The following is a 48,156-nucleotide window of genomic DNA, read 5'->3' as shown; positions in this document are numbered from 1 at the left end:
GCGGACGACCTGCGGGCCGTGGCTGCTGACAATGGGTTCCAGGACTGGCACACGGAATACGAAATCGCTGCACACGACGTCGAGTACCTTGTTCACTACCGCGGATCGTCGCTGATGGCAACTGCGAATAACGCGCTCATCCGGGAGAAAAGCTACACGCAGCGATGGATGGCAGAAACGTCCTACTCGACGGTCAAGCGAACGCAGGACTCCGCCCTGCGTTCGCGGTTCTGGTACCGCCAGTTCCGTGAGATCGTCCTCCTGTTCGCGCTCAACAATCTCAAGAAACTCGCCAAAACGCTATGATCCGACTCCCGTCCCGCATTTTCAATAGAGCAGTTCAAACAGCTACATAGAACGAGACAACCGATTCACCTGATCGAGGTATGCATCACGGTTCCCTGATTCAATGTAGTTCATGATAACCGACGTGGGGATCTCAAGAACCTTATCCTTACTTTCAGGGTTAACCCAGACCTCTTTAAGGTCATCGAAGTGAATTGACTCAAGCTCATCAGCTTCCTGCCTAGTAAGACCCCTTGGAATGACCTGCCCGTACAGAATCACGTTACTCCTCAGGTTCCCATAGTCTTCGTCTATGGTCACATTAATCTGGAGGATTTTTTCATCATCCTCATCAATGAGTTCCGCATCCTGAATCCGTCCTCTGTATTCTCTTCCACCATTAACTGTGATTCCTTTGTTTTCAAAAAGCGAATTGATCGGTTGCTTAATGAAGAAGTCATTCCCGTCAGCGTCTGCGAAGGGGTCATCGCTAGGTTCGGGCGTCGGCGTTTCCGTCTCTGTTTCTGTGGGTTCAGGCGTCGGCGTATCCGTTTCTGTGGGGTCAGGCGTCGGCGTTTCCGTTTCTGTGGGGTCAGGCGTCGGCGTTTCCGTTTCTGTGGGTTCTGGCGTCGGCGTCTCGGTAGGTGAACTATCATTTCCACTGTCGTCACTATTCCCGAGGCACCCAGCTACTCCTGTTACAGTTGTTCCTCCAACCAGTGCAATGAATTTTCTTCGTTGCATACAACTATTTTCTATTTTCAGCGTTCTATATTAATAATTATGCTGATCCGTGGGAAATTGTCAATATTGCTGATAATAATTTCCTCGGTTGCCACACCGCACATCAAGTGAGCACGTTATATTTCGGACTATTAATTGAACTAAAAGGGCCGGTACTTCCCAATCAAGGATTCGGAAGCCGAGTTGAGTTGGTATGGGTCGTTCAATCTTAGAACGGTAGCTCCCTAAACCGAAACATCGGTCTGAACTGAACAGAGACAGCAATGAGAATGGTTTTTGAAGCGGTTTCTGAGTAGTGCTGCTGCTGATAACTCGCTGGCCAGAGGCCGCGGGCTGACGGCCAGCCCGCGGCCGAAGCGTACGCGTCACGCACACCAACACCGTTCGTCTTGATCTCCCACCGCCGCTCTAACTCTGCTTCCAGTTCGTGGCGAATCCAGTCACAGAACGTCTGGAACGTGAACTGCTCGGGCAGGTTGCGCCCGCCCCGCCGCGGGCGGGCGACGACCGTCCATCGCAGCACGAGCCACAGATTCTCCAGCAGGAAGCTCACGATCACGAACGCAAACCGGACGATTGAGCCTTGTATCGTCGTCGTTGCCCGTGCTTGGCGAAACAACCGATAGCTCGTCTCTATTGCCGAGCGTTTCCGGTAGTGACGTTCGACCTGCGTGGGCGTGCGATTACCGAGATCGCACGCCACGTACCCACGAACGACCTCGCCATGCTTGCCTCGGTCTCCGTTCTGATAGGAGACAGAGACCGCGAGCGGGAAGCGCAGTTCCCGCTCGCTTCCCTTGTACATGCGGTAGGTCGTCATGTACGAGCAGTGCGTGGCGAGCTTGTCTTTCATCCGCTCACCCTTCTTTCGGACGGGGATCACCGTCGTTGCAAGGTCGCGTGCGCGACGAATCACCCGTTCGTTGTCGAAGCCACGATCAGCGAGCAAGAGGTCGATTTCGAAGGGATAGGTGCCGACGCGGTCGAGCGCGTCCTCGACCGCGTCGGCTTCCTTCTCGTCGCTACGGACGTAGGTCAGTGTCAGCGTCACCGGCTTCCCGTTTGAGACAACGTAGGCGGTGCAGTAACGGTGGCAGGTCGTGGTACCGTCGGTTGGAGTGGTTTTGCAAAGTTCACCGCTATCCTCGTCGGGAGAGCCGTGGTAGGGGTTATCGACAAGGTCGATGGAGACGATTCTCAACCGGTCAGGGTCGAGAATCGTCATGGCGAGGTGGCGAAACAGAAGGCTGACAGCCATTTCGAGCTGGTCACGCTGGAGTGTGTGCAGCCAGTCCATGACGGTATCGTCGCAGGGCGTGTCGTCCGTCTGGGACGTGACCTCCCAGACGGACGACTGATTGACGCTGGCCATGGTGACGACAGGCCAGATATCGCCGGAATCGCGGGGAGAACCCTCGATTCCTCGAAGCGGGAGCTGTCCAATCACGTCAGCCGCTACTTCCTTACCTCTGCCGCCGGAAGAGAACCGTCCGGTTCGGGTAGTTTAAGCACACCGCTCTTCTGTAGAGGATTGTTGGTGAGTTGGAGCAGTAGCTGGAAGTCACAGGGGGCAAGGGTGGCGCGGCCGCGCCACCCGACGAACAATGTTCTCATTGAAGACGTTCGTCTCGGAACGTCGGGCCGCGAATCTGCTGGAACAGATTCGCTGGCGTGACGGCATCTATTGCCCGCGCTGCCGTGCCGAATCAGCGATTCGGTACGGCAGCTATCGGGTGTTTCAACGGTATCTGTGTAAGGATTGCGGCCGGACGTTCAACGATAAGACCGGCACGGTCTTCGAACACTCGGCAATACCGCTCAGGAAGTGGTATCTCGCCGTCTACACCTACATCCGGCTGAACACGAGCATTCGGCAACTGGATGCCGAACTCGCCGTCTCCTACAAGACAGTGTACCGGCGCGTCCAGCGCTTCCTACGGGCGCTGGACGCGCCTCGGCCACAACTCGAGGGACCAGTAGAGATCGACGAACTGTACGTCAACGCAGGGAAGAAGGGCCGCGAGCGCGACTGGCTGTCGCGCTCGCGTGGCCTGTCCACGCGCGGCCGTGGAACGTATCACGAAGACAAGCCGCCCGTGTTTATCCTCACTGACCGCGGCGCGGGAGAGACGTACGTTCATCCGGCGAAAGCCGCTGATGAATCGACGATTCGACTCCTGCTTGCTGACCGCAAAGAGGAGTCGCTGACGGTCTACACTGACGGCTTTCGAGCGTACGAGCCACTCGACGAGGACGACGCATTCGACCGCCAGTACGTCGTCCACGGCGAGGGTGAATACGCTGATGGCGACATGCATGTCAACACGTGCGAGAGCCACGCGTCGCTGGCGCGACGGTGGCTCTCGCCCCATCGAGGAATCTCCAAAGACAAACTCACACCCTACCTCAGAGGGTTACAGCTTCGAAAACGCGTCCGTCGCAAACCCGGCGATGAAGCGCTCAAAACCATCCTTGAAGCTGCGCTATGATGCTACCAACAATCCTCTACCCATGAGCGTCTCACGTTTAATGTTACTCTGTATCCACTCCGGGATTTCGTGTATTTCGAGGGTTTCGATGTCTGTATCCTCATCCTCGCGCATGAAAGCGCAGGAGAACTCGTGTCCAGACAACACGGATTCTGCTACATCACCGGTGAGGCGTGATTGCGCACCTTCGTCTTTCAACTCTTCCGGGTACGTGATGAGGAACGACCCGTTCACGCCGGTGAGGTTGCCGTAATCCCGTGCCTCAGCGAAGCCTTGCCATTTCTTGCTTCCCCATTTTGCCTCCCCGACGTACGTGCCGCCGTTATCGATTTGGTAATCGGGTTGATTGCGTGTGCCTGGCGTGGATATCGATATTTGTGTGCGTGTGTTGATGCCGCTGTCCCGGAGGTAATCAGCCATCAAATCAGTGATTCCGTCTTCGGTAGCTGACATTAGTTAGCCACACATGAGTTCCGGGTACGTATAGTGTTTTCTTCCGCTGAATAAAATTGCTTGCAGCTTAGTGTTACGTATAGAGACGCGTTATCACGGCCGTAATCCCGCTCACGTGGGCTCGAACCCCGGAGTTGACACGATGCGAACCCGGTTGTAACGCTGTGAAACACTGCAGTATTCTTTAACCTGCCTAGCAACGAATCACGACGCGATGAGTCACGGGAGCAATACGCCGGTCTATCTTGTTGTTGGCTTGCTCGTCGGGAATATCGCGTATCTGCTAAGTCTCGTGATTATGTCAGAGCTGATCGGAGTCGCGCCAGCCGAGGTATTCACTGGCCCTTTCGGGGAAGCGACGCGAAGCATCATTTCAGCGTGGCGAGGCGTGGGCATTCTACTCGGCGCTGTTGACGTTTTAGCTGTTCTCGCCGCCATATCCAGATTGGCTGGTGGCGGCAGGCGGTAACCCCTGTTGATTCGATTGTTTCACGTGCGTGCATTATGCGCTCGAACACGTCGATGAAGGGGGTTCAGGGTGCCTCCTCACTGACGCCCTCTCAGAGAAAATGCCGGTATTTAAACGCGGCTGCGTGGTTACGTCTACATGCAGGACGCCGCTACGGTAACACTCACATCTAGCCACCGCATTGAAATCGTGCATCTCGTGGGAGGATGTCCCCGAGTCTGTTCGTGAGCGTGTACGAGCCGAGTTGAATCAGCGTTACCACCGCTGTTGTTAGCGCCTGAAGAAGGCCGCTACTGACATCACTCGTCTAATTTGAGCGGTTCGAGTTCCTTCTCCCCAGCCTCAACCCTCGCTCTATCAACTTTCCACGAGTCGTTTTCGAATGGTATGTCGTAGTGTTCCTCCGAGTTCGCCAACACAGACTGCACTGAACCTTCCGGGATGCCAAACGCGCGCGCAGTTGGGCGTTTCGGGCGACCCTTCTTCACTTCACGGATGAACTGTTGAACACGCCCGAATTCCTCGTTTTGCACCAAGAAACCCTCCTCATCAACGTCATACCCCAGGGGTGGACGCCCGACATGCTTGCCTTCCGCCATTGTTTTTTTGACTCCCTGTGTCACCCGATCCTGGATCATCGCTCTCTCGGCGTCGGCAAACACGATGAGCATGTTCAACATCATTTCCCCCATCCAGCTGTCACCGGTTGTATCGACAGGTTGGTTAACTAAGTCGATGCCAACATCGTGTTCGTCACAGAAATCAACGAAAGACGCCAACTCGCTGAACGAGCGCCCGAGCCTGTCCAGTTCGTGAGCAGCGAGCACATCAATTTCCCCCGATTCAATGTCATCTTGCAGGCGTTGGTATTCGGGTCGAGTGGCATCCGCACCGCTTTCACCCAGGTCCGCATACCATTCGATGTTCCCCTCACCGTACGTCGCTTCAATGCTGTCTCGCTGCCTACCTGCATCCTGGTCCGAGGTAGATACACGGATGTACCCTGCTATTGTTTCATCACCAGATAAATCTGTGTCTGTCCCCGGGTCGATGCCGGTCTCAGTCATATACGCATATACACAACCCACTCGTTTAAAGAACAGTAATTTACAAGCACCTGAGTAAAACAGATGATTTCCAAACGCACACACGCATTATCGCTCGCGCGAGCCGCCTCCACCATCACCACTACTGTATAAGCAACTGTGGTACCGGGGGTCGAGTCACTCCCCGCGGCAATCACTGCACACGGACGGAGGGCGGTGCGTCCGAGCCGGGTCTGTCGGAGTCTCGTACGCGATTTCCGCACCGCATTCAGCGCAGTTTGTGGTGAGCGTCTCCGGGATGTTGAGGACCTTTTCCGCCATGTGACAGTTTATCCCATGCACCCTTATAAACGATTGTCCACCCTCTTTGCTCTTCCCAACATTCACGCCAATGAGACAATCTGGACAGCGTTAGACACGCTCACCGCAGCGCCCAACGCGCCGAGCACCACAGGAGCGACGACCCGGTACCGCCTGTTCACGAGCACCGCGTTGAGCGCCGCTATAGCGGCCACAATGGGGATCTTCATCGCCACTGTGACAGACGCCGCTACCACCATTGAGGGAGATGACTCGATGATGTGCCTCACAACAGGGTAAGTCTCATAGAGACCCACATCGACAGCAATCACTGTCGTCGCAGTGTCTCCCGCAAAAAATGCTGCGACCGCGATCACCCACGCCCAAGTGGTCTTCCGACAGTCTATCATTTCAGTGTTGCTGACTGCGGAATAAAAAAGCGGGTAATCTCTACACCCCACCCGTGCAGAAAGTGTATGTATCAAGACACATCTCCAGCGAATCAGCGTTACAGGGTGGTACGTTTTCGGACGAGATCGGGGGTTATTGGGCGTCAAATAAACACGAACACCGAAGGAGAATGTTTTATAACATCTCTGAGGAGCTAAGAAACATGAACACATTTGAGAACATAAAAATACTGATGTTCGAGTTACATTAAATAGAATATGATATCGCAATACCGCACGACAGCGCCGGGAAAACACCCTCTGAAACCGCCGCGTGACGAAACTCATCAAATAGCCGAGGGAAACGTACATTAGACAGAATATGATCCCCACACAAATCACAAGGCGGCAATTCAAGCGTTACATGAGATAAAATATGCTATTCCTCAAACCCGATGATGTAACAGGAGGTGGTACGACCGTGCTCACAACAGTTCAAACTCACTGCCAACATTCGACGAGCCGTTCTCTCCAGCAACTCATCGGGTCTCTCTTCACCGAGCCTCTCCTGAAGGGTATCTGCTAACCGCCCCACCTGCGGGTCGACGGACCCGACCCGGCACCGGAACATCCCCTCCTCGCCCTCCACAGGCTCCCAGATCTCTCTCGTGTGCCGCGCGTCGCTGTGAAACTGGTCCCCCAAAGCGTCGAATTCCATCGAAACATGACGCGCCACCGCGTCCCAATCATCACCCGACAGTGAATCCAGGATGTCCTCCACATCACGGGGACGATACTGCGATTCGAGGGCTCTGCGGAGCGCTGCAGCAGACACAGGAGGCACCTCTATCTGCCCCTCCTCATCCTCCATAACCGACACACACCCACACATCCTTATAAATCCTTACTTTTCACCTAAGCTTTTCACACGAATTGAAACAATCAGAGGAAGAGTGTGGACAAATGTTTATAAATGTCCGTTTGAATAAATCAATACATGAGTACTGATAACTCATTACAACAATCCCTCCACGACAGCTTTCAAACCATCCGCCAAGAAGGAACCGATGAATCCGACGACAACGACAGTGAAGAAGACCCAGCAGAGAAACACGGTCCGCTGTCTCCAGCACATCTCCGCAAACTCGACGCAGGCATCACGAAACCACCCTGCCCACACTGCGGAAACACCGAATTCAACACGGAAACACCCGGAGATGAGGGGCGAGGCCTGGCTCACGAGCACATTATGTGCGTACGCGACGACTGTTCCTACACCTACATCACCGAGAAGTCACAGTGATTCTGCGTTGGCTGCGAGCCAAACAACCCAACATTTTAAAGACGATACCTCCGCAATACAAGGCAGGCGATACCTGCCCGCTCAGACACCGCACGACATAACGCCCTTTAGCCAGGACGCGGAGGAGTTGAGTCCGTGACGCAATAGATCCCTATCCTCCCGCAGGCTTGCGGAGCCAAGAATCCAGACTCAACACCCCCAAGTATGGTAGTTTATTCGAAGTATTCTCGTCGCGCCTCCATAGCTTCCCTTTCTGTCATTTGATTATAATGTTTTTCGATGATATCAGGTGTTACGTCTGCTCTAAGCGAGATCGCGTTCACAGGAACGCCTTTCCTGAGGTGATGCGTGATCGCGCCCCGCCGAATCGGGTGCGTTGAGCGGGATGAGGGACACTTCATCGCTGTTCGCCATCCCGTCCACTCGCATTCATCCGGGTCCTTATCATGTGGACATTCACCGTAGTGGCAGGGCAATGTCGAGTAGTATGTGATTCGTCGCAGTGAATTCCGACTTCGACGGCCTTGAGCGGTGGCGATCATCGGAATTCTACCATTGTCTTCAACATCTGGTCTTCTATCTTCAATCCAGTCATCCAAGATACGGCATGTTTTCAACTGGAGTGCAACGAGCCGCTCTCCGTCTCTCTTGTTTTTCAGCGGTGTGCCTGTTTCGGGGCGGTGGCGAAGTGCGAGGTGTTGCTCTTCTCTGTTGTAGTCCCCGACATCAAGCGCGCGCAGTGATCCCGCTCGCATCCCTGTACGGTAGAGTAGTTCAATGATAACGTGCCCCGCTGACGCCCATTCGTATGTCTCTAGGTGCTCTAACAACTGTTCCGCGCGCTCTGGTTCCAGCATTTCGTCGCGTGACCGCTTTGCGACGCTATCTGGAACCTCGATTAACTCGGGTATATTGGGATCGACTGCGTTGATCCCGGCCGCCCAGCGCAGGAAGAGACGAGTGGTCACCAAGGCCGACCGGAGCGTGTCAGGTGCAACGCCATCTACGCGAATTCCCTGTTGTCGCCAGACGCGAAACTCATGGAGATCGCGCGGTGTTAACTCAGACAGTGATTCAATATCATTCTCGTCGCACCACTGGACGAACAGCGATAACCGCCGCTGGTGGGACGCAATCGTGCTTTCTGCGAGCTCGGCGTCTCGGTCTGCAAGGTACATTTCGAGTGCGGTTCCTGGGTCGATGGCTTCGAGGTCGTCATCCGTCATATGTATCCCTCTTGATGTGACTTGAGGGCGTGAACGGTGGCGACACCTGAGCGTCCAGGGCCGTGGAAGCCCGCCCGCACAGGCGGCGGAGCCGCCGAGCAGGCAGGACCCGCGAAACCGGTTGCAGCGCCGGAATCCGTCGGTCGTGGTTTCATCTCCCCGCGCCCGCGCAGCGAAGCGAGCAGGCACGGAGAGATGAAGCCTATGACTCGCAGCCCGCGCAGGGCCGAAGGCCCGAGCAGGAACGTGTCAGATTAGGTTCAAATCCCACCACGCCCGCTTCGCGGTTTCTCACTGTCGTTCGAAACACGCTCGCGGCCGTGGTGACCTTCGCAAAACCGGCGGTTTTGCTCAGTCCCACCACGCCCGTGCAGAGAGGAACGCAGTGACGACCGAGCCGGCGGACGGGATTCGATTCTTCACACGAGTGTTCGTAGCCTACTCGATGCGTTCGATGTCTGTCTGTGTCTGTTCTGCGTCGACGTTGCCGGTGTTACGCGTTTCAGCCGGCTCGAAGAGGAGAATCTCGGCTTCCCCGTTTGCGACCGGCCGGTGTTCGACGCCAGCCGGGACGACGACAAGTTCGCCCTCGGTTAACTCCACGTCTGGCTCGTCTCGGAGTTCGATTTGGAGCTCACCAGAGACGACCAGAAACAGTTCGTCGGCGTCGTCGTGATGATGCCAGACGAACTCCCCTTCAGCTTTCGCGAGCTTGACCGCCTGCCCGTTGAGTTCGCCCACGAGACGCGGGGCCCACTGTTCGTCGAACGAAGCGAACGCATCGGCCAGATTCACCGTGTCCATACAACGACGTGGTGTCGCAAAACCAAATCCCCTCGGTTCAGAACGCAACCGTGCCAGCCGACAGCGGTCGACACTCAGGCCGAGCCGAGCAGTCGGCTCGACACGGACCGAAGTGACTGGGTGACTTCCGCCGGATGTGGCAGTCCGAGCCGGTAGCGCAGGCGGTCCTGTCGCTTGAACGGCTCGAAGATTGCGGGCTCTTCGAGGTCCCACACCTGTGCGCGGTCGCTGACGCCGTACCGCTCGAAGAGGGCGTTGGCCGCGCGACGGCCCGCCTCGTTTGCCGACTCCATCGAGGCCAGGTCGGAGTTCGTCTGGACGTAGTCACTCGCGAGGACGAGGTTGTCGACGCGAACGTCGGCGGACGGGCGGTGTTTCAGTGACCCGACGGTGTTGATGAGGAGCGGAGACGTGTTCTCGACGCCGTCGTCAGTCTCGATAATAGCCGGGTCGAGGAAGTAATCGACGAGCATGTCGTCGGTGAGCCGAGTCCCCTCGGTGTTGAGATGGGTCTTCACCTGTGCCCAGATTTCCGTGGCAATCTCCTCGCGCGTACACTCCCGTGCGGGCTTGTCGTGGCGGATACCCGGCGTGTCCCAGTCCGAGGCGATAACCGAGAGGACGCCCTCGACGGCCTCGGGTCCCCGGCCTTCGATGTCGTAGTCGGACCAGAACTGGACCTGCGAGATGGATGTCAGCGCCCAGGGGGCGTCGGCGTACACCTGGTGGCCCCGCGAGAGCTGGACGTCCTCGGTGAGGTAGTACTGAATCCCGTTCATCCAGGCGGTGTCAAGGCGTGCGATATCCGCGAGTTCTGGGGCAGTCTCAGCCAATTCCGGCGAGACAAAGGAGGGCGCAACCTCGACCGGGACTGCCAGGACGAACGCGTCGGCATTGACGCGTTCGCCGTCGGCGAGGACGAGGTTGTCGATGCGACCGCCATCGAGTTCGAACGACTGTGCCGGCCGACCGAGGTGGAGGTCGACACCGCTGGCGTCGAGGTATTCGACCCAGGGGTCAATCCAGGCCTCGCTCGTCGGGCCGTTCAGAATCTGCTCGGTCGGCCGGTCAGGGTTCATCTGCCCGAACAACAGCTGTGCGTAGATTGTGCCGACAGTTCGTGCACTCCCAAGCTGGGGCCGCAACGCGACCAGCGACTGGACAGCGTAGCCGAGTCGGTCGCGAAACTCCTGTGACCGGTTGTCAGCGTCGATGAACTCCCACCACGACACCTCGTCGAGTTCCTCTGCGCGGCGGTCCTCACAGGAGGTCAGCAGGTACAGCATCCGTTCGAGCAGGAACGCAACGTCACGGCGCGGCAGGTCCTCTGCGAAGGCGGGGCGAGCGGCCTCAAGCCAGCCCTGGATTGAGTCAGGTGTCGCGCTGGTGGCGACTCGTTCGGGGCCGTCGACGGCAGCGATGAGCGTCTGCTCTGTCTCGACAAGGTTGTCCGCGACAGTTCCCTCGCCGTCGGGGATGCGCTCCATCGTCTCGAAGACGTGACGGTAGAATGCGGGGAAAAAGCGAAATCCGTGTTCGCCGTGGAGCGGTTTCCGGTGTGCGGTCGCCTCCATCGACCGGGCTTTGCCGCCGAATCGGTCGTTTGCCTCGAAGACGGTCACGTCGAAGCCGCGGTCGACGAGTTCGTGGGCCGCAGAGAGACCCCCGATGCCACCGCCGACAATTGCAATCTCTGGCATATCCCTTCTAGCGATTGCGCAACCATAAGCGTATCAGCCGTTCAGGCGGCGCTCGCGCGAACAGCTACTTGTCGGTCCAGTCCGTACGCCGCCTATGTCGACTGCTCTCATCTGGGTTCGTGATGACCTGCGTGTCACGGACAACCCGACGCTGGCCGATGCCGTCGCCGATGCCGACGACATCGTGCCGGTGTACGTCTTCGACCCACGACGGCGCGGCGAGACACGCTACGGGACCGAGAAGCTCGGTCCACACAGGGCGCAGTTTCGTCGCGACAGCCTGCTCGATTTGCGTTCGTCACTGCGCGAGCGCGGCGGTGAACTGTTCGTCAGGCGCGGCCGTCCCGAGACGGTCTTGCCCGACCTCGCAGAGCAGGTCGGTGCCGACACCATATATACACAGACCAAGCCGGCAACCGAGGAGCGTACCCGAGAACACCGTGTCCGGACCGCACTCCCAGACGACGTGGCCATCGAGCGCCGCTGGACGCACACGCTGTATCACGTCGCCGACCTGCCGACGCCGTACGACAACATCGAGGACACCTTCACGCCGTGGCGCAAGACCGTCGAGAACGAGGCGACGGTTCGAGAGCCCGTCGCCGCGCCCACGACAGTCAGCACACCAGCGCTCGATGCCGGTGAGATACCGACCCTCGGGGCACTCGGAATCGAGGAGCCGCCGACCGACGACCGTGGCGTACTGCCCTTCGAGGGTGGCGAATCCGCGGCAACGCAACGCGTCGAGGAGTACGTCTGGAAGGGCGACCATCTCCGCGAGTACAAACAGACGCGCAACGGCCTCCTCGGCGCAGACTACTCCTCGAAGGTCTCGGCGTGGCTTGCAGCCGGCTGTCTCTCGCCGCGGTGGCTCCACCGGGAGGTACGGCGCTACGAAGACGAACGCGTCGAGAACGAAGACACCTACTGGCTGATATTCGAGTTGCTCTGGCGGGATTTCTTCCAGTTCCAGTTTTGCAAACACGGGGGTGAGTTTTTCACCCAGAGCGGTATCCGCAACGTCGACAAGGAGTGGAAACGCGACCGGGAGCTGTTCGAACGATGGGCAGACGGCGAGACGGGCGTTCCCTTCGTCGACGCGAACATGCGAGAGCTGAACCGGACGGGGTATATGTCGAACCGCGGTCGACAGAACGTCGCGTCCTTTCTCGTCGATGCGCTCGGCGTCGACTGGCGGTGGGGCGCGGCCTACTTCGAGCAACAACTGGTCGACTACGACGTGGCCTCTAACTGGGGCAACTGGGCCTACCAGGCGGGCGTGGGCAACGACTCCCGTGACAACCACTTCGACGTGCTCTCACAGGCCGAATACTACGACGACGATGCCGCCTACGTCACGACGTGGCTGCCGGAGCTGGACGGCCTTCCCCCGAGTTACGCGCACCGTCCCTGGCGGCTGAGCGATAGCGAACAGGCCGAGTACGGGGTCGCACTCGGCGTCGACTACCCGCGGCCGATGCTCGATATCGAGGCGCGCTACGACGAGCTGGGTGACTGAGGGTCACACATTAGTGAATCCCCGGAGTACGACCCGGTATGTTACGTCGCGCACGGGAACTTGGCCCGCCGATGCTGGTACCGCTCGCGTGGACCGTCGCCGCCGCCGCGAACGCCGGCACAGTGAGCGAGCGCACGCTCTTTATCGCACACGTCGTGATGGCGGCCATGCTGGCGCTCTTTGCGGTGACGGGGCGTGCCGACATGCGCGAGGGGACGCTGCGTGTCTGGTGGTCGCTCATCGTCGTCGGCTTCTTCGTGACGGCCGCCGGTGCGGTCGGCTTTCAGGTCGAGACGGCGAGTGACCCGCTGTTAGGGCTGGCGCTGTACGGCTGGATGCTGTTGCCGGCAGTCGGATTTCTCGACACCGGGCGTCGGGCCACGGACGGACACCTCGTCTACTTCGTCGGTGCGGCCGGCTGTCTCCTCGGCGCGGGAATCACTGCTGTCGGCGTAGTTGCAGGCGTCGACTCCGCAACGGTCGCCGGCCCGGCGGTCGTTGGCCTCGCACAGACGGCGGGAATCGTCGACGCCGCTCGCCGCTCTTGAGAGTCAGAGGTCGCCGTCGGCCGCGGCCTCGCGCATCTCCGCCACCTGCTCGCGCAGGTCGGCCATCGAGCCGGCATCGCGCTTGTTGTCGACGTGACCGTACATCAGCCCCATCCGGTGGTTGCTCCGAAGTGGCTCCTCGTTCCGGTCGAGAAAGTCCCAGTACAGCGCGTTGAACGGACAGGCGTCCTCGCCGGTGTCGCTGTCCGGGTCGTAGACACACCCCTCGCAGTAGTCAGACATCTCCTCGACGTAGTTGGCCGACGAGACGTATGGTTTGCTCGCGAAGACGCCGTGGCCGTACTGCCCCATCTCGACGACGTTCGGCGTCGTCACCCAGTGGTAGGCATCGACGTAGGCGGCGTGGAACCACTCGTTGAGTTCGGCCGGCTCGACACCCCACAGCGTCGCGAAATTCGCCAGCACCATCAGCCGCTGGATGTGGTGTGAGTAGCCGTGGTCGCGAACGTCCTCGACGGTCTCAGACAGGCAGTTCATCTCGGTGTCGCCGGTCCAGTAGAAGTCCGGAAGCGAGTGTGTCGCGTCGAGCTGGTTTGCCGTCGCCAACTCGGGCATGGCACGCCTGTAGACGTGGCGCATGAACTCCCGCCAGCCGAGTATCTGGCGGATACAGCCCTCTGCCGACGCGAGGCCGACCTCCTCGCGCCGGTGGTAGGCGTCTTCGATGGCTTCGACGACCTCTATCGGGTGTAACAAACCGATGTTCAGGGCACCACTCAACAGCGCGTGGGACATCGCCCAGTCCTCGCTACGCATCGCATCCTGGTAGGGACCGAACTCGGGGAGTCGGTGTGTGAGGGAGTGGTCGAGCTGTTCACAGGCCTGTTTACGCGTCACCGGCCAGACAAACTCGTCTTCACGTCCCCAGGTATCGAAAGTGTCGGCGACCCAGTCGGCCGTCTCGCGTGTCAGGTCGTCGTGGTCGGGCGTCGGCACTGCCGGGGCGTCCCAGCCCTCCGGCGGAAACTCGCGGTTTTGTTCGTCGTAGTTCCACTCGCCGCCGACCGGGTCGCCGTCGGCCATCAGGACACCCGTCTCCTGGCGCATCCAGCGATAGAAACTCTCGTGACGGAACTGCTCGTCGTCGCCCGCCCACGCCTCGAAGGCCTCGCGCGTACTTACGAACAACTCGTTTTCGACCACGCGGAGGTCGCCATCGGCCTCCTCGACCAAATCACGAAACCGTCTTGCCGAGCCGTAGCTGGGCGACCGCATCGTCACCAGCGTCGTCTCCGGGTTCTCGGTGAAAAACTCGGTGAAGGCGTCGCCAAAGGAGTCGGCCTCGATGTAGCGAACGTCGTACCCTGCCTCGCGCAGGCGGTCGCGGAGTTGCCGCATCGCGGCGAACACCAGCGTCAGTTTGTGGTGGTGGTAGGGCATTCGCCGAGCGAAGTCGTGGGCCTCGATGAGCAGGACACGGCTCCCCTCGGGGGCACGCGCGAGCGGGCCGCACTGTTCGGTGAGCTGTGTCCCGAGCACCCAGGGCACCTCGTCGTCGTCGAGCGAGTACGTTGGTGATGTTCCGACCGTCGGCTGTCGCATACCTGTGTAATGGACTGGAGGGGTATAGGTTTCACCCGAGCCGAACCGTTTAGTGACTCGTCGCCGTATTCGGGTCCGTGGCGCCGAGCATTCTCGTCTGGCACCGCGACGACCTCCGGGTCAGGGACAACGCGGCGCTTGCGGCCGCGGTCGACGACGGTCACGCCCATCCGCTGTTCGTCTTCGACCCACGGTTTTACCGGAGTTCGAGGGTCTGTGACAGCAGGCTCGCCTTTCTGCACGAATGTCTGGACGAGTTGGCCGACGCCTACGAGCACCGTGGCGGCGGGCTGGCGTACCGCCACGGCGACCCCCGCGAGGTACTCGACGAGTTACTTACCGACGGTGTCGTCGACCGCGTCTACATGAACGCGACGACGACAGCGGGCTATGCCCGCGAACGCGACGACGCTCTCGCGTCTCGGGAGGCGGTTCGGGTCTTCAGCGACGACGCAATCGTCCGAACCGGCGACTCCAGAGACGGCTGGCAAGAGCAGGCAGAAGCCTACTTCGCGGCCGACCAGCACGACCCGCCCGAGGCCGTGGCCGGCGAACTCGCGAGTACGACCGACATCACGGAGATAACGACGGAGTACGACCTGTCGCCGAGCAAGCGCCGGCAGTACCGTGGCGGCTGTGTGAGTGCCCGTGAGCGCCTCGACGCGTTTGCAGACGCAATTGGCGACTACGTCGGCGGTATCTCAGCGCCGGCAAAGGCACAGCGGCGCACCTCACATCTGTCGGCCTATCTCAAGTTCGGCTGTCTCTCACCCCGAGAAGCGTACCAGTACGTCGACGAGCGCGGCGACGGTCGCGGGGTCGAACTGTTTACCTCTCGCCTGTACTGGAACCGCCATTTCACTCAGAAGCTGGCAGACAACCCAGACGCGACAGAACACGCAATCAACCCGGTCTTTCGAGGGATGAACCGCGAGCGCCACGACCCCGCCCTCGCCGAGGCCTGGAAGCGCGGCGAGACGGGGTTTCCGATGGTCGACGCCAGCATGCGCGCGCTCAGAGAGACCGGCTGGCTGAACTTCCGGATGCGGGCGATGTGTGCGTCGTTTTTCACCTACATCCTGCGCTGTTGGTGGAAGGTCGGCGCTGACTGGTTCTATCGCCATCTCATCGACGCCGACCCCGCCATCAACTACCAGCAGTGGCAGATGCAGTCCGGGCTGGTCGGCGTCCACCCGCTGCGCATCTACAACCCTCGCAAACAGGTCCGCGAACACGACCCCGACGGGGAGTTCATCAGAGAGTACGTGCCGGAACTGGCCGACCTGCCCGCCACGTTTCTCGACGAGCCATCGAAAGCGCCGGTGTCGGTCCAGGCCGAACACGGCGTCTCAATCGGTGACGATTACCCCTACCCGGTCGTCGACTTCGAGCAGCGACGCGAGGCGGCTCGCGAGACGTGGGCAGCACTCGACGAGCGCGCAAAAGAGGCGCTGGCAGACCCCGAGATACGTCGTCGGGCGTCGCTGTCCTCGCGTCGCGACGACCGAGACGAGAGCCGAGACACGGGTGGACAGGCCACACTCGACGATTTCACACCCTGAACGAAAGCGTGAGGACGCGGAGATTTGCGGAGAGAAAAACCCTTATCACCGCAGATGGGCTATCTATGAGCGCAACGATGACAGTTACGCTCAAGGACTTCTATGCGGATTGGTGCGGACCGTGCAAGACACAGGACCCGATTCTGGAGGAACTCGAAGCGGAATACGAGGACGTCGAGTTCGAGAAAATCGACGTCGACGAGAACCAGGACGTAGCCAACGAGTACCAGGTACGCTCGCTGCCGACGCTTATCATCGAAAACGACGACGGCATCGTCGAGCGGTTCGTCGGCGTCACACAGGCCGACGACATCGAAGACGCCTTCGACTCCGCCGGAGCCTGACCGGCTGTTCTCTGCCGCGATACCTGCTCGCGAGCCGACCAGCTACAGCTAGCCCGTGAGACAGGCATATCAGGGAACGCACCCAAAACAGGGTATGACAGACGGCGACAGACTCGCCCGCTTTCTCCGGACCAAGCTCGAAGGCGCAGGCCGCCAGTACGAACAGGCCCGCCGAGAGTTCCAGCGCGGCAGATACGAGACTGACCTTCCGACCGACGACCAGGGACGCGTCCATATCGTCTGCCGTCGCCACGCCGAGAAACGGGCGGTCAGCCTCGACGGCGACGGCCGCCCGACCTGTTACGAGTCCGGTCATCCAGACTGTGAAGGCTGTGTCGACGATATCGCTGACGGACGTATCGAAACCTGGTAATCGCCGAAAGCGGTTACGCAGACAGAAAAATACTCTTTGACCTCGAACGTCTAGAGCGGGCAGATGAACCAGATACTCCGATTTTGGGTCCTCATCGGAAGCGGGACCGTCGCTGTCCTGTCGTTCGGGTACCTGTTTCTGTCGCTCCTGACTTTCCTCGGTCCGGAAGTCTCGCTCGTGACGACAGAGACCGACGGTCGCTTAGCCGCCACCGGTGTCGCACTCGCCAGCCTCGGTGCGTTCGTCTGGACGTTCAGCTTCACCGGCACACCCGCCGAGACGAATCCGGGTGAGCGGGCATGACAGCGGAACCGTAACCGGTAGGCGAGTCGGTCTCGTGGACGACAGTATGGGTACAGAGAGCGAGGGCCTCGCGGCGCTTGGCGAGCAGGACGGCTGGCACGTCGAGAACCGGGCCGCGCGAGTCCACTACAGCGGCGCGACCGACCGCTACAGCATCGAGTACTACCAGCCAAGCGAGTGTGTCCTCTACTGGAAAGTCCCGCCCGAAGACACGGCGGCAACCGCCGTCCCCGTCGCCAGAAGCGCCGTCCCCGACCCGCTTCGTGCGCGCATACGAGAAGACCTCACAGCGGCGGGCATCGACCCCGATATCGAGGACCGGACCCTGTAGCGCTCGCGCCGTCGGCATCCGTCAGCGTAAAGCAGACAGCCCCGTATCGGTCAGGCATGAACGTTCACGAGGCGGCGAACTTTCTCTTCGATTTACAGCGGTTTCCGTCCCGGCCGGGAACCGACGCCACGGTGGCGCTGCTCTCGGAGCTCGGGAACCCACAGGAGAGTCTCCACTGCGTCCAAGTCGCCGGCAGCAACGGCAAGGGGTCGACCGCGCGCATGACCGAGTCGGTTCTACGAGAGGCGGGGCTCGACGTGGGGCGGTACACCTCGCCGCATCTCGACGACCTCAGCGAACGCATCACGGTCAACGGCCGCCAGCTCTCTGAGCGCTCGCTGTGTGCATTCGTCGAGCGCACCCAGGAGTACATCGTCGACCGCGCGGCAAACGGCGACGCCCCGACATTTTTCGAGACCGTCACGGCCCTCGCGCTCTGGGAGTTCGAGCGTCAGGAAGTCGACGTGGCGGTGCTCGAAGTCGGTATCGGCGGGAAACTCGACGCGACGAGCGTCGTCGACCCGCTCGCAAGCGCTGTCACGGCGGTCACGCTCGAGCACACAGACCTGCTCGGGAACGATGTCGAGACTATCGCCCGCGATATGGCCCACGTCGCACCGGCCGACCGCCCACTCGTGACCGGAGCCACGGGGACTGCACTCGCGGGTATCGAGGACGTAGCAGGCGAGACGACCCGCGTCGTCGAGTCGGGGACCGACACGGCGGGAAGCGTCACCGTCGACTACGGCGGCCGCGTCGGCATCGAGGGTGCAGTCAGCATCGAAACAGACGACCGGGCGCTCGACGTTCGGGTGCCGCTGTTGGGGGCACACCAGGCCAGAAACGCGGGCGTGGCCTACGGCCTCGTCGTCCAGACCGCCGACGCCGCCGGCGTCTCCGTCTCCGAGGAGGCGTTCGAACGCGGCTTCCGGAACGCTCACTGGCCCGGTCGGTTCGAGGTGATGGGCCACGAGCCGCTGGTCGTCCTCGACGGCGCACACAACCCCGGTGGCTGTACGGCGCTCGTCGAGACGCTGTCCTCCTTCGAGTACGATTCCCTGCATCTCGTCTTCGGCGCGATGGCCGACAAGCGCCACCGTGAGATGGCCGCTGCGCTCGACGACGCCGACACCGTGGTCGCCTGCGAACCCGACACCGACCGCGCCGCCGACAACGACGCACTGGCCCAGGCATTCGCCGCCGAAACCGACGCGACCGTCAGTACCCGGTCGGACGTTGCGGGCGGGCTTGCGGATACGCTCGCAGACGCAGGCGAGAACGACTGCGTGCTCGTCACCGGGTCGCTGTACACCGTCGGCGAGGCCCGGACCCACTGGACCCGGACGACGATTCCCAAGCGGGCCGAGTCGGTGCCGGCCGCCCGGAACGTCCTCGAGGGCGCACACGTCACCGAGCCGGGCGCCTGGCGGATGCGCGGGAAGGCAGTCCATCGCCTGCTCAAGACGCGCGTCCAGCCCCGACAGGCCCAGTACCTCAAAGAGGAGTTGCTCTCCCTTGGCGGCGAGTGTGCCGTCTCGGGGCTCACCCACGACGAGGAGAAACGCGACGTGGTGATGATGGGAACGATGGCACAGTTCAAGCGCCTCTGTGACAAACTCGACGGACAGCCCTACGGTCTCTCCCCGCTCGCCGACCAGGTCCGCGAGACCCTCGGCATCGGGGCCGAGCCGCCGAGCTATCCCTGGGACCGCGACACCGCAGTCATGGGTATCCTGAACGTCACGCCCGACAGCTTCCACGACGGCGGCGAGTACGAGGCCCGCGAGGACGCCCTCGAACGCGCCGAGGAGATGGTCGAGGCAGGCGTCGATATCGTCGACATCGGGGGTGAATCCACCCGTCCCGGTGCCGACCCCGTGCCGGCGGCGACCGAACGCGAGCGGGTCGTCCCGGTCGTCGAGGCGCTTACAGACCTCGACGTGCTGGTGTCGGTCGACACGCGCAAAGCGAGTGTCGCCCGGGCGGCACTCGACGCGGGTGCTAACATCCTCAACGACGTGTCGGGCCTGGAAGACCCCGAGATGCGCCTGCTCGCCGCGGAGTACGACGTGCCGGTCGTGGTGATGCACTCGATTAACACGCCGGTCGAACCCGACCAGGACATTCACTACGACGACGTGGTCGAAGACGTCATCGAGGAACTCACCGAACGCGTCCTGCTGGCAGAGAAGGCTGGTCTCGACCGGTCACAGATTATCGTCGACCCCGGCCTCGGCTTCGGCAAGACCGCCGCCGAGAGCTTCGAGTTGCTCGACCGCATCGAGGAGTTCGCCGGGCTGGGCTGTCCGGTGTTGGTCGGTCACTCACACAAATCGATGTTCGGACACGTCGGCCGCGAAGACGGTGAGCGTTACGAGCCGACGATTGCGGCGACCGCGCTGGCGGCCGACCGTGGGGCGGATATCGTCCGTGTTCACGACGTGGATGCGAACGTCGCGGCTGTCGATGTTGTCGAGGCGACGCGAAACGGAGACGACTAGAGCCGACCGTAGGTTTCGAGATACTGCTCGACGACGGCGTCGTGGTCAAAGCGTGCCCACTCGTCGTCGGTCGTGAGGTGGGGGAACTCGCTGGCGTCGGCGATAGCGTCGGCGATTTCCTCCGGGTCGGTGACACGGTAGGCGCGCTCGTGGTGTTCGATGAGTTCGTGGGCGCTAGATTCGGCCTGATACTCGACGATACCGACACAGCCACACGCGAGCGCCCAGAGTAACTCCGTGGCAAACTGCTCGCGCAGCGCAGTCTGAACGAAGGCGTGTGCACCCTGGTAGAGACTCACTCGCCGTGTGCGGTCGCAGTCGCCGACGAATCTGACGCGGTCGTCGATGCGGAGTTTCTCGGCGTCGGCCTCGTACTCCTCGCGGAGCGGCCCGTCGCCGACGACCGTCGCCTGCCAGTCTCGCTCGCGGAGTTCGGCCAGTCCGAGCAGAAAGTCGTCCAGGTTCGCACTCTCGTCGAGACGGCGGGCGTAGACGATATCGACGTCGTCGGCGGGGTCGGTCGTCTCGGTCAGCGAGAAGTCGATGCTCTCGGGGACGACCGTCGTGTTCGCTTCGGTCGCACCCAGTTCGCGTACGTCTGTCCGAACGAACTCCGAGGGGGTGACAACACAGTCGGGCCGCCCGGCGATGGTTCCGGCGAGGCGGTGGCCCTCGAGTTCCTCGGTTCCGTACCACTCGACGACGACCGGCGCGCGGGCCAGTTGGCCGGCCGCGAGCGCGGTGACGACCTGCTGTGGCGGGACGACCGCGGCGTGAATTACGTCCGGGCGATACCGGGCGAGCAGCGCCGGCAGCCGCGTACAGAAGGAGGCGAGGGCGGTTCCGTAGGTGACCGAGCGGTAGCAAACGCCGTTGGCCTCGAACTCGTCGCGGTAGTCGTCCCACCACTGGCCACAGAACAGCGTCACCTCGTGGCCTCGGTCGGTGAGCGAGCGGGCCACGCGCTCGACGCGCCGCACGCTCTCTGCGTCAGTGTGGCGGGCCGTCTCCAGCGCGACGAGCGCGACGCGCATACTCGTCGGGTCGGTGTCAGTCCTCAAAAATCCCGCCCATCCGCGTCCGGCTGCCACTGACCGGTATCGGTTCTTTATTAATGGAGGGGGTTCGAGGGGGACATAGCGTGAAAGGACAGGAGTGGTACCAGGCCGAGGACGTGGCCGAGGCCTACGATGACAAGCGGTTCTCACAGGGCGGTCGTCTCATCAACGACCGCGAGAAGGAGGCGGTGCTAGACGCGGTCGCGCCGGTCGAAGACAAGAAAATGCTCGAAATCGCGTGTGGCACCGGTCGGTTCACCGCCATGCTCGCCGAGCGTGGGGCCGACATCGTCGGGCTCGACATCTCGGCAGCGATGCTCCAGCAGGGCCGCGAGCGAGCCCAGGCTGCTGGCGTCGACGACCAACTCGAGTATCTGCGCGGTGACGCCGCGCGCCTGCCATTCCCCGACAATCACTTCGATACGGTGGTTGCGATGCGGTTTTTCCACCTCATGGACGAACCCGAGGCGTTCATCCAGGAGATGCGCCGAGTCGCCAGCGAGCAGATATTCTTCGATACGTTCAACCGGAAGTCAGCCCGGTCGCTGTACACCTGGGCGCTCCCGATGGGGTCGCGTCTCTACTCCAGAAAGGAGGTCAGTCGCCTCCTCAACGGCGCCGACCTCAAGCTCGCAAACGCCGAACACGACTGGGTGTTCCCCTATGGGTTCTATCGCGAGCTGCCGAACGCACTTGCCTCTGGCTTTCGGAAACTCGACACTGCAATCGGGCGAACCCCGGCGGGTAGACCGCTCGCTTCTGTCTCGTACTGGGACACCCGCGTGTAGAGACGCACATTTATCTCGAAGCCCGACGTACTGTCGTGATAACGGGCCCCAACAACAGGCTCGGACAGACAGATGTCGTTCGACGACTCTCACGGCGAGACGTTCCTGTACGAACTCGCCCGCGACGGGCGAACAACCGAAGTCATCGGTTACCTGAAACGCGGGACCAGCCCCGCGGTCCGCAAGCGGGCAGCGGAGCTGCTGGGCGATTTCGCCGACCACCCCGACGAACAGCGACGAGACGAAATCGTTCAGGAACTTATCGCAGCCATCAGACACGGCGACAGCGAGGAGGTTCGCTCACAGGCCATCGACTCGCTGGTTCGGTACGGCGACGACGCTATCAAGCGGCTCATCGACCGGTTTTCGGAGTTCGACGCCACGGGCGCGCCGCGGTGGCTCATCGCCGAGAATCTCATCGAGTGGCTCGACGACGACCGCCCCGAGTTCCGGCTCGTCGCAGCGGCCGGCCTGGAGTGGTTCGGCGACGAGGGAGCGCTCCCGGCGCTGGTCGAGGCGTTCACCGACCCGGACCCGCGGGTGCGCCGCCGGGCGGTCCGGTCGTGTGGCGCTATCGGTGACGACCGAGTGGTCGAGGCGCTGGCCGACCGGCTGACCGACCCCGACACGCGCGTCGAGAAAGAGGCCGCGAGCGCGCTGGGCGCTATCGGGACCGCCAAGGCGCTCGATGCGCTGATTCCGGCCGCCAGAAGCGGCGACGCCGAAGTTCGCCAGATTGCAATCGACCAGCTCGGACAGTACGGCGCACTCGACCCGTTGCCCGTGCTGTTGAGCGCGCTCGAAGACCAGTCGGGACCGATTCGCCGGACCGCAGTCGTCGCGCTCATCGAGTTGTTCGTCCAGGCACCGTCGGACCAGAGCCACGAGATGCGGTCGACAGTCGCCGACCGGCTTGAGACGCTGTCGCCGACCGACGTGGTTCCGGAACTGGTCGATGTGGTACGAGAGAGCGGCCGATGGGCAATCCGGCGAAACGCCGTGTGGCTGTTGGGGCAGTTCGTCGACGAGGCCGACCCGGAGGTTCAGGAGTGTCTCATCCACGCGCTCGACGCCGAGGACGAGACGACCGCACAGCTTGCGTCAACGACACTCGCCGAACTCGGCGGCGACGGGCTCGAAAAGCGGGTGCTGTTGTTCCTCCAGACCGTCGAGGAGGGGTCGGCGACCTGGAACCGGGGACAGTTCGTCCTCGACCGGCTGGGGACCGACCCCGAAATCGAACTCGTCAGCACCGGCGTCGACTACACGTACGTCAGTGACCCCGAGGACTACACCGGCCCGGACCGCGACTGAGCTACGGGCTCGTGCTCGGCTCGGAGACGAACGTCTCCTCGTTGGCTCGAATCCGCAGGTCGAACATCTCCTCGATGACGTTCGCGCTTCCCTCATAGCCCGCCGAGGGGTCGAAGTAGTAGTGAGAGAGTGCGTCGGCTTTCTCCAGACGGCTGTTGAGGATGTGAAGGAACTTGAAGACGTTCTGGAGCGTGAAGGTGTCGAGCAGTTCGGAGAGGATATCGAACTCGACGGTAATCTTGCCGTCCATGCGCTCCTGTTCACCCAGGACGCGCGAGACCGTCTGGCCCAAATCCGAGAGTCCGAGCTGTTTGTCGAGCCGGACGACTTCGAGCGGGAGCGTCGACAACGACTCCTCGGAGAGCGATTCGAGGGGTTCTCGCTTGGTCGTCAACACGACAATCCAGGCCGGCAGCTCGGTGAGTTCGCGCTTGAGGAGTCGTATCCGTCGGCTCGGGTTCGTCGTGACGAAGACGGCGATATCACACGGCGAGATGAAGTGAACGCGTGCGTTGTTCGCACCGGCGGACTCCAGTGGCGACAGCGTCAGAATGCTCCCGGTGTGGCCGATGTCGTCGGCGACGTGGACGCCCGACTCCATGAGCGCCTCGACGTGGCCAAACAGGTGGTCACTGTAGGCTTCGAGGCCCCGCTCGCGCCCGCTCGTCTGGCCGGTCCGGTCGCAGTATGGACACGTCCACTGGACTTGCATCTCGCCCTCGGTGACGTGCTGGCGGTTGTGGGCGAGCATATGCGACCGGACCTGGTTGGCGACCGCCTCGCCGGACCGGCCCCAGACGGTAAACTCACAGTGGCGACACCGCCATCGATAGACCATTCGTCTCCAGGGTCGGTGCCCACGATAATAAAATCACCAACTCTCTTAGCCAAAGTTCTCGACCTTCGCGCGGTCAGGGTCGCCGCCAGCGGCGTCGATTGCCTCGACAGCGTCGTCGAGGAAGTCGGCAAAGCCGTAGACGAACACCTGTGTCGCCTCGGGGTCTGTCAGACTGTCCGCGACGGCAGGCCCGAGCGGCGTCGAGCTATCGAGGAGCGTCACCGCGGCACCGTCGTCTTCGAGCCCCGCGAGTCGGCCCTCGTGAATCGGGTCGTCGTCGCGGTAGACCACGGCCGCTTCGCCGCCGTCGGCCAGCGCGCGCTCCGCGATACCGACCGCCGGGCCGATTCCCGGCCCACCCGCAAGCAGGCAGACCTGTGACTCTCCCTCGTAGTAGGCGTTCCCGTACGGCCCCGCGATGACGAGTTCGTCACCCGCCGAGAGGTCCCGTAGCCGTGGACTCATCTCACCGTCGGGGTCGATGCCGACGGTCATCTCGAAGGTGTCCTCAACGACCGGCGAGGAGATGGTATAAAACCGGGACTGCTCGTCGCCGTCGACGGTCAGGACGACCTTGACAAACTGCCCTGGTGTCGCGTCGAACGCCGCTGGCGTTTCGATATCCAGCGCGATGGCGTTGGGCCCCGCGTCACGAACTGCCCGCACCGCTACAGCGGTCTCATCCATACCTGTCCGTCCGGGCGATAGCATAAAGGGCGTTTCGCTCCGGCGGTCGGTCTCAGCGCGGTGCCTGTCTGTAGATGAGGTTGCGCTGGATAGGGTTTGCGCCCTCGTAGATGACGGGGACACGGGCGTCGCGGTAGACCCGCGAAATCTTGTTCTCTTCGAGCACCGACCGGCCGCCGTGGAGTTGCATCCCGATTTCTGCACACTCGGTGGCCGCCTCGGTCGCGCGCGTCTTCGCGAGTGCGGCCCAGTAGCCCGGATAGTCGTCGTTCTCGACTTTCTCGGCGGCCCGCCAGGCGAGCGAGCGCGCGGACTCGAACTCGAGGCGCATGTCCGCGAGGTCATGTTGGACGGCCTGGAACTCGTCGACGGTCCGACCAAAGGCCTCGCGGTCGTGGACGAACGCCGACGCCTCCTCGATTGCGGCGGCCGCGAGCCCGAGGCCGTGTCCCGCGACGACGGTCCGGCCGTGGTTGAAAAAGCCCGCGACCATGTAGAAGCCGGCACCCTCAGCGCCGATGAGATTCTCCTCGGGAATCCGGCAGTCGTCGAAGGTGATGTGTGCCTGTTTCGAGGCGCGGTAACACATCTTCTCTGGAATGTGTTCCGCGTGATAGCCGGGCGCGTCAGTCGGGACGATAAACACGGAGTAGTTACCATAGCGGTTGTCGGGGTCGTCGCCGGTCTTCGCGTAGACGGTTACCCAATCGGCCTCGACGCCGTTGCCGACCCAGTATTTCTCGCCGTTGAGGACCCACTCATCGCCGTCTTTCTCCGCCGACGTGGACATACCCGCCATGTCGCTACCGGTGTCGGGCTCGGAGACCGCCAGCCCGGAAATCTGTTCGTTCGCCGCGACCGGCTCGAGATACTCCGCCTTTTGTGCTTCCGTGCCGTGTTCTTCGAGGATGTTGGTGCCGAAAGCGGCGAGTTGTAGACTGAGCGCGATACCCGCGTCGGCGCGATAGAACTCCTCGGCGATGGCGAGCATCTCGGTAAGCGAGAACCCGCGCCCGCCGTACTCCTCGGAGATGGACTGGCCGACCAATCCCGCTTCCATCCCCTTCTCGAGGATGTCCCAGGGATACTCGCCGCGCTCGAAGTACTCCTCTGCGTTGGGTTCGATGTGCTCGGCTGCAAACTCTCTGGCTTCCTGTTTGACCGGCCGCGCCTTTTCGGGCACGATGCTGTCATCGAGCAGATCCATACCCCTGCTAAGGACTCAGTCATCTTAAATGGCGAACCGACGCGCCCGGAGTGAGAAAGCAGTCACTGAGCGTAACAAGAACTGTCAGAACCGAAGCGAAAAAATACAGAATCGAACGTATGGGCACTCACAACGCGAGAGACGCGGATATGAATGAACAATCATTCACGATAGGCCGCGCGATGACAGAAGGTTTTTTCGTCCGGCCGCCAGAGTGAAACAGTAGCATGCCAGAAGACCTGAACTGGGCCATCGGCGGGGAAGCCGGCGATGGAATCGATTCGACCGGGAAAATATTCGCACAGGCGCTCTCACGCGCCGGTCGACACGTCTACACCTCGAAGGATTTCGCATCGCGAATCCGGGGCGGCTACACCGCCTACAAGGTACGGACCTCCGTCGACCGCGTCGAGAGTGTCGTCGACCGGCTGGACATCCTCATCGCACTGACCCAGCGGACCATCGACGAAAACACCGACGAACTCCACGAGGGGAGTGTCATCATCTACGACGGCGAGCGGACGACGATGCAAGACGTCGAGATTCCAGACGAGATGATTGGCCTCGACGTGCCGCTCAAGAGTCTCGCCGAGGACGCCGGCGGCGCTATCATGCGCAACGTCGTCGCGCTCGGCGTGGCCTGTGAGGTCGCCAACTTCCCAATCGAGAACCTCGACTCCGCGCTCGAAAAGCGCTTTGCCGACAAGGGGCAGGCGATGGTCGACAACAACTGCGAAGCCGCGCGACTCGGACAAGAGTACGCCGCCGAGGAGTACGACCACGAGTACGACTACGACATCGAGACGACCGACAACGACTACGTCCTTCTCAACGGTGACCAGGCTATCGGGATGGGCGCTATCGCCGCCGGCTGTCGGTTCTACTCCGGCTACCCGATTACGCCTGCGACCGACGTGATGACCTATCTGACGGGCCGTATCGACGAGTTCGGCGGGAAAGTCGTCCAGGCCGAAGACGAACTCGCGGCAATCAACCTCGCGCTTGGCGCCGCTCGCTCGGGCGCACGTGCGATGACGGCCACATCTGGACCGGGTATCGACCTGATGACCGAGACGTTTGGCCTCGTGGCTACGAGTGAGACGCCGCTGGTCATCTGTGACGTGATGCGCGCTGGCCCCTCGACGGGGATGCCGACCAAACAGGAACAGGGCGACCTGGATATGGTGCTGTACGGCGGCCACGGCGAAATCGACCGGTTCGCAGTCGCGCCGACCAACGTCGCCGAGTGTTTCTGGAAGACTGTCGAGGCCTTCAATCTCGCCGAGAAGTACCAGATTCCGGTCTTTCTGGTGTCGGACCTCTCGCTTGCGGTCACCGAACAGACGTTCCCGCCGGAAGCGTTCGACATGGACGAGGTCGAAATCGAGCGCGGCAACATCGTCGACGAGGACGAAATCGACTCCTGGCTCGACGAGCAGGGCCGGTTCCAGCCCCACTTCCCGTCGGCAGACGGTATCAGCCCGCGGGCGTTCCCCGGCACAGAGGACGGCGCACACATGACGACCGGCCTCGAACACGACGCACTCGGGCGACGGACGGAGGACACCGACGTTCGCATCGAACAGGTCGAGAAACGACAGCAGAAAGTCGAGACAGCAAAGGAACGCGAGGACTGGAGCTACCGCGAGTTCGGCGACCCCGACGCAGAGACGCTCGTCGTCTCCTGGGGGTCGAACGAGGGGCCACTCCGGGAGGCCCTCGAGTACCTCGACGACCGCGACATCGACGCGCGGTTTATCTCGGTGCCGTACCTGTTCCCGCGACCGGACCTCAGCGAGGAAATCGAGGCCGCAGAGACGACCATCGTCGTCGAGTGTAACGCCACGGGTCAGTTCGCAGACGTGCTCGAACACGACGTGCTCGAACGCGTCGAGCGCATCAACAAGTACAACGGCGTCCGCTTCAAGGCGGACGAACTGGCCGACGAAATCGAAGCGGTTCTCTCCCCACAGGAGGTACAAGCATGAGCTCCGACGTTCGATTCATCGACTTCAAATCTGACAAACAACCGACCTGGTGTCCCGGCTGCGGTGACTTCGGGACCATGAACGGCATGATGAAAGCCCTGGCCGAGACCGGCAACCACCCCGACGACACGTTCGTCGTCGCTGGCATCGGTTGTTCGGGCAAAATCGGGACGTACATGCACTCGTATGCGCTGCACGGCGTCCACGGCCGCGCCCTGCCGGTCGGTATCGGCGCGAAGCTGGCCAACCCCGAACTCGAAGTGATGGTCGCGGGCGGCGACGGTGACGGTTACTCCATCGGCGCGGGCCATTTCGTCCACGCCGTCCGGCGCAACGTCGACATGTCCTACGTCGTCATGGACAACCGCATCTACGGCCTGACCAAAGGACAGGCGTCGCCGACCTCTCGGGAGGACTTCGAGACATCGACTACCCCCGACGGGACAAACATGCCGCCGGTCAACCCGCTCGCGCTCGCGCTGTCTGCAGGTGCCACGTTCATCGCGCAGTCTTTCTCCTCGGACAGCCAGCGCCACACCGAAATCGTCAAAGAGGCAGTCGAACACGACGGCTTTGGCTTCGTCAACGTCTACTCGCCGTGTGTCACGTTCAACGACGTCGACACCTACGACTACTTCCGCGACGCCGTCGTCGACCTCGACGAGACCGACCACGACCGCCACGACAAAGACGCCGCTCGCGAGAAGGTACTCGACGGCGACACCGAGTACACGGGCGTCATCTACCAGGAGGAAAACAGCGTCCCGTGGGAGGAACGTGAAGGACTCGACGAGAACATGGCCGAGATTCCCGACGGCGCACCCGAGGGTGCAATGGACCTCGTCCGCGAGTTCTACTAACCGAACCGTCGGCTCTGATTCGTCGCGTTGTGGTACCTACGCGACCGGTTTCTGATTCTGTGTCGTGAGCGTCACCGTGACGGTTGTTCCGCGCTGGTCGCTTTCCGAATGGCGTGGAGGCACCCGTCCGGGTGGTACTCCAGTGCACTGCCCGGAGGTCGTCCGCTGTCGTGTTGAAACTGGTCTTTTTTCCAGTGTCCAGTGTCGCTCGCTCGTGTTCCGTGATGTCTGACTCGTCGTCTGAGTACCGGCAAAGGGCTGGCCGATGGCGAGTTCTTCGATGCAATAAGTAATGAACCCGCTCTTTTCAACGCATACAGTTGGATTCGACGGTTGGACGCCAGTTGTTTCCTCATACACCCCCATCCATGGAGTTGTATGGATAACCGAGTATGTCGCACCGGCGATGTGTACAGATAGAACAAATGTCACTCGCCCGGCTACGATAACAGTAGGTGAGTTTCGGTATCTTCGTCCTCGCCGTAGGCCTGAGTGGTCTCAGTTTCCCCGCGTGGCCCCGGGAACGCTATAGTCGTATGCGAATCGGTACACTCGGATAGGCGGCATTTGCCGTCTACGTACTCATCGTGTTTCCGGAGTATCCGTTGCTGCCGTATGTCTTGTACACGACGCTCGAACTGCTCGAACAGGAAGTGAAATCCTCATTCTCGGTTGCCTTCCGGCATTTTTCATCGCGTTAACGCGGGACTGAGCAATGTCGGAACCTGATATATGGCCTCTCGGCGGGAACTCCACCTGGTTGTGGAGTCTGAGTCGTCCACCGTGGCCACGACTCCGTCGATACGTTTGTATTCACTGTCTACGTTGGAAGTGGTGTATTCTATATACCGTCATAGAGTTTATTTTATCAGAGGGAGTTCAGTCGTTGTCTGTCGGTAGCACAAACGAACCGCTTCAAACCGCCGGAGAGGATTTACCTCTCGGTGTCTAACATTTCATATGACAACGAGAGCTCTGTTGACCGACCGGGAGCGTGATGTTTTGGCCGGGAAGGCCGGCAGTGACGCATACCGGGCGACAGTCCGGACGCGTGTACGCAACCGGCTCGGTGAGCTAGAAGATGACGTTGCCGTACTTGCGACCCACGAGCCGGAGCTGTACGAGCAATTTCAGGCAGTTGCTCGCGGCGAGTGAGCTGTCAGTCGTCAGAGGGAGCAGGCCCACCAGACAGCCTCCGCCGGTGTGCGCGAGTCGCGCTCACCACGAACCCAGCGGTGGCAAAGAGGATGAACCCTGCTGCCAGGAGGAAGCCGACCGCTGTGGAGAAGAAATCCATCGTCGTCCCGACCAGGACAGGGCCCGCCACCTGCCCGACTTTCCAGGATATCGAGCGCAGCGACATCGCACTCGCGACCGAATCGTACGTTTCGCCTTCGTCGACAAACAGCGACATGCTCGCCGGCAGGCGAATCGAATCGGCGACACCCAGGAGCGAGTACGCCCCAAAGAGCGCGAAAAAGGCCCCACCGAGAGCCTGTGTGTCGCCAAATAGCGACACCTCTACCGGCGATATTTTGCCCTCGAAGACCCCTGCCAGGGGGATAGCCGCAGTGCCGACCGCGTACAAGAGCGCCCCGACAGCGACGAAGTAGTGTTCACGGCCGTATCGGTCGGTGAGGTTCCCGACAAAGCCCTGTGTAACTGCCTTCGTGAGTTTGCCACCGGCCATTATCCAGCCGATAGCGAACGCAGAGATACCGAAAGTCGTCCGGGCATAGATAGGCAAGAAGATGATGACCGCCATTTTCCCGAAACTGAAGGTGAATCGAAAGCCAACGAGAGCTCGCAACATCGGCAGCCCTAGCAGCGAGCGAAACGTCTCGACACCGCCGGCGTCGTCGGGGTCTTTCTGGCCGCCGGGATTGTCACGTAGCGCGAGCACCACCAGCACGAACGCGCCGAGTGTGACGGCTGAGAGGGCGACATAGGTGAGCGTGAACCCGTGGGCATACAGCAGATAGCCGCCGACCAGGTCACCTGCCAGCGACGAGAACGAGGCGAACTGGTTGTACGACCCCAGCCAGAGCCCCTGGCCATCGTCTGGGCTTATCTGTCCGATGATGGTCGCGCCGGTAATCCAGAGAACGCTGGCACCGATGCCCTGGAGCATCCGCACGAGAACGATGTGAACGGGACTGTCGACGAGCGCGAACCCGACGAAGACCGCGACGTTGATGAGAAAGCCAGCGAGCAGGTACCGCTTCGCGTTGCCGGTGTCGACTTTCCGACCCAGCGGGAGCACGATAAACAACTGGACGAGGGCAAAGGCCGTCCCGAACAGCCCCTCGACGAACCCCGAGGTGCCATAGAGGTCGGCATACAGCGCAAGCGCAATCAGAATCGTCGAATACGCCTGACTACGGGCAAACGCCGTTCCCGCGAGCGCGGCGAACTCCTTGTTTCCAAGGAGCCGTACCGAGTTGAACCGGGCCACGTGCCTCTGACAGGGCCGCGGTTAGATTGGGTCGTCAAAAACCCCCGCGATGACGGCCGTATCTACTTGTTCTGAACTGATACGACGGCCTCAGTCGCTATCGTCGCCGGCCTGGCCGAGCACGCCTGCTACTCTGGCCCCGGCGGCCCGTTGTCTGTGGAGGGTTCGAAATTGCTGTTGCACCCGCTGTGTGGCCTCTTCGTCAGTTGTAAATGTTATATCGCTATATGAAACGGCCGTCATCACGAGAGGGTCGGGTCGAGCCGGACCGATTCCCTCGGGGCCAGCGAGCGGGTCCGCCCCGAGGACCCGGTCGAGGGCGCGCAGTGCGCGTTCGCCGCGTGCAAGTTCGGCGACGAGTGCGACCGCGCGACGGACGAACTGTCTGGGAAAGCCGCCAGCGCGAAATCGCAGGACGAAAAACGAGCCGTCGCGGTCGAGGGCTGTGTGAAGCGTCCGAGTCGTGCCGGTGTCGTCGGGTGTGAGGTTGTGAAAGTCGTGTTCGCCGGCGAGGCCGTCGAGGGCCGCTCGTGTGCGTCGTTCGCTCGCACCGTCGGCGTGCAGGAAGTACGTGTACTCTCGGGACTCGGCGTGGTGAGTGGCGTGAAAGTCTGCGGGAACGTCGGCGGTTGCCCAGGCCTGAATCGACTCGGGGAGTTCGCTGTTGAGCGCTTGTGGGGTGAGCCAGCCGGGTGCCTCGAAGGCGACAGTCTGTGCCAGTGCCGAGACGCCCGCGTCGGTCCGGCCGGCGGCGGCGTATCCGGGCGGAACATCACCGTCAGTGACGCCGAGGGCAGCCAGCGCACTGATGAGGCGGTCTTCGACGGTGTCGACGTCGGGCTGGCGCTGGAAGCCGTGGTAGGGGTGGCCGTCGTAGGCGATGCGATAGGCGCGCATGGTCTGATTTCGGCCGGGAGTGTCCTTAATGTGGGGTAGACAGTGTGCTCGGCCGAGTGGCTACTCAAGCAGCGACTCGCCGGTCATCTCGTCGGGTTTTGCTATCGACAGCAGGTCGAGCACTGTCGGCGCGATATCTTCGAGCGCGCCGTCCTCCCGGACCGTCCGGCCGCCGTCTGCGTCGGCAGCGACGTAGACGAACGGGACGGGATTGGTCGTGTGGGCGGTCTGTGGGTTCTCGACGGTCCCCATGTCGTCGGCGTTGCCGTGGTCGGCGGTGACGAGGACGTCCGCGCCAGCGGCCTGCATCGCCTCGACGAGCCGGGCGAGTTGTGTGTCGACTGCCTCGACGGCAGCCACGGCGGCCTCGAAGTCGCCGGTATGGCCGACCATGTCGGGGTTTGCGTAGTTCAGGACGACGACGTCCGGGTCGTCGTCATCGATGACCTCGACAGCGCGGTCGGTCACGTCGGGAGCGCTCATCGCCGGCTGCTGGTCGTAGGTCGCTACGTCGGGGCTCGGGACGATTTCCCGGCGTTCCCCGTCGAACTCGACCTCGCGGCCGCCGTCGAGGAAATAGGTGACGTGGGCGTACTTCTCGGTCTCGGCGATGCGAAGCTGTGTCCGTCCGGCCTCGGCCAGCACCTCCCCGAGTGTCTGCTCGGGCTGTATCGCCGGAAACGCGACCCCCACGTCGAAGTCACTGTCGTACTCGGTCATGGTCACGAGTCGGCAGTCGGGCGGGGTCGTCTCGAAAGACCACTCGGGCTCGATGTCCGCGAGCAGACGGGTGAGCTGACGGGCACGGTCGGCCCGGAAGTTGACGAAGATAGCGCTGTCGCCGTCACGGAGCGCGGGGCCGCCCTCGACGAGTGTCGGCTCGACGAACTCGTCGGTATCGCCGCGGTCATAAGACTGTTCGACAGCCGCGACCGCCGAGGGCGCGGTGTGGGCTGCTTCCCGGTCGACGATTGCGTCGTATGCGCGTTTCGTACGCTCCCAGTTCTCGTCGCGGTCCATCGCGTAATACCGCCCACAGACGGTCGCAACCTCGCCAGTGCCCGCGGCCTCGGCGTGTTCGGCGAGGTCTCGGAGATACTCTCGCCCGCCCGTGGGTGACGTGTCACGGCCGTCGGTGAAGGCGTGCGTGACTGCCTCAACGCCCCGGTCTGTGGCCAGGTCGATGAGCGCGTGCAGGTGAGACTGGTAGGAGTGGACGCCGCCGTCGCTGACCAGCCCGAGCAGGTGGACGCGACCGCCGTGGTCCTCGGCGTGGGCGACCGCCGAGGCGAGAGCATCGGTCTCGGAAAGCGGCGGGTCAGTCGGATTTTCGAAGGCACTCGACTCACCGCGCCAGCGCGCGATGGCGTCCGTAATCCGGGCCGACTCCTGAGTGACGACGCGACCGGCGCCGATGTTGAGGTGGCCGACTTCGCTGTTGCCCATCTGTCCCTCGGGGAGGCCGACACGGCGACCGTCCGTCGTGAGCGTGCCTGTAGCCCCACGTTCGCGGAGGCCGTCGACTGTGGGTGTCTCGGCGGCGGCGACCGCATCGCGAACGTCGCTGTCCGCGTTCAGCCCCCAGCCGTCGAGCACGACGAGTCCGACATCCATACCCGAGGGTTACCCGCCTGCACCACCAGTCTTTCGAGTCGCCCGGCGTCGGATGAGCCGGCGTCGAATCGCCGCGCCGAACAGCGCGCCGACGACAGTGGCGAGAATCCCCGAGAGGGTCAAGAACGCGGCTGCCCAGCCGAAGGTGTCCGCAAGCAGGCCAACACCGACCGACCCCGAGGCGCCGAAGACCATGTATGTAGTTCGAACGAGACCGAATCCGAGCCCTTCTTCCTCGGCGCTCATGTTATCGAGGAACTTCGGGAGCATCGTCGCCCCCCAGCTCATCGCGACGCCCACGAGTGCCGTCGCCGCGACGACGCTGGCCAGTCCCGGCCCGAGGACGTACAGCGCGAAGCCAGCGACACCGGCAAGCGAGCAGACGACCATCGCGGCGTCGCGGCCGATGCGGTCAGAGAGCCACCCCATCCCCGGCTGACCGACTCCCTGGACGACGAAGTAGCCAGAAAAGACTGCGCCGGCTGCGGGCTCGGAGTAGCCGCGGTGTTCGACCAGAAACGTCGGGAGGAACGAGGCCGTCCCCTGCCAGACGAACGCACCGAGGACAGAGACGACCATCGTTCCCGCAATCGGCGGCCGGGAGAGTAGTTCGAGCAGCGCCCCCGGCTCGATACGAGAGCGAATCGCCTCGTCGGGCCGTCTCGGCTCCAGTGGCTCGATACCGCGGGCAACCAACAGCGTCGCCGGGACGGCTGCAACCGCGCCCAGCGCAATCGCGTACCGCCAGCCAAACAGCGAGCCGGTGTAGGCCGCGGCGACGGGCGCGACCAGCCCGGCAATCGGTGCGCCCGCGCTGTGGACGCCGATTGCGGTCCCGGTGTTCGAGAACAGCCGTGACAGCAGCGTCGTGGCGACGCTGTAGTGCAGTCCCGCGACGCCCCCGAGGACGACAGTCATGAGCACGAACACCGGAAAGACGGGGGCGAGCGCGAGCGCCAGACTCGCGGCCGCCGTTCCCCCGACCGCGACGAGAATGACCACCCGCTCGCCGAACCGGTCGCCGAGCAGGCCGCTGGGAAACTGCGAGAGCGCGTAGGCGACCCACAGCCCCGAGAGCGCGAGCCCGATTGCGGCGTTCGAGACGGCGAACTCCTCGGCAATCGAGGGAACGACTGGACTGATGACGAGCCGCCCGACCATCGTCGCAAAGAAGGCGAGCGTACAGGCCGCGACGTCGTTCTATTGACAGACCAGCGTGGCACTGTCTCGCGTTGGGTTGTGCTCTCACAAAGGCCTCTCGGTCCCGACAAAGTCGTGACAGCGAGACAGAAACGGCAGCCAGTGATTTATGTCTCGGTGTCTCGTCAGATTACATATGGGCCAGCGGTACTGTCGGCACTGCGGCGACGAGGTGCAGCCCGACGACCGGTTCTGTCCGGCATGTGGCGAACGACTCGACGGAACACGCGAGGAAAACGGCTGGGAGGGCGGCGAGCAGAACCGAGGATACGAAACGACCGCCAGCTGGGGCACTCGCCGCGGCGAGAGCGAGTATCAGACCGAACGTTACCCACAGGGTTACAGCCACAGCAACGACTCGGCGCGAGCCATCGCCGCTATTACGCACGTCCTCGCGCTGTTTACCTGGGTCGTCGGTCCGCTGGTGGTCCATATCGTCACCGACGACCCATTCGTCCAGCGAAACGCCGCGAACGCGATGAACTGGCAGATTGTGTTCGCCGTGTACCTCGCCGTCTCGACGGTGCTGGTCGTCGTGCTCGTCGGGTTCGTCCTCGTTGTCCTTCTCCCGATACTGGATTTCGCGCTCATCGTACTCGCCGCACTCAAGGCGAGCGAGGGAGAAGCCTGGCAGTATCCGCTGACGCCGCGGCTGTTCTAAGTTACAGACCACCGAAGCTAAGTCCGGTCGCGCTCGGGAGTCGGTATGGAGACAGTCCTCGTCACCGGCGCGCTCGGAACCCTCGGCCGGTGGACCGTCGCGGAACTGGCAGACGAGTACGACGTACTCGGCGTCGACCGCCACGAACCCCACGGTGAGTCGCCGGAAGGCGTCGAATATCTCGCGGCAGACCTCACAGAGCAGGGCCCAATCTGGGAGATTATCCACGACGTGGAGCCGGATGGTGTTGTCCACCTCGCGGCAGTGCCGGGGGCCGGCCACCGCGCCGGGACGGAGACGTTCGTCCACAACGTCACCAGTACGTACAACGTCCTGACCGCCGCTGGCGAGGTCGGGGCAGACGTGGTCTGGAGTTCGAGCGAGGCGACTTACGGCGTCACCGCCGGCGAGGAAGCTCGTCCCCTGGCGTCGCTCCCAGTCGACGAGACACATCCACAGCGGCCCGAGGACGCATACGGCACCTCGAAGGTCGTCGGCGAACTCGTCGCCGAGCGCACGGTCCGAACGTACGGCGTCTCGGTCACGTCGCTCCAGCCCTCCTGGATTCAGGTACCCGGCGAGTACGAAACGGCGGCCATCAGAGAAGGCTTCGATATCGAGAACCCGACGCCGTCGGGAAGCCTCTGGTCGTACGTCGACGTGCGGGACGTGGCTCGACTGGTCGGGCGGGCGCTCGCAGCCGAGACGACCGGCCACGAATCCTACATCGCGGTCGCCGAAGACAACTACGTCGACGAGCCGACTGCCGAGGCGGTCGCGGCGGCGTGGGGCGACCGCGCCCCTGAGTGCGATATCGAGGGCGACCGCGCGGCCTTTTCGACTGCCAAGGCAAAACGCGACCTCGGCTGGGAGCCGCGTCACTCCTGGCACACGGCCGAGACCGAGAGCGTCGCGTCGCCACTGGAGGCCGACAGATGAAACTCGACGGCAGGACCGCGGTCGTCACCGGCGCATCGAGCGGCATCGGCCGGGCGATTGCCATCGAATTCGCACGAGAGGGTGCAAACCTCGTACTCGCGGACATCAGAGAGACCTCGCGCGTCCCAGACGACGAGAAGACGACTCTCGCAGTCATCGAGGACGACGGCGGGACCGCCGTCTTCGAACAGACGGATGTGACCGACGAGGACTCCGTCGAGGCGACCCTCGAACGGGCGCTCGACGAGTACGGCGGCCTCGACATCCTGGTAAACAGCGCCGGCGTCACGAGCGACGGCTCCGTCGAGGAGGTGACAGAAAACGAGTGGGACCGCGTTCAGGATGTCAACGTCAAGGGTGTCATGCGGTGTTCGAAACACGCAGTGCCCCACATCCGCGACAGCGACAGCGGCCGCATCATCAACATCGCCTCCCAGCGCGGCCTCCGCGGGGGCGACGACACCGAGAAGGCGGCCTACGTCGCCTCGAAAGGCGCGGTCGCGGGACTCACGCGCCAGATGGCACTCGATTACGGCCCCGATGGAATCGCGGTCAACGCCATCTGTCCCGGGCCGGTCGAGTCTGGAATGACACCAGTCGAGACAGAACAAGACGAACAGCAACTGCTCGACGGCGTGCTCACGTCTTTCGTCGGTCAGCCCGAAGACGTTGCGCCGGCGGCGACGTTGCTGGCGAGCGACGGCGGCCGCTACATCCACGGCCACACGCTCGTCGTCGACGGCGGCTACCTCGTGAAGTGACTACGGGTGGGGTTTATGCCCCTCCACTCCAAGTGCGAGATGATGACTGCTATCGGCATCGTCGGCGCCGGCGCTGGGAGCGCCGCGGCGGCGTTCGTCCTCGACGAGGCGCTTCCAGACGCCGACGTAACAGTGCTCGAAAAGTCGGGTGGCCTCTGTGGCCGCGCGGCCACCCGTCGCCACGAGGGGGTGACCTACGATTACGGCGCGAACTACGTCAAAGACGACGACGAGCGCGTCGTGGAGTTGCTGACCGAACAGCTCGACACCGAGGGACTGGTCGACATCCCCGAGCCCATTTACACCTTCGATGAGGACGGAACCGTCGCACCCGGCCGGGACGCCGACGACAGGAAGTGGACCTACCGGCAGGGACTCACCCAGATAGCCAAACGGCTGTTCGGCCGGACGGACGCCACCGTTCACCGACGTACGCGGGTCGAGTCGCTCCGGCGCGAGGCCGGCACCTGGACGGCGGTCGGCACCGACGGGACCGAGTGGGGACCGTTCGACGTGCTCGTGATGAATCCGCCAGCCCCACAGACCGCCGCGTTGCTCCGGGAGGCCGACTGGGACTCCTCGGCTCGGGAGGCCCTCGTCGCGGCCGTCGAGGCCGTCGAGTACCGCAGTATCTGGACCGCCGTCCTCCGCTACGAGTTCGAACTCGACGTTCCCTACTACGGGCTCGTCAACCCCGGCAAAGACCACGACGTGGGCTGGATTTCCCGCGAGGAGTGCAAGGCCGGCCACGTCCCCGACGGCGAGTCACTGCTAGTCGTCCAGGCGAGTGGGCCGTGGTCGACGGCCCACTACGACGACGACCCCGCGGAGAACGTGGCAAAACTGGCAGACTACGCGGCCGACATCGTCGGCGACGAGCGACTGCGGTCGCCGACCTGGAGCGACCACCAGGGATGGCGATACGCGCTTCCCGAAGAGGGTGTCGAGACAGGGCCACTCGACTCGGCACAGCGAGAGGGGCTGTACTGTCTGGGCGACTGGGTCGCCGGCGAGGCCCGCGTCCACGCGGCGCTGGCGAACGGTCTCGATGTCGGCGAGCGAATCGTCAACGCCCAGTAGTCACTCTTCGTCGCGGACGACAGTCACGGTGACAGGCGAGCGCCGGACGATTGCCTCGGCAGAGTTGCCGAGGAAGATGCGGCTGGCTCCCTCGCGGCCGTGATTGCCGACGACGATGTGGTCGATATCGTGTTCCTCGGCGTAGTCGACGACCTCGTGAGCCGGGTCGCCGACGCTCACCTCAGTGGTGTACTCGACGTCTCTGTCGGCGAGCAGGTCGGTCACCTCGTCGATGAAGTCCGCTTCGACCTCCTCGCGCTGGTCTTTCAGCGCCTTCTGAATCATGTTGACTGTCGCATCGAGCGACCCGCTCGCGGCCTCGACAGTGTGCAGGAGGACCAGGTCCTCCTCGGGGTGTTCGCTGACTGCGTACTCGACTGCGGCCTGTGCCGGGTCCGAGCCGTCGTAGGCGATGAGGACGGTCATACGTCGCCTTCGACGGCCGGGGTAGTAAACAGCACCGTTCGAGCGGGCCACGGTATCAGGTAGACTGCGTGTCGTGTGCGGCCTCGACTGTCGCGTGGAGTGTGTCGCGGTCCGGGCTGTAGAACAGATGCGAGTCACAGCCACAGTCCGAACAGCCAAACGCAGGCACCGGCTCGCCGTCGAGAGCGCCGGCTATCGCACACTCGGCGTCGACGCCCGCCGTTCGGACGACCGACGCCAGCGTCGCCTCGTCGTGCCCGAGCAGATAGTCGATATGCCAGTGTCGCACGTCGCGCTCGCCGGCGGCGAGTTCGCGGTGGCGGTCAACCCGGCTGAAGCCGCCGCTGCCGAGCGCGCTCCCGACGTAGGCGTACCAGCCCGCCTCGAAGTCGTGGACTCCAAGTGCGCCGACCTCGATGGTCGCAGTCTCGGCCACCGCGACGAGTAGCGTGTACGTCCCTCCGGTCATAGGCGACGCTACTGGCCCGGTCCGTATCAGCGTTTCAGTGTCCTCCGTCGAGGGCCTCAATAACGGAGTCGACTGCCTGTGCAGGGGTGTCTACGTAGTCGATTCCAGAGATACCCTCGACCCGCGGGGAGTCGAGCGCCGCCACGGGTCGACCGTAGTCAACCGCCAGCGCGAGTTCCGAGAGCGTGCCGGTGTTGCCGTCGACAGCGATGGCGGCGTCGCCGTTCAACACGACAAGCGCGTTCCGGGCGTTTCCCATTCCGGTTGCGATGGCCGTCTCGACGTGTGCGTTCGCCGTGGTGTGGTCCTCGCCGGGCAGGATGCCGATAGTGTGTCCGCCGGCCGCACAGGCACCGCGACAGACAGCCTCCATGACGCCAGATAGGCCGCCACAGACGACCTCGTGGCCGGCCTCGCCGAGCAGTCTGCCGACCGTTCGGGCCTGTTCGTACTGTGTGTCAGTGGCCGTCGAGCCGCCGATAACGCTGATTCGCATATCTTCTCTTTGGCCGTCGTCACTACAGCGTTTCCCCGCGTGTTGTTGTCAATGTTGAGAATACAGCCACAGTGTTAATACGCGTACCCGACGAAGACTGGGCAGACAACCCTCCATACCCGTATGACACCGACCATTCGCGCTATCGCGGCGTTCGCGCTCGCCCTGACGACAGTCCTCGTCTTCGCCGGGAGCGCACCCGCCCTCGCAGACAGCGAAGCCGACTTCACGGTCACGATGAACACGAGCGATGCCGTCGACGGCAACAGCGACCTCGCTGTCGACGTGACCGTGACAAACGAGGGCAACGCCAGCGACGAGCAGGAGATAACACTCACGGACGGAAACGGTAACACCCTGAACTCGACGACAGTCGCGCTCGACGCCGGGAACTCGACAACAGTGACGCTGACCTGGGAGAACGTCCCGGTTCCTGAGGCGAGTCCTGCCCCCGACTACGAGCGTACTATCACGCCGAAAGTGAGCAGCGCCAACGACGCCGACTCGACGGTCGTCACAGTCCGGTGGTCGTATTTCGCAATCGAGAGCCTCGAGCCGACCAGCAAGACAATCGTCAGCGGCAACTCGTTCAACCTCAGCACGACTGTCCGGAACGTCGGCACGCTCGACGGAACAGAAGACGTGACACTACTCGTCGACGGCACGACGTACGCGAGTAAAAGCGGCGTCACAATCCCCGCCGAGGGCTCGACAGACCTCGCCTTCTCGAACGTCCAGCCGGGTTTGAGCCCCGGGACCTACAGCTACACCGTCAAAACGCCCGAGGAAACCGTTAGCGGGACGCTCACGGTACTGAAGGCGGCACAGTTCACTGTCACGGCACTCGATGCCGTCCGCCGGAACGGGACAGTGACCGTCGATACAACAGTCCGTAACGACGAGTCGATTGCGGCCCAACAGCCTGTCGTCTTCGACGTCGACGGCCAGGAAATCGACCGACAGAACGTCTCGCTTGCACCGGGAGAGACGACCGACCTGACGTTTACATACGACCCCGAGTCGGTCCCGCTGACCGCGCGTGTCCAGACCGAACTCGACTCAGATTCGATGCAGGTCGGGACTGTCGAGGTCAGCTCGATTGCGGGGAGCTACGCCGACGAGACTGTCACCGTCACCACTGTCATCACAAACCAGGACCCGGCAGGCACCGACCAGACCGTCGCCTTCGAAGTCGACGGCGAGCAAGTCGAGACACAGGAGGTGTTCCTGTCGCCGAACAGCCAGGCAGAGCTGACGTTCACCTACGACCCCGAGTCACTCCCGGTCAACGTGACGGCGCTGACTGACATCGACGCGGCGTCGATTAACGTCCCGAACGCGACACTCGAAGCCGGTCCGACGGTCGAAGGCGTCTCGCCCGACCGGCTCGATGTCGACGACAGCGTAAACGTCACCTACACCGCCGCGGGGGTAAACCTGAAGGAGGCGCGGCTTCGTGTCACAGGCCCCAGCGGCGCGACCGTGCTCGACAGGGCTGTCGACCCCGGCAAGAAAGAGGAGTACACCATCGACCAGGACGCGCTGGCGGCCTACAGAGAGGGGCAGTACGACGTGACGCTCTTTGTCGAAGACGAGTTCGGCGGCACCGATACGGACACGCTCGAAGACGCCTTCGCGGCCACCGCAGTCATCGAGGAGGGACCGTCAATCGACAAGGTTACCCCCGAGTTCGTCGATGTCGACGAGACGCTGTTTATCGATTACACGGCCGTCGGGACGAACATCCAGAGCGTAACACTGCAGTATCAGGGTCCGAACGGCAACACCGTCCTCGAACAGACGGTCCCGCAGGGGACAGACCAGCGGCTGGAAGTCGACCCGTCCAGTACCGACGCACTCGCCGGCGGGACACACAGCCTGAAACTCGTGATGACCGACGTGTTCGGCAACGTCGAGACGACGCGTGTCGAAGGCGCATTCGAGGTTGGAACCGAGTACAACCCCGAGAACGCCAACTTCGAGGGGACTGCGAGTTCGGTGGGAGACGGTGACTACGTCGGAACTGCCGGCGATTTCGTCACGGTCAGTGTCTCGGTCAACGAACTCGACGAGGCGTACATCATCGTCGGCGGCGACCGGTCGGCCAACGGCGAGCAGACCTCGGCACCGTTCGATATTCTCCACGTCAGCGGGTCGGCGACGTTTACTATCAATACGCGGCTCGTCGGCACAGACCGGCCGTCCGACGAGGTCTATATCCCAACCAGCGGTGACGTGACCAGCTACGCCCACGACCTCGGCCCCGATACCGAGCCACCGGACTCCTCTGTGTTCAGCGACTTGCTGTTCCAAAACGAAGACCGCGAGCAGATTGCGACGACGCTGTCGGGCTACCGGGACGCCGTCAACGCCGGCACACAGATACGGCCGCTCCAGCCGGGCAGCAACATCAGCATGGTTATCGGCGGCGGAGACTCCCTCGTCGTCACAGAGGAAGGGTTCCCGGACGCCCGATACCCGCTCGACCGTGGGACGCTCACCCTGACACGACCCTCCCTGGAGAACGTGACGACCTACCGTCTGCCCCCGGGGAACGCGGACGAGCAGTCGGTCGATTTCGAGTCCGGCAGTGCCCAAGACCTACAGCCCGGTGGGATGGAAGGGCTCGCAAGCAGGGGTATAGAGGGCGGGACGCTCACGAACGGCGACCGACTGCTCATCGAGGCCGAAGCGACTGGCATGTACGGGGCGTTGCTCGACGCGCTCGGTTCGGGCCGCTTTGGCTCGGGCGGGGAGCTCATCAAACCCCGTGAGTTCAAGAAGTTGCTCGACCGTCCGGAGGGGATAGAGCTCGAACTCGTCCACAAGAATCCGGGACGAAACAGGGCGGAAACGTCGGTCGACCTGTTCGATGCGTCGCTAGATGACGTGAGCATCGGTCTCGTCCCGGGATACGAGAACCCGCTCCAGATGGAGCGGTTCTACGTGCTCGTGGATACGCGTGTACTCGAGCCATTCGACCCACAGCCGGAGGGAGGCGACAAGTACGAGGTGCGGATGACGTACGTCCGTCCGCCAGACGAGCGATACAGGTTCGGACGCACCGAAGGAGATACGCTCCCGGACCCGTTTGCGCCGTCGTATCAGGGGCGACACGCAAACTACTACCCCTACCTCACGCCGGGAGAGGCGAACGTGACGCGCACGTCGACGTTCGATATCGAAGACCGGTTTTTGCGATACGACCGAACGACACAGGACGGACGACTGGTGGTCCCCAACGCCACCGCGACGATTTCCGGAGAGACAAATCTCTTCCCGGGAGGGCCACGTCCGGTCGAGATGGTCATCGACATCAGAGAGTCGTCGCGGCGAGTCGAGATTTCGGACATCAGCGTCGCGAGTGACGGGACGTTCTCCGTCCAGACGGACCTGTCGATGCTAGAGGCGGGCGCAGACGTCTCGATTCAGTTCTGGGCGGCCGACCAGAAACTCGACGAGCGAGAGCTTGCAGTCGTCGACCGCGGTAACGTGGGCGGTGAGTTCCAAATCGAGAGTCTGATGACCGATTCGGTGGTAACGACCAACGGAACCGTCGCACAGATGTCGACAGTTGTCGTCAACACCGGTGTCCTCACCGATAACAAGACAGTCGAGTTACTCCTCGACGGCGATGTCGTCGCGAGGGAGTCGCTGTCGCTGGTCCCCGGCGAGAGCAAGCGACTGCATTTCGAGGAGGCGATGGACAGCATCGGTCCCGGCGAGTACACCCTCGAAGTCCAGACTCCGGACGACACGGAGGGACGAGTGCTCGTCGTCGAGGAGGCCGAGACGACCGTCGAGGTGACAGATATCACTGCAACACCGACGGTCGGCAACGGCACCGCAGGTCTTGCCTTCGAGACGACTGTCCGGAATACGGGTACTATCAACGGCACCGAGACTGTCGAGTTACTCCGTGACGGGGAGGTCATCGGCGAGCGCACGCCGCGCCTGCTGGCCGGCCAAGACGTGACCTACACCTTCGCTGACGAACTCGTGGGGCTGGGGCCGGGGAACTACACGCTTACGGTCCGAACACCCGACGACCAACGGACCGTCGAGGTACGTATCGAGGAACCCGCCGCGGTGTTCGACCTCCGGCGTGTCAACGTGACCACGACAGTCGAGCAGGGCGCCACAATCAGCCCGACTGCCGTCGTCAACAACACGGGAACGGTCGCCGGAGACGGCCCGGTGACGCTTGCCGTCGACGGCACAGAAGTCGACAACGTCTCGGTGTCCCTGCCGCCGGGAGGGAACGAGACGGTGCAGTTCGGGACGGCTATCGACAGCGAGCCGGGAACCTACACCCTCCGCATCCAGACGCCAGACGACACGGTGACCCGGGAGTTGGTCGTCGAAGCCGGTGCCAACAACGAGACCCAGGCAGACGGCGGCCAAACAGACGAAGACGACGACACGGAGAGCCAGGACCGTGACGATGAACCACCGGACGACGACAGTGAAGGGGAAAGCGAGGGAAGCAGTCCCGCCGTCTTCGTCGGCTCCCGGCGGGCCGCGCTCGTCGGTGGGACTGCTGTTGTTGCGGGCGTTCACGTCCTCGGCTACTGGGTGTAACGCCGACTGTTCATGGTATCCATCCGATACGTGTACCCCGTCGGCCGTATCATGTCATTCGGTACCAAATAACCGTTACATTGATAACTTATACCACCTAAGAGTGTGTGTGGTATACGATGTCAATGGGAGCATATGACAACGAGGAGCACGAGCGTCGTGAGCGCATGAGCAGTGAGGTAGATGCCAGCTTCGACGACGAGCGCAACGAGTACCGCGGTAGCGTCGAGTACGAGAGTGGAGAGTCCACGGAGCAGCTCCTCGACCAGTTCGAAGAGATGCAGTCCGAGTAGCGGTCTCGTCTTCTGCCGGTCGAATCAAGCCGACAGCGACGCTTCCCGCATCTTCAAGTGGAATATGTCGGAATAAGCCAGTACATGCCGACAGTAAGCGTCCGGATTGGCGACGACGAGAAGGCGGAGCTGGACGAAGTCGCCGCGTTGCTCGAACAGGACAGGAGCACGACTATGCGGCAGGCGCTTCGTGAAGGTATCGAAACCCTCCGTACCAGGCACGCCGTCGAGCGCTACCAGAGCGACGACGTGTCGGTCAACCAGGCCGCGCGGCTGGCGGGCGTCTCGATTGCCGAGTGGCTCGAAATCGCCCACGACCGCGGGCTCACGACCCAACTCGACGAGACAGAGCTGTCCTTCGACGCAGAGCGCGCCCGGGAGCTGTGACCATGCGCGTCTACGTCGACGCGACGCCGCTGTACGACCTCGGACAGGTCGGCGACCTCGACCTGCTCGGCGTCGTCGACGGCGACCTCGCTGTCCCCCAGGCGGTCGTCGACCAGGTGACAGTCGAGCCCGCCGCGACGAATCTCGACCGGTTTCTCGCCGAGCACGCGGTCGACACGACACCCCCAGCCGAGGAGTATCTCGACGACGCCGCCAATCTGCTCGATGCGAACAGAGGGACGAGCGACGTACATCTGGTCGCCGGCCTGCTGGCGTCCCGAGACCGCGGCGAAAAGCGCGCGCTCGTCTCTGATGACCGCCGGCTCCGGGCCGTCGCGGACGGCCTCGGGGCGACCGTCACCGGCACCTTCGGTATCGTCGTCCGCGCGTCACTGGAGGACAAGTACTTCTCGACGACACAGGCAAAGCGGGTCATCCGCCGGACCGACCACCACGGCCTCCAGATGACCGGTCGCCTGCGAGAGCGTGCCATTGGTGAAGTGGACTAGCAGGTTTATTCTGTCGACACGAAGACGACATCAAGTAGTGAGTCGGACGAGCGCAAAACAGGCAATCCAGTCCCCGTCGGCTTCGGGGTCGGGAACACCGAGTTCTGCGGCGTACACGCCAGGGTCGAGCGCTGGCTCGGTTCGGACCGAGTCGACTGTTTCCATGAACGACCACGAGTGTGTCGACTCTGGTGGAACGGTCACGTGACCGTTGCCGGAGCGTTCCTGGTCGAGAGCGGTCCACGAGGAGTCGGGATTGTGCCAGAGTCGCCAACTGTGCGGGTTGAACGAGAGCGCCGTCGCGGACTGGTTGTGCAGGGTCACCGTTATCTCCTCTGTCGGAGTTCCAGCGTCGAGAGTGGCTGCTGACGGCGACGGGTCGAGGTACACCGTCTCCGTCTCGACGGTGTGCGAGCAGACAGAACTCGCGCGGTCGGTCTCGGCCGGTGGACACGACTGTGGCGGAATCTCGGGCGGCTCGTCCGCATCAGTAGCCCCCGTGTCGTCGAGACATCCGGCCAGTGCGACGGTCGACCCACCTCCCAAGCAAGCGAGGAACGTACGACGGTTCATATTGGCAACGACGGGTGACACTCAAAAAGAACAGACGAACGGTCAAACCGCCGTTTGACCGTCAGAATGTCGGACAGCAAAACCGCCGGCGGTCCACGATGAGAGCCGCTGGCGGTCTCGCGGGAACACCGCCACTCCGCTCGACAGGGACGGTTTCGCCTACGGACTCAGCCGTTGCCTGTCTCGCGGGAACAGCACGGCCTCGCGGATGTTGTCCAGTCCGAGCATCGTCATCACGAGGCGCTCGCCGCCGAGTCCCCAGCCGGCGTGGGGTGGCATACCATATCGGAACATCTTCGTGTAGTACTCGAAGGCCTCGGGGTCGAGTCCCTGCTGTTCGAAGCCGGCGACGAGGTGTTCGTAGCGGTGTTCACGCTGGCCGCCCGAGACGAGCTCCATCGAGGGGTGCATCAGGTCGAAGCCGGTCGAGAGCTGCTCGTCGTCCTCTTTGTCCTTGATGTAGAAGGGCTTGATTTCGCTTGGCCACTCGGTGATGAAGTAGTGCTGTCCCATCTCCTCGCCGAGCGCGCGCTCGCCCTCGGTCGGCAGGTCGTCGCCCCAGACGAGCTGTTCGTCGAGTTCGCCCGTGGCGTTGATGCGCTCGATTGCCTCCTCGTAGCTCAGGCGCGGGAAGCTCTCCTCGGGCACCTCGAAGGTTTCGGCCAGCCCGAGCGTCTCAAGCTCCGTGGCGCAGTTCTCGGCGACGCCCTCGTAGGCCGCGCGAACGACCGTCTCGCAGGCGTCCATGGCGTCGGACTCGTCGAAGAAGGCCGACTCGAAGTCGATGGAGGTCGCCTCGTTGAGGTGTCGCGGCGTGTTGTGTTCCTCGGCGCGGAAGATGGGGCCGATTTCGAAGACCCGCTCCAGCCCGGAGCCGACCATCAGCTGTTTGAACAGCTGTGGGCTCTGGTTCATGAACGCCTCCTGTCCGAAGTAGGTAATCGGGAACAGCTCGGTGCCGCCTTCGGTTCCCGTGGCGACGATTTTCGGCGTGTTAATCTCCGTACAGCCAAGCCCGCGGAACGCCTCGCGCACCGAGCGCAGCAACTCTGCGCGAATCTCGAAGATGGCTTTGACCTCGTCTTTCCGGAGGTCGAGCGTGCGGTTGTCCAGCCGGGTCGGGAGTTCGGCGTCGACCTTTCCGGAGGGGTCGAGGGGCAGTTCGGGGTCGGCTTCGGCGACGACCTCGACGCTCTCGGGGACGATTTCGACGCCCGTCGGGGCGCGTTCTTCTTCCTCGACTGCACCGGCCACCCTGATGACGCTTTCGCGGTGGACACCCAGCCCGGTCTCGACGAGGTCGTCGTCCATCTCGTCTTTCTCGAATTTGACCTGAATCTTCCCGGTCGTGTCTCGGAGAATGAGGAATGCGATGCCACCGAGGTCTCGAATCTCGTGGACCCACCCGGCGACGGTCGCCTCGTCGCCCGGCTCGGCGTCTGCCGTGTACGTGCGTTCGTCCATACTCTTCGTTCAAAGTGCCGTTACTTAAGAACAGTCTTTCACTGTTGGGGTGTGCTGTCGGTGACGAGACCTAGCCGGCAAGCTCAGCCTGCCACTCGCGGACCGTCTCGGCGGTGACGCCCTGGGTCCGCTGGGCGAGGTCGTCGGGGTCGACATCTGTGAGGTCTTCCGGCGAATCGACGCCGGCGTCGGCGAGTTTCTCGGCGGTCGCCGGGCCGACGCCGTTCAGGTCTTCGAGGTCGTCGATTGCCTGGCGGGCCTGGTACTCCTGGTAGTTACAGACCGGACACCCAAGCTCCCAGGGCTCGTCGCCGTCCTGGACCACGAGTTCGGGGAGGTCGTGCTCCTCGCAGTACTCG

At 62.6% G+C, this 48,156-nt stretch carries 46 protein-coding genes and 2 pseudogenes (1 of these 48 only partly in view); 24 read left to right on the top strand and 24 right to left on the bottom strand.

Annotation, left to right across the window (positions count from 1 at the left end; translation table 11 throughout):
* Nucleotides 1–306, top strand: a pseudogene (locus BLR34_RS11575) (IS5/IS1182 family transposase); the annotation flags it as partial.
* Nucleotides 307–348: 42 nt separating this feature from the next.
* On the opposite strand, the gene BLR34_RS17760 reads toward BLR34_RS11575, so the two are convergent.
* Nucleotides 349–1,029, bottom strand: coding sequence for a hypothetical protein (locus tag BLR34_RS17760; protein ID WP_245683212.1), 681 nt, complete (start codon nucleotides 1,027–1,029; stop codon nucleotides 349–351).
* A gap of 343 nt (nucleotides 1,030–1,372) precedes the next feature.
* Nucleotides 1,373–2,541, bottom strand: a pseudogene (locus tag BLR34_RS11565) (ISH3 family transposase); the annotation flags it as partial.
* Between the two features lie 92 nt (nucleotides 2,542–2,633).
* Between BLR34_RS11565 and BLR34_RS11560 the strand changes: the two are divergent.
* Nucleotides 2,634–3,518, top strand: coding sequence for an IS1595 family transposase (locus BLR34_RS11560; RefSeq protein WP_092703170.1), 885 nt, complete (start codon nucleotides 2,634–2,636; stop codon nucleotides 3,516–3,518).
* On the opposite strand, the gene BLR34_RS11555 is transcribed toward BLR34_RS11560, so the two are convergent.
* The 4 genes from BLR34_RS11555 to BLR34_RS11535 form a co-directional block, all read right to left on the bottom strand.
* On the bottom strand, nucleotides 3,513–3,971 hold the full coding sequence (locus BLR34_RS11555; protein ID WP_092703168.1) for a hypothetical protein: 459 nt from the start codon (nucleotides 3,969–3,971) through the stop codon (nucleotides 3,513–3,515). The genes BLR34_RS11560 and BLR34_RS11555 overlap by 6 nt on opposite strands.
* A 768-nt stretch (nucleotides 3,972–4,739) precedes the next feature.
* Entirely contained in the window at nucleotides 4,740–5,507 is a 768-nt protein-coding gene (locus BLR34_RS11545; RefSeq protein ID WP_092703164.1) for a recombinase family protein, read from the bottom strand.
* A gap of 362 nt (nucleotides 5,508–5,869) precedes the next feature.
* A complete protein-coding gene (locus BLR34_RS11540) occupies nucleotides 5,870–6,196 on the bottom strand; it encodes a hypothetical protein (RefSeq protein WP_092703162.1) in 327 nt (108 codons plus the stop codon).
* Nucleotides 6,197–6,614: 418 nt separating this feature from the next.
* Nucleotides 6,615–7,046, bottom strand: a complete 432-nt coding sequence (locus tag BLR34_RS11535; protein WP_092703160.1) for a hypothetical protein — start codon at nucleotides 7,044–7,046, stop codon at nucleotides 6,615–6,617.
* 126 nt (nucleotides 7,047–7,172) lie between these two features.
* Between BLR34_RS11535 and BLR34_RS11530 the strand changes: the two genes are divergently transcribed.
* Nucleotides 7,173–7,478, top strand: coding sequence for a hypothetical protein (locus BLR34_RS11530; protein ID WP_092703158.1), 306 nt, complete (start codon nucleotides 7,173–7,175; stop codon nucleotides 7,476–7,478).
* Nucleotides 7,479–7,690: 212 nt separating this feature from the next.
* Here BLR34_RS11530 and BLR34_RS11525 read toward each other — a convergent pair whose 3' ends face one another.
* From BLR34_RS11525 to BLR34_RS11515, 3 genes are all read right to left on the bottom strand, one after another.
* A complete protein-coding gene (locus tag BLR34_RS11525; protein ID WP_092703156.1) occupies nucleotides 7,691–8,704 on the bottom strand; it encodes a tyrosine-type recombinase/integrase in 1,014 nt (337 codons plus the stop codon).
* A gap of 438 nt (nucleotides 8,705–9,142) precedes the next feature.
* Nucleotides 9,143–9,508, bottom strand: a complete 366-nt coding sequence (locus BLR34_RS11520; protein ID WP_092703154.1) for a cupin domain-containing protein — start codon at nucleotides 9,506–9,508, stop codon at nucleotides 9,143–9,145.
* 74 nt (nucleotides 9,509–9,582) lie between these two features.
* Nucleotides 9,583–11,208, bottom strand: a complete 1,626-nt coding sequence (locus BLR34_RS11515; protein WP_092703151.1) for a hydroxysqualene dehydroxylase — start codon at nucleotides 11,206–11,208, stop codon at nucleotides 9,583–9,585.
* Between the two features lie 94 nt (nucleotides 11,209–11,302).
* Between BLR34_RS11515 and BLR34_RS11510 the strand changes: the two genes are divergently transcribed.
* Together BLR34_RS11510 and BLR34_RS11505 are read left to right on the top strand one after the other, a co-directional pair.
* Nucleotides 11,303–12,727 carry a DASH family cryptochrome gene (locus BLR34_RS11510; protein ID WP_092703149.1) on the top strand — a complete coding sequence of 475 codons (1,425 nt, stop codon included), beginning with the start codon at nucleotides 11,303–11,305 and terminating at the stop codon, nucleotides 12,725–12,727.
* Between the two features lie 38 nt (nucleotides 12,728–12,765).
* Nucleotides 12,766–13,275, top strand: a complete 510-nt coding sequence (locus tag BLR34_RS11505) for a hypothetical protein (RefSeq protein WP_176765308.1) — start codon at nucleotides 12,766–12,768, stop codon at nucleotides 13,273–13,275.
* Between the two features lie 3 nt (nucleotides 13,276–13,278).
* On the opposite strand, the gene BLR34_RS11500 is transcribed toward BLR34_RS11505, so the two are convergent.
* A complete protein-coding gene (locus BLR34_RS11500; RefSeq protein ID WP_092703145.1) occupies nucleotides 13,279–14,838 on the bottom strand; it encodes a cryptochrome/photolyase family protein in 1,560 nt (519 codons plus the stop codon).
* Between the two features lie 77 nt (nucleotides 14,839–14,915).
* On the opposite strand from BLR34_RS11500, the gene BLR34_RS11495 reads away from it, so the two are divergent.
* From BLR34_RS11495 to folP, 6 genes are all read left to right on the top strand, one after another.
* The gene (locus BLR34_RS11495; RefSeq protein ID WP_092703143.1) at nucleotides 14,916–16,400 is read left to right on the top strand and encodes an FAD-binding domain-containing protein; all 1,485 of its coding nucleotides are present in this window, start codon (nucleotides 14,916–14,918) and stop codon (nucleotides 16,398–16,400) included.
* Nucleotides 16,401–16,477: 77 nt separating this feature from the next.
* Nucleotides 16,478–16,744 (top strand): thioredoxin family protein, encoded by a 267-nt coding sequence (locus tag BLR34_RS11490; protein WP_092703183.1) that lies wholly within the window; start codon nucleotides 16,478–16,480, stop codon nucleotides 16,742–16,744.
* Nucleotides 16,745–16,838: 94 nt separating this feature from the next.
* Nucleotides 16,839–17,117 carry a DUF7091 family protein gene (locus tag BLR34_RS11485; protein ID WP_092703141.1) on the top strand — a complete coding sequence of 93 codons (279 nt, stop codon included), beginning with the start codon at nucleotides 16,839–16,841 and terminating at the stop codon, nucleotides 17,115–17,117.
* A 63-nt stretch (nucleotides 17,118–17,180) separates the two neighbouring features.
* On the top strand, nucleotides 17,181–17,420 hold the full coding sequence (locus BLR34_RS11480) for a hypothetical protein (RefSeq protein ID WP_092703139.1): 240 nt from the start codon (nucleotides 17,181–17,183) through the stop codon (nucleotides 17,418–17,420).
* A 46-nt stretch (nucleotides 17,421–17,466) separates the two neighbouring features.
* Nucleotides 17,467–17,751 carry a DUF7538 family protein gene (locus BLR34_RS11475; RefSeq protein ID WP_092703137.1) on the top strand — a complete coding sequence of 95 codons (285 nt, stop codon included), beginning with the start codon at nucleotides 17,467–17,469 and terminating at the stop codon, nucleotides 17,749–17,751.
* Nucleotides 17,752–17,807: 56 nt separating this feature from the next.
* Nucleotides 17,808–20,252 (top strand): dihydropteroate synthase, encoded by a 2,445-nt coding sequence (folP, locus tag BLR34_RS11470; protein WP_092703135.1) that lies wholly within the window; start codon nucleotides 17,808–17,810, stop codon nucleotides 20,250–20,252.
* Here folP and BLR34_RS11465 read toward each other — a convergent pair.
* Nucleotides 20,249–21,286 (bottom strand): glycosyltransferase family 4 protein, encoded by a 1,038-nt coding sequence (locus tag BLR34_RS11465; protein ID WP_092703133.1) that lies wholly within the window; start codon nucleotides 21,284–21,286, stop codon nucleotides 20,249–20,251. The two genes, folP and BLR34_RS11465, sit on opposite strands and share 4 nt — an antisense overlap.
* Before the next feature lie 107 nt (nucleotides 21,287–21,393).
* On the opposite strand from BLR34_RS11465, the gene BLR34_RS11460 reads away from it, so the two are divergent.
* Both BLR34_RS11460 and BLR34_RS11455 read left to right on the top strand, forming a co-directional pair.
* Nucleotides 21,394–22,098 carry a class I SAM-dependent methyltransferase gene (locus BLR34_RS11460; protein WP_092703131.1) on the top strand — a complete coding sequence of 235 codons (705 nt, stop codon included), beginning with the start codon at nucleotides 21,394–21,396 and terminating at the stop codon, nucleotides 22,096–22,098.
* A gap of 72 nt (nucleotides 22,099–22,170) precedes the next feature.
* Nucleotides 22,171–23,412 carry a HEAT repeat domain-containing protein gene (locus BLR34_RS11455; protein WP_092703129.1) on the top strand — a complete coding sequence of 414 codons (1,242 nt, stop codon included), beginning with the start codon at nucleotides 22,171–22,173 and terminating at the stop codon, nucleotides 23,410–23,412.
* Nucleotide 23,413: 1 nt separating this feature from the next.
* Here BLR34_RS11455 and BLR34_RS11450 read toward each other — a convergent pair whose 3' ends face one another.
* From BLR34_RS11450 to BLR34_RS11440, 3 genes are read right to left on the bottom strand one after another with little or no spacing between them, the layout of a single operon-like run.
* The gene (locus BLR34_RS11450) at nucleotides 23,414–24,250 is read right to left on the bottom strand and encodes a DUF7504 family protein (RefSeq protein ID WP_092703127.1); all 837 of its coding nucleotides are present in this window, start codon (nucleotides 24,248–24,250) and stop codon (nucleotides 23,414–23,416) included.
* Between the two features lie 45 nt (nucleotides 24,251–24,295).
* Nucleotides 24,296–24,937, bottom strand: a complete 642-nt coding sequence (locus BLR34_RS11445) for an FAD-dependent oxidoreductase (RefSeq protein ID WP_092703125.1) — start codon at nucleotides 24,935–24,937, stop codon at nucleotides 24,296–24,298.
* A gap of 52 nt (nucleotides 24,938–24,989) precedes the next feature.
* Nucleotides 24,990–26,144, bottom strand: coding sequence for an acyl-CoA dehydrogenase family protein (locus tag BLR34_RS11440; protein WP_092703123.1), 1,155 nt, complete (start codon nucleotides 26,142–26,144; stop codon nucleotides 24,990–24,992).
* Between the two features lie 227 nt (nucleotides 26,145–26,371).
* Here BLR34_RS11440 and BLR34_RS11435 point away from each other — a divergent pair, with 227 nt between their 5' ends.
* The 3 genes from BLR34_RS11435 (at nucleotide 26,372) to BLR34_RS11420 (ending at nucleotide 30,147) form a co-directional block, all read left to right on the top strand.
* The gene (locus BLR34_RS11435; RefSeq protein WP_092703120.1) at nucleotides 26,372–28,132 is read left to right on the top strand and encodes a 2-oxoacid:acceptor oxidoreductase subunit alpha; all 1,761 of its coding nucleotides are present in this window, start codon (nucleotides 26,372–26,374) and stop codon (nucleotides 28,130–28,132) included.
* On the top strand, nucleotides 28,129–28,992 hold the full coding sequence (locus tag BLR34_RS11430) for a 2-oxoacid:ferredoxin oxidoreductase subunit beta (protein ID WP_092703118.1): 864 nt from the start codon (nucleotides 28,129–28,131) through the stop codon (nucleotides 28,990–28,992). Before BLR34_RS11435 ends, BLR34_RS11430 begins: the two co-directional genes overlap by 4 nt.
* A gap of 960 nt (nucleotides 28,993–29,952) precedes the next feature.
* A complete protein-coding gene (locus BLR34_RS11420) occupies nucleotides 29,953–30,147 on the top strand; it encodes a hypothetical protein (protein ID WP_092703116.1) in 195 nt (64 codons plus the stop codon).
* 4 nt (nucleotides 30,148–30,151) lie between these two features.
* On the opposite strand, the gene BLR34_RS11415 is transcribed toward BLR34_RS11420, so the two are convergent.
* The 4 genes from BLR34_RS11415 to BLR34_RS11400 form a co-directional block, all read right to left on the bottom strand.
* The gene (locus BLR34_RS11415) at nucleotides 30,152–31,447 is read right to left on the bottom strand and encodes an MFS transporter (protein WP_092703114.1); all 1,296 of its coding nucleotides are present in this window, start codon (nucleotides 31,445–31,447) and stop codon (nucleotides 30,152–30,154) included.
* A 90-nt stretch (nucleotides 31,448–31,537) separates the two neighbouring features.
* Nucleotides 31,538–32,344, bottom strand: coding sequence for a tRNA pseudouridine(38-40) synthase TruA (gene truA / locus BLR34_RS11410; RefSeq protein ID WP_092703112.1), 807 nt, complete (start codon nucleotides 32,342–32,344; stop codon nucleotides 31,538–31,540).
* Between the two features lie 60 nt (nucleotides 32,345–32,404).
* Nucleotides 32,405–33,958, bottom strand: a complete 1,554-nt coding sequence (gene gpmI, locus BLR34_RS11405) for a 2,3-bisphosphoglycerate-independent phosphoglycerate mutase (RefSeq protein WP_092703110.1) — start codon at nucleotides 33,956–33,958, stop codon at nucleotides 32,405–32,407.
* Between the two features lie 9 nt (nucleotides 33,959–33,967).
* Nucleotides 33,968–35,119, bottom strand: a complete 1,152-nt coding sequence (locus BLR34_RS11400) for an MFS transporter (RefSeq protein ID WP_092703108.1) — start codon at nucleotides 35,117–35,119, stop codon at nucleotides 33,968–33,970.
* 175 nt (nucleotides 35,120–35,294) lie between these two features.
* On the opposite strand from BLR34_RS11400, the gene BLR34_RS11395 reads away from it, so the two are divergent.
* From BLR34_RS11395 to BLR34_RS11380, 4 genes are read left to right on the top strand one after another with little or no spacing between them, the layout of a single operon-like run.
* Complete coding sequence (locus BLR34_RS11395) at nucleotides 35,295–35,819, top strand: zinc ribbon domain-containing protein (protein ID WP_092703106.1); 525 nt, start codon at nucleotides 35,295–35,297, stop codon at nucleotides 35,817–35,819.
* A gap of 45 nt (nucleotides 35,820–35,864) precedes the next feature.
* Entirely contained in the window at nucleotides 35,865–36,758 is an 894-nt protein-coding gene (locus BLR34_RS11390) for an NAD-dependent epimerase/dehydratase family protein (RefSeq protein WP_092703104.1), read from the top strand.
* Nucleotides 36,755–37,519 (top strand): SDR family NAD(P)-dependent oxidoreductase, encoded by a 765-nt coding sequence (locus BLR34_RS11385; protein ID WP_092703102.1) that lies wholly within the window; start codon nucleotides 36,755–36,757, stop codon nucleotides 37,517–37,519. The genes BLR34_RS11390 and BLR34_RS11385 overlap by 4 nt, the downstream gene beginning before the upstream one ends.
* Before the next feature lie 42 nt (nucleotides 37,520–37,561).
* Entirely contained in the window at nucleotides 37,562–38,599 is a 1,038-nt protein-coding gene (locus BLR34_RS11380; protein ID WP_092703100.1) for an NAD(P)/FAD-dependent oxidoreductase, read from the top strand.
* Here the strand turns inward: BLR34_RS11380 and BLR34_RS11375 are convergent, their stop codons facing one another.
* Genes BLR34_RS11375 through BLR34_RS11365 form a run of 3 tightly spaced genes read right to left on the bottom strand, consistent with a single transcriptional unit; the run spans nucleotide 38,600 to nucleotide 39,990 of the window.
* Nucleotides 38,600–39,025: a universal stress protein gene (locus tag BLR34_RS11375; RefSeq protein WP_092703098.1), complete on the bottom strand. Its 426-nt coding sequence runs from the start codon at nucleotides 39,023–39,025 to the stop codon at nucleotides 38,600–38,602.
* A 55-nt stretch (nucleotides 39,026–39,080) separates the two neighbouring features.
* Complete coding sequence (locus BLR34_RS11370; protein ID WP_092703096.1) at nucleotides 39,081–39,494, bottom strand: GIY-YIG nuclease family protein; 414 nt, start codon at nucleotides 39,492–39,494, stop codon at nucleotides 39,081–39,083.
* 34 nt (nucleotides 39,495–39,528) lie between these two features.
* Complete coding sequence (locus BLR34_RS11365; RefSeq protein WP_092703094.1) at nucleotides 39,529–39,990, bottom strand: TIGR00725 family protein; 462 nt, start codon at nucleotides 39,988–39,990, stop codon at nucleotides 39,529–39,531.
* A gap of 123 nt (nucleotides 39,991–40,113) precedes the next feature.
* On the opposite strand from BLR34_RS11365, the gene BLR34_RS11360 reads away from it, so the two are divergent.
* The 4 genes from BLR34_RS11360 (at nucleotide 40,114) to BLR34_RS11350 (ending at nucleotide 45,760) form a co-directional block, all read left to right on the top strand.
* Nucleotides 40,114–44,571, top strand: coding sequence for a BGTF surface domain-containing protein (locus tag BLR34_RS11360; protein ID WP_092703093.1), 4,458 nt, complete (start codon nucleotides 40,114–40,116; stop codon nucleotides 44,569–44,571).
* Nucleotides 44,572–44,690: 119 nt separating this feature from the next.
* Complete coding sequence (locus BLR34_RS17030) at nucleotides 44,691–44,864, top strand: DUF5786 family protein (protein WP_176765307.1); 174 nt, start codon at nucleotides 44,691–44,693, stop codon at nucleotides 44,862–44,864.
* An 84-nt stretch (nucleotides 44,865–44,948) separates the two neighbouring features.
* Nucleotides 44,949–45,251: a UPF0175 family protein gene (locus BLR34_RS11355; RefSeq protein ID WP_092703091.1), complete on the top strand. Its 303-nt coding sequence runs from the start codon at nucleotides 44,949–44,951 to the stop codon at nucleotides 45,249–45,251.
* 2 nt (nucleotides 45,252–45,253) lie between these two features.
* Nucleotides 45,254–45,760: a PIN domain-containing protein gene (locus BLR34_RS11350; RefSeq protein ID WP_092703089.1), complete on the top strand. Its 507-nt coding sequence runs from the start codon at nucleotides 45,254–45,256 to the stop codon at nucleotides 45,758–45,760.
* Between the two features lie 30 nt (nucleotides 45,761–45,790).
* Here BLR34_RS11350 and BLR34_RS11345 read toward each other — a convergent pair whose 3' ends face one another.
* The 3 genes from BLR34_RS11345 to BLR34_RS11335 form a co-directional block, all read right to left on the bottom strand.
* The gene (locus tag BLR34_RS11345; protein ID WP_092703087.1) at nucleotides 45,791–46,333 is read right to left on the bottom strand and encodes a hypothetical protein; all 543 of its coding nucleotides are present in this window, start codon (nucleotides 46,331–46,333) and stop codon (nucleotides 45,791–45,793) included.
* 159 nt (nucleotides 46,334–46,492) lie between these two features.
* On the bottom strand, nucleotides 46,493–47,797 hold the full coding sequence (aspS, locus tag BLR34_RS11340) for an aspartate--tRNA(Asn) ligase (protein ID WP_092703085.1): 1,305 nt from the start codon (nucleotides 47,795–47,797) through the stop codon (nucleotides 46,493–46,495).
* A 70-nt stretch (nucleotides 47,798–47,867) separates the two neighbouring features.
* Nucleotides 47,868–48,156: the end of a DNA topoisomerase I gene (locus BLR34_RS11335; protein WP_092703181.1), read on the bottom strand. It continues 2,192 nt past the right edge of the window; only the last 289 of its 2,481 coding nucleotides appear in the window; the start codon falls outside the window, past its right edge; its stop codon occupies nucleotides 47,868–47,870.

The organism is Halovenus aranensis (assembly GCF_900100385.1).
GTDB lineage: Archaea > Halobacteriota > Halobacteria > Halobacteriales > Haloarculaceae > Halovenus > Halovenus aranensis.
This window is presented reverse-complemented; position numbering and strand designations above follow the sequence as displayed.

Coding starts and splice junctions, on each gene's coding strand:
- BLR34_RS17760 (WP_245683212.1), bottom strand. CDS start 1,029: ATGCAACGAAGAAAATTCATTGCACTGGTTGGAGGAACAACTGTAACA.
- BLR34_RS11560 (WP_092703170.1), top strand. CDS start 2,634: ATGTTCTCATTGAAGACGTTCGTCTCGGAACGTCGGGCCGCGAATCTG.
- BLR34_RS11555 (WP_092703168.1), bottom strand. CDS start 3,971: ATGTCAGCTACCGAAGACGGAATCACTGATTTGATGGCTGATTACCTC.
- BLR34_RS11545 (WP_092703164.1), bottom strand. CDS start 5,507: ATGACTGAGACCGGCATCGACCCGGGGACAGACACAGATTTATCTGGT.
- BLR34_RS11540 (WP_092703162.1), bottom strand. CDS start 6,196: ATGATAGACTGTCGGAAGACCACTTGGGCGTGGGTGATCGCGGTCGCA.
- BLR34_RS11535 (WP_092703160.1), bottom strand. CDS start 7,046: ATGGAGGATGAGGAGGGGCAGATAGAGGTGCCTCCTGTGTCTGCTGCA.
- BLR34_RS11530 (WP_092703158.1), top strand. CDS start 7,173: ATGAGTACTGATAACTCATTACAACAATCCCTCCACGACAGCTTTCAA.
- BLR34_RS11525 (WP_092703156.1), bottom strand. CDS start 8,704: ATGACGGATGACGACCTCGAAGCCATCGACCCAGGAACCGCACTCGAA.
- BLR34_RS11520 (WP_092703154.1), bottom strand. CDS start 9,508: ATGGACACGGTGAATCTGGCCGATGCGTTCGCTTCGTTCGACGAACAG.
- BLR34_RS11515 (WP_092703151.1), bottom strand. CDS start 11,208: ATGCCAGAGATTGCAATTGTCGGCGGTGGCATCGGGGGTCTCTCTGCG.
- BLR34_RS11510 (WP_092703149.1), top strand. CDS start 11,303: ATGTCGACTGCTCTCATCTGGGTTCGTGATGACCTGCGTGTCACGGAC.
- BLR34_RS11505 (WP_176765308.1), top strand. CDS start 12,766: ATGTTACGTCGCGCACGGGAACTTGGCCCGCCGATGCTGGTACCGCTC.
- BLR34_RS11500 (WP_092703145.1), bottom strand. CDS start 14,838: ATGCGACAGCCGACGGTCGGAACATCACCAACGTACTCGCTCGACGAC.
- BLR34_RS11490 (WP_092703183.1), top strand. CDS start 16,478: ATGACAGTTACGCTCAAGGACTTCTATGCGGATTGGTGCGGACCGTGC.
- BLR34_RS11485 (WP_092703141.1), top strand. CDS start 16,839: ATGACAGACGGCGACAGACTCGCCCGCTTTCTCCGGACCAAGCTCGAA.
- BLR34_RS11480 (WP_092703139.1), top strand. CDS start 17,181: ATGAACCAGATACTCCGATTTTGGGTCCTCATCGGAAGCGGGACCGTC.
- BLR34_RS11475 (WP_092703137.1), top strand. CDS start 17,467: ATGGGTACAGAGAGCGAGGGCCTCGCGGCGCTTGGCGAGCAGGACGGC.
- folP (WP_092703135.1), top strand. CDS start 17,808: ATGAACGTTCACGAGGCGGCGAACTTTCTCTTCGATTTACAGCGGTTT.
- BLR34_RS11465 (WP_092703133.1), bottom strand. CDS start 21,286: ATGCGCGTCGCGCTCGTCGCGCTGGAGACGGCCCGCCACACTGACGCA.
- BLR34_RS11455 (WP_092703129.1), top strand. CDS start 22,171: ATGTCGTTCGACGACTCTCACGGCGAGACGTTCCTGTACGAACTCGCC.
- BLR34_RS11450 (WP_092703127.1), bottom strand. CDS start 24,250: ATGGTCTATCGATGGCGGTGTCGCCACTGTGAGTTTACCGTCTGGGGC.
- BLR34_RS11445 (WP_092703125.1), bottom strand. CDS start 24,937: ATGGATGAGACCGCTGTAGCGGTGCGGGCAGTTCGTGACGCGGGGCCC.
- BLR34_RS11440 (WP_092703123.1), bottom strand. CDS start 26,144: ATGGATCTGCTCGATGACAGCATCGTGCCCGAAAAGGCGCGGCCGGTC.
- BLR34_RS11435 (WP_092703120.1), top strand. CDS start 26,372: ATGCCAGAAGACCTGAACTGGGCCATCGGCGGGGAAGCCGGCGATGGA.
- BLR34_RS11430 (WP_092703118.1), top strand. CDS start 28,129: ATGAGCTCCGACGTTCGATTCATCGACTTCAAATCTGACAAACAACCG.
- BLR34_RS11420 (WP_092703116.1), top strand. CDS start 29,953: ATGACAACGAGAGCTCTGTTGACCGACCGGGAGCGTGATGTTTTGGCC.
- truA (WP_092703112.1), bottom strand. CDS start 32,344: ATGCGCGCCTATCGCATCGCCTACGACGGCCACCCCTACCACGGCTTC.
- gpmI (WP_092703110.1), bottom strand. CDS start 33,958: ATGGATGTCGGACTCGTCGTGCTCGACGGCTGGGGGCTGAACGCGGAC.
- BLR34_RS11400 (WP_092703108.1), bottom strand. CDS start 35,119: ATGGTCGGGCGGCTCGTCATCAGTCCAGTCGTTCCCTCGATTGCCGAG.
- BLR34_RS11395 (WP_092703106.1), top strand. CDS start 35,295: ATGGGCCAGCGGTACTGTCGGCACTGCGGCGACGAGGTGCAGCCCGAC.
- BLR34_RS11390 (WP_092703104.1), top strand. CDS start 35,865: ATGGAGACAGTCCTCGTCACCGGCGCGCTCGGAACCCTCGGCCGGTGG.
- BLR34_RS11385 (WP_092703102.1), top strand. CDS start 36,755: ATGAAACTCGACGGCAGGACCGCGGTCGTCACCGGCGCATCGAGCGGC.
- BLR34_RS11380 (WP_092703100.1), top strand. CDS start 37,562: ATGACTGCTATCGGCATCGTCGGCGCCGGCGCTGGGAGCGCCGCGGCG.
- BLR34_RS11375 (WP_092703098.1), bottom strand. CDS start 39,025: ATGACCGTCCTCATCGCCTACGACGGCTCGGACCCGGCACAGGCCGCA.
- BLR34_RS11370 (WP_092703096.1), bottom strand. CDS start 39,494: ATGACCGGAGGGACGTACACGCTACTCGTCGCGGTGGCCGAGACTGCG.
- BLR34_RS11365 (WP_092703094.1), bottom strand. CDS start 39,990: ATGCGAATCAGCGTTATCGGCGGCTCGACGGCCACTGACACACAGTAC.
- BLR34_RS11360 (WP_092703093.1), top strand. CDS start 40,114: ATGACACCGACCATTCGCGCTATCGCGGCGTTCGCGCTCGCCCTGACG.
- BLR34_RS17030 (WP_176765307.1), top strand. CDS start 44,691: ATGTCAATGGGAGCATATGACAACGAGGAGCACGAGCGTCGTGAGCGC.
- BLR34_RS11355 (WP_092703091.1), top strand. CDS start 44,949: ATGCCGACAGTAAGCGTCCGGATTGGCGACGACGAGAAGGCGGAGCTG.
- BLR34_RS11350 (WP_092703089.1), top strand. CDS start 45,254: ATGCGCGTCTACGTCGACGCGACGCCGCTGTACGACCTCGGACAGGTC.
- BLR34_RS11345 (WP_092703087.1), bottom strand. CDS start 46,333: ATGAACCGTCGTACGTTCCTCGCTTGCTTGGGAGGTGGGTCGACCGTC.
- aspS (WP_092703085.1), bottom strand. CDS start 47,797: ATGGACGAACGCACGTACACGGCAGACGCCGAGCCGGGCGACGAGGCG.